This window comes from Rothia sp. HMSC071B01 (genome assembly GCF_001808945.1).
Classification (GTDB): Bacteria; Actinomycetota; Actinomycetes; order Actinomycetales; family Micrococcaceae; genus Rothia.
Map to the genome: position 1 here is coordinate 430,675 of NZ_KV795073.1, position 57,671 is coordinate 488,345.

Sequence of the window (57,671 nt, forward strand, 5' to 3'; positions counted from 1 at the left end):
CCCCCCCCCCGCCGCACCCTGATGCCTCAAGCATCATGACACCCCTTGGAGGTCACAATGTCGTACTCACAAACCAAGTATCCGTCGACCAAACGCCCCGTCCCGTTCTTTGTGTGGGCGTCCCCCATTCTGTTCCTGATTTACCTGCCGCTACTGTGGTTCAAGGTCATCCCCAATTCTTTTGAGGTGACCGACCTGTCCACCCTGCTGCTGGCGGCACTGCAATGGACCGCATTCGGTAGCCTGCTCGGGTACCTGGGCGAGCGCCGCTTCGCCAAGCCCCGCGCCTCCAAGTAATAGCCAGACAAAAGCTCATACGAGAAGCCCCCGCGCCGGAAGAACATCCAGCACGGGGGCTTCTCACGCCCGCACGGGGGCGAAAACTATAGAAGTGAACTACTGAATCACGAAGTTCACCGGAGCCGAGCTCACACCATTGACGGTCACCGCAGCCCAGTAGGAACCCTTCTGAGCGGCCGAAGCGGAGGAGCAACCCAGCACGTTGATCTTACGGTCCCACGCCAGGTCGGTTGCGCCCTCGGCACCTGCGGCCACCTCAGACTTCTGAACGGCGGTCGCCGCGCACAGGCTGCGGGTGTACACCTGAGCCGCACCGGAGGTGATGTTCAGGTCCACGCCGGTGTTCGCGCCCTCGCCACCCACAGCGCAGGGGGTCTTCGAGGAGTTCGTGTAGGTCACGTGGAAGGACACCTGCTCACCGGCTGCGAAGGTACGCTTCGCGGGGGTGACGGTCACCTTCAGGTCGTTCGCGGTGCACGCCGCAACAACAGCCGCAGTGGTCACCGAGGGTGCGGGGGTAGTCGGGGTCGCCGCGGGGGTGGTTGCCGCAGGGGTTGCCGCGGCGGTGGTCACGCTTGCAGTGGGTGCCGCAGAAGCGGTCACCGAGGGGGTTGCCGAAGCAGTAGCCGACGCGGTTGCAGAGGCAGTCGCGCTAGCGGACGGGGTGGCCGAAGCAGTTTCGGAGGGGCGAGCGCTGAAGCTCTGGAAGGGCGCGCCGGAAGGCGTCGCGGTGGAGGCTACAGTGGCGTCCTTCTTGCCGTTAATCATGCCGACCATGGAGGTCACGCCAGCGACCAACAGCAGAATGACAGCGAGCAGAGCAATAACCGCCACGATGCGACGGCGGCGGTAGACTTCGGGAGGCAGAACGGGACCATTTTCAGACATACCCTTAAGGATACCGGGTTTAACCCTGAGATTCACAGTGAACTCTGTTCATGCAGTTTTGGGAATATATGCCCTGTGGCGTAGGCTTTTCGGATGACCTCAGAGCCCAACCGCACCGCACGCACACGCCCCGAACCGGCCCTGCCCGAAGGCACGAATACCGAGGCGCTCCACCGCCGAATCAACGGGTGGTTCCTCGACCAGGCACGCGATTTGCCGTGGCGTCGTGACGAGTGCACCCCCTGGGGCGTGATGGTCAGCGAGTTTATGCTGCAGCAGACCCCCGTCAAACGCGTTCTACCCGTGTGGGAGGAGTGGATGCGCCGCTGGCCCACCCCCGCCGACCTTGCCGCCGAGCCCGCCTCGGAGGCGGTGCGCGCCTGGGGCCGCCTGGGTTACCCGCGCCGCGCGCAGCGTCTGCACGGTGCCGCTGTGGCGATTGTGGAGCAGCACGGCGGTAAGGTTCCCGCCGACTACGAGGAGCTGCTGGCTCTGCCGGGCGTGGGTTCTTACACGGCGGCGGCGATTAGCGTGTTCGCGTTCGGTCTGCGCGCCACGGTCATTGATACGAATATCCGCCGCGTGCACGCCCGTGCGGTATCCGGTAAGGCGCTACCCTCGCGTTCGTTGACGGCGGCTGAGACTCGCCTGGCGGAGGCGCTCATGCCCGCCGATACCCCCACCTCCTGCCTGTGGAATGCGGCGACCATGGAGCTCGGTGCGCTGGTCTGCACGGCAAAGTCCCCGACCTGCGAACTGTGCCCGGTGGAGGATCTGTGCGCCTGGGTTGCGGCGGGCAAGCCGGAGGCGGACTACACCCCCAAGGGCCAGAGTTGGCACGGCACGGACCGCCAGGTGCGCGGTGCGGTCATGGCGGTGCTGCGTGCGGCACATGAGCCGGTGAATCGCGAGCTCATCCTGGGTGCGGGAGTAGGTGCGGGTGTAGCCTCGGCTGGCGATACGACCTCTTCACCCGTTGCAGCCTCTTCGCCAGACTTTACGTTCCCGGCTGATGCACCCGCCGCGGTGCATCGTCCACTGAAGGCGCTGTACGCCCTCTCCCCCGCCACCGAGCAGCTGCAGCGCTGCTACGCGGGGCTGCTGGCGGACTCTCTCGCCCGCGAAGTCACGCAGGGCGATAGTGTGCTCGTCTCGCTCTAGTACCCGCCGCAGAGGAGCTCCTGGAGCCTCCCAAAAGCATAGAAACGCCTGTGGGGCGGCACCGGATGATTCCGGTACCGCCCCACAGGCGTTTAGTGCGCTAAAGCCTAGCTACCTAGAGCTTATTCCAGAGCCTAGTCGTTGCCCTGACCCTCAGCGGCAGGTGCCTCAGCTGCGGGAGTCTCAGCGGGAGCCTCGGAAGACTCGCCCTCGTTCAGCTCCTGCACCGAATCCAGAGCCAGCTCCTTCATCGGCTGAGAAGAGAAGACGAACTTCGCGGAGTCGCCCTCACCCTCAACGTCCACGGTGATCTTCTCACCGGGCTTGATGTCGCCGAAGAGGATCTTCTCAGACAGGGCGTCCTCAATGTTGCGCTGCATCTCGCGGCGCAGCGGACGAGCACCCATGGACGGGTCGTAACCCTTAGCCGCCATGAGGACCTTCGCAGCGTTGGTCAGCTCAATGGACATATCCTGCTCCGCCAGGCGCTTAGCCAGGCGACCCACGAACAGGTCCACAATCTGCAGAATCTCAGACTCGGAGAGCTGCGGGAAGACGATAATGTCATCCACACGGTTGAGGAACTCGGGGCGGAAGTGCTCCTTGAGGTTCTCCATCACGCGTGCCTGCATGCGCTCGTAGTCGGCTGCGGTGTCATCCATCGCCTGGAAACCAACCGGGATGCGGCGGTTCACGTCACGCGAGCCCAGGTTGGTGGTCATGATGATGACGGTGTTCTTGAAGTCCACCACGCGACCCTGCGAGTCGGTCAGGCGACCGTCTTCCAGGATCTGCAGCAGCGAGTTGAACAGGTCGGCGTGAGCCTTCTCCACCTCGTCGAACAGGACCACGGAGAAGGGCTTGCGGCGGACCTTCTCGGTCAGCTGGCCGCCCTCATCGTAGCCAACGTAGCCGGGAGGCGCACCGAACAGACGGGAGACGGTGTGCTTCTCCTGGTACTCGGACATATCCAGGGTGATGAGCGAATCCTCATCGCCGAACAGGAACTCGGCAAGTGCCTTGGCAAGCTCGGTCTTACCCACACCGGTCGGGCCGGCGAAGATGAACGAACCACCGGGGCGGCGCGGGTCCTTCAGACCTGCGCGGGTACGGCGAATAGCGCGGGACAGCGCCGCAATAGCGTGATCCTGACCGATGACGCGCTTGTGGAGCTCCTGCTCCATGGTCAGCAGGCGGCTGGACTCTTCCTCGGTGATCTTGTAGACGGGAACACCGGTGGAAGCGGCCAGAACCTCAGAAATAACCTCGGGGGTCACGGTGCCGAATGCGTCGCCGCCTTCGCGCCATGCCTTCTCGGCTTCTTCCTTCTCAGCCAGGACCTTCTGCTCCTGATCACGCAGGCCTGCGGCCTTCTCGTAATCCTGGGAGTTGATGGCGTCTTCCTTCTGCTGGCGCAACTTGGCTGCCTTCTCGTCGAGCAGCTTGATTTCCGGGGGTGCGGTCATGCGCTTGATGCGCAGACGTGCGCCCGCCTCGTCAATCAGGTCGACAGCCTTATCCGGCAGGAAGCGGTCAGAGATGTAGCGTGCCGCAAGGTTCACGGCAGTCTCAATGGCCTCGTCGGTAATGGTGACGCGGTGGTGCGCCTCGTACTTATCGCGCACACCCTTGAGGATTTGCACGGCAAGCTCCTGAGAGGGCTCCTCAACCTGAATCGGCTGGAAGCGGCGCTCCAGAGCGGCGTCCTTCTCAATGTGCTTGCGGTACTCGTCCAGGGTGGTTGCACCGATGGTCTGCAGTTCGCCTCGAGCCAGCATGGGCTTGAGGATGGAGGCAGCGTCAATCGCGCCCTCTGCGGCACCTGCACCAACGAGGGTGTGAATCTCGTCAATGAACAGGATGATGTCGCCGCGGGAGCGGATTTCCTTCAGGACCTTCTTCAGGCGCTCTTCGAAGTCACCGCGGTAGCGCGAACCTGCGACCAGGGAGCCCAGGTCCAGGGTGTACAGGTGCTTGTCCTTGAGGGTTTCGGGAACGTCACCGTGCACGATAGCCTGTGCCAGGCCCTCCACGACGGCGGTCTTACCGACGCCGGGCTCACCAATCAGCACGGGGTTGTTCTTAGTACGGCGGGAGAGGACCTGCATGACGCGTTCCATCTCCTTGTGGCGGCCGATGACCGGGTCCAGCTCGCCCTCACGCGCTGCTGCGGTGAGGTTGCGGCCGAACTGATCCAGGATGGTCGAACCCGCGGGAGTGCCTTCGCGAGAGTTACCTGCACCCACGCCGGCGGTTTCCTTATCGCCAGAGTTGTTACCGGGGTAGCCGGAAATCAGGTCCATAACAGCCTGGCGCACGGCAGCGGGCTCAGCGCCCAGCTTGACCAGCACCTGGTTTGCCACGCCCTCGTTTGCACGAACCATGCCCAGCAGGATGTGTTCGGTGCCGATGTAGCCGTGGTTCAGCTGAATAGCCTCGCGCATGGACAGTTCGAGAACCTTCTTCGCACGCGGGGTGAAGGGGATATGGCCGTTAGGCGCCTGGGGGCCGGGGCCGACGATGTCCTGAACCTGCTCACGTACTGCGTTCAGGGTAACGCCCAATGATTCCAGGGCGCGGGCACCGATGCCTTCGCCCTCGTGAATCAGACCGAGCAGAAGGTGTTCGGTACCGATATAGTTGTGGTTGAGCATGCGTGCCTCTTCCTGGGCAAGCACCACAACACGCCGAGCTCGATCGGTAAAGCGTTCAAACATTTACGCACTCCTTGCATTTTCCTATTGATACAAGAGTACGTTGAGCGCGGCTGAAAGGGCGGGCTGATGGGCGTCTGTTCGCCATCAAGAGAACAGATGAGCTGTTCGGGGCGTTTTAGGCGCGGTTTCGGGGCTTCTGGCGGGGTGCAGGGGTAGTTTTGAGGGGTCTAGCTCACGCAGGTGGGCCTACCCTACAGTCGGATGGGCGCTGCCGGTCGGTGCTGACTGCTTTTGCCGGGGCTGGCTGCTTTTGTCGGGGTTACCTGTGCAGAGTGTGCGCATATTGCCGTCGGATGCACCGCCGACAGGTGCTACGGGTGGGTTCTGAGGGACCGTGGTGCCGATACGAGGGTTTGCAGAAAAGGTGAACGCACAAGAATCCACATATACCAACACTCAAACCGCCTGTTTCCTGCACATGCATGAATATATTGCAGAAATTTTTAAAAATTTATATGTTTAAGTGAGAAATTTCAATAATTCGCAAAAAATATTTGCCGGACAACACGGTACTTATTTCCCGGATAATTCCCGCCTCATTTCGGTGCCCCATCAAGAGATAATCGTAAGTTCCGATAGCGCCACCGAAGATGCAGGGTCCCTAATTATTCGAAAATTTCAGTCAGTACATTCCAACCTCTTCAATAGAATACTCGACTCAACGACCGCGTGAATATCACAGCGCATATCCCCCGCTTTGAAGAGATTAATGCACCATTACCTTTAGTGTTCCTGCCGATGCATGAAATCTAAATGGGGAGCCTGAACTCGACACCATATTGCGCATCCGATTCTCGGATCTTCCTCCTAATAATTCAGAAGTGGGCATTGGCAAAGGATCAATATGTTTTACATGTAAATAGTTAATTGGGGTAGGTGATATAAAAACACTCCACCCTCCGCAGATATGCAGCGCATATCAAGAAATACCGGAGCACAACTAAAGGCGGATGGTGAGAACACCATCCGCCTTTAGCGTCCGAAGAATTAGAGCCCTAAAGCACCAAACCCTCCGACAGCATGAATACTAAGAGCCTTTAACCCTGAGCCTTCATTGCTTCGTAGTATGCGTCCTGAACATCCTGGTGGATGCGGCCACGGTCAGAAACCTTGTGACCGTTAGCCTTAGCCCATTCGCGGATTGCTGCGGTCTCGGGGTTGCGCTTAACCGGAGCAGCGGTGCCACGGGGAGCACGGGTGCGCTGGGTAGCGGTGCCCTGCACGCGGCGGGACTTCGCTACGAAGGGGCGGATAGCGTCACGCAGGCGAGCTGCGTTTGCGGAGGACAGATCGATTTCGTAGTGAGCGCCGTCCAGGCCAAAACGGATAGTTTCGTCTGCGGGGCCGCCGTCGAGATCGTCTTCAAGGATGATGCGAACCTTCTGTGCCATTGAGGCACCTCCTCATCTGTTGCATATATCCTGTGGAGTAAACTCAAAAGCCTCTATCGGGATTGAGAAAATAATGTGCCGGATATATTTATGTACTAATTTTCTTTCATATAGTAACAGAACTGTATTAAAAATTCCGAAAATATTCTGAGCATTGAAACAATGCACCAATCACCCGCAGCGATATATCGCTTCTGTGCATCCCCGCTAAATCTGCACTCGCTACAAGAACATTAAAGTGAAGTTTAGAGTGCAAATACTTTGGATTCTTCCAGACAGCAGACACAGCCCCCAGAGACAAAGACACCTAATAATGCGCCCCGGCGTCCCCGACAATCTGAGCGCAATATAGCGCCCGCACGAGCCTGCACATTAGACCATTCACACCATACATTTCAGCCCTATTCAAAAGCGAAATTCTGCCACCTCTCAACCCCTCATGATTTTCTATGTAACGCGTTCATGCATAAGAGCAGAAACCCCCGCCAGAGTGAATAGAGCAGCATAAATCAGCACCAGAATAGAGTAAAAACGCCCCTGACCTGTGTAAATAAACAGAAACCCCACCCCAGAAGCTATACACCGTGCAAAAGAGTACACAGAAAACGGCGGGTACCGCAGATACAACCGTATCCGCGGCACCCGCCGCATTAACACCCTCACAGGTGAAGGGGAAGCTTAGGCCTCCGGCTTCATCAGGGGGAAGAGAATAGTCTCACGAATACCGGGCTGACGCACCACAGTACCCGGACGCTCCGGATCCTGATCGCCCGCCAGCAACATAATCAGACGGTCAATGCCCAGACCCAGGCCACCCATCGGGGGTGCACCGTGCTCCAGGGCGCGCAGGAAGTCCTCATCCAGCTCCATCGCCTCATCGTCACCGGCAGCAGCCAGCAGCGACTGAGCGGTCAGGCGCTCACGCTGAATGACCGGGTCAATCAGCTCGGAGAACGCGGTACCGCGCTCCATACCGCCAATAATCAGGTCCCACGCCTCAATCAGGGGCTCACCGGAACGGTGCGGGCGAGCCAGCGGCTGAGCGCTCGGCGGGTAATCGTACACGAAGGTCGGGTTCACCAGGGTCGGCTCAACGATCTCTCCGAAGAGCTCGGTCACCAGCTTCTCAGCGTCCCACTTCGGGTCGATGTCCACCTCGTGCTTCTCAGCAATTTCGCGCAGAACGGAAGCGTCAGTCTCGGGGGTGATCTCAACGCCCACAGCCTCGGACAGGCCCGGGTACACGCCAACCCACTTCCACTCACCAAACAGGTCAATGGTGCCGTTCTCAGTCTCAATACGCTCAGTGCCGACAGCCTTCGCGCAGCTCTGGATAATCTCCTTCATGCGCTCAGCCATCACGAACTGATCAGCATAGGTCTCGTAGCACTCCAGGGTGGTGAACTCGGGGCTGTGGGTCGAGTCCACGCCCTCGTTACGGAACACGCGACCAATCTCGTACACGCGGTCAATGCCACCAACCACTGCACGCTTGAGCGGCAGCTCAGTCGCAATACGCATGGTCATCGGCTGGTCAAAAGCGTTCAGGTGAGTACGGAACGGGCGAGCCGTCGCGCCACCGTGCACCAGCTGCAGAACGGGGGTCTCAACCTCAATGTAGCCGTGATCTTCCAGCACGCGGCGGACGGTGCGGGTAATCAGGGCTCGCTTCTTCACCAGCTCGCGAGCCTCATCGCGAACCATCAGGTCCAGGTAACGCTGGCGAACGCGGGTTTCCTCGTTCAGGTCCTTGTGCAGAACCGGCATGGGGCGCAGCGCCTTCGACGCCATCTTCCAGTCAGTCACCATAATGGACAGCTCACCGCGGCGAGAAACAATCACGCGGCCGGTCACGAACACGTGGTCACCCAGGTCAACCAGGGACTTCCACTCAGCCAGGGACTCCTCGCCAACCTCAGCCAGCGACAGCATCGCCTGGATGCGCTTACCCTCGGTACCACCCTGCAGGGTCGCAAAGCACAGCTTACCGGTGTTACGAACGAACACCACGCGGCCACCAACATGCACCACACGGTCAGTCTCGTCGCCAGCCTTCAGCTCCTCAGCAGCCAGCTTCGGATCGTACTCGGCGCGCAGATCCTCAATGTGGTTGGGCTCCACGCGGTTACCCTCAGAATCCAGTAGACCCACCGGGTATGCCTCGCGACCCGACTCGATCAGCTTCGCACGCTTCTCCAGGCGAATCTGCATCTGCTCGGACATATCAGCAATCGCCGGTGCGGCAGTGTGCTCAGTGCTCACAGTGATACCTATCTGTGTAGTGTGTTGGGGACTCTTCTAAACGAACGAACGCTTAGCGCAGGTCCATGTTGTCAATCAGGCGGGTCGGGCCAACGAACGCGGCAACCAGTGCCAGCACTCGCTCCGACTCCTCAGTCGGCTCACCGAAAGTCATCGGGTCGACCAGTTCCAGGTAGTCAAGGCGCACGCCCGGAGTGGAGTTGATACGCTCACGCGCACCGTCCAAATCAATCTCGTGGAAGCCACGGTTCAGCGAATTCTCACGCAGCATCGCCAGGGTGCGGGACAGCACCAGGGCAGACTCGCGCTCCTCATCCGACAGGTAGCTATTACGCGAAGACAGCGCCAGGCCGTTATCTTCGCGAACAATCGCCACCGGACGCATGGTCACGTCGTGGTTGAAATCGCGCACCATACGCTGGATCAGGATGTACTGCTGAGCGTCCTTCTGACCGAAGTACGCGTTCACCGGGTGGTTACCGGCTGCGGGGCGAATAATGTTGAAGAACTTATTGACCACAGCCAGCACGCCATCAAAGTGGCCGGGGCGGGTTGCGCCCTCAAACTTGGTGCCCAGCTCGCCGCTCGAAATGCGGATGAGCGGGTCACCGTCGGGGTACATTTCCTCCACCGAGGGGGCGAAAATGATGCTCACGCCGGCGGCACCAGCCAGGGCAGCGTCAGCCTCGAGGGTGCGGGGGTACGCCTCGTAATCCTCGCCGGGGCCAAACTGCAGCGGGTTCACGAAAATGGAGGCGACCACTACATCATTCTGTTCAGCGGCGCGACGCAACAGGGTTGCGTGGCCGTCGTGCAGGGCGCCCATGGTGGGCACATAGCCCAGGGATGCGTTCGTGTACTGAACTGCGGTGCCGTTCTGCTCCGCCTCCTGGCGAGCTGCTCGGTCCAGTTCCTCCTGCGCTGCGGCAAGGGATTCGGTGATTGCCGTGCGGAAATCCGCAATGGTGGTCACGACTCGGGGCATCGAAGTCTCAGTCATGACGAGAACTCCTTGTTTTCGGGGGCTGAATCATCAATATCGCCGGGGTGGTTGCGGTCCGAAGACTCACCCAGCAGATTCTCAATTCGTCCCAGTTGTTCATCGTTTAACAAACCTCTATTATGCGCTCTTTTTGCGGTTGCGTGTGCCAGAGCGGCATAAGAGTCTGTAATATCACCTGTTTTCTCATGCTCTGAGTACTCATTCAGAGCCTGAAGGTGAGCCTTCACGGTACCGGAGTCTCCACGTGCCACGGGCCCGGTGAGAGCACCTTCACCGCTGGCGAGCGCATTGTCCACGGCGGCTCGAACGAGCGGCCCCATATAGCGTGCCGGGTCCTCGATACCGATGGAGGCGAGCATCTGCTGGGACTGACCCAGGATAGTCACGAGGTGGTTCGCGGCGTGCGCTAAGGCTGCGTGGTAGAGCGCTCGGTCAGCCTCGGCAACGTGCACGGGTTCGCCGCCCATTTCCACCACGAGTGCCTGAGCAATCGGGATGAACGGCGCGGGTCCGGTCACGGCGAAGCAGGTGCCGTTCAGACGCTGTAGGTCCACGGACATGCCGGTAAACGTCATGGCGGGGTGAATCGCCAAACCGATAGCGCCCAGCGCAGTCGCCGGTGCGAGAACCTCAGTACCGTGACGACCGGAGGTGTGCACCAGAATCTGACCGGCGGTGATGCTTCCCGAGGACGCCAGGTAGGTGACAAGGCCCGGCAGCTCATCATCGGGAACCGCAAGAATCAGCAATTCACTACGTTCGGCAATCTGTTCCACAGGCAGCAGCGGCACATCGGGAAGCAGCATCGCGGCGCGCTCCTGAGAAGCCTCAGATACCGCGTGAACACCCACAATAGTGTGCTCGCAGGCGCGCAAAGCCGCGCCGAGGACGGATCCGACCCTCCCGGCGGAAATAATTCCAATGCCCAAACGCGCAGGTTTTGAATGCTGTATCACGGCTTTAAGTATATTCTCCCTTTCACGCAGGCCCTGCCGCCGGTGTCACGAAGAGCACCGACGGCAGGATGCGCTCTGCAGTTTTGCTAGTTGTCTGGCTGAGCTAGCGGGTTAGCTTAGCTGGCGGGCTGGCTTAGGGACGCCCGCTCAGTACCGGCTCAGGTACGCGGTAGTAGGGCTCAATACCCTCCAGGCGAACCGTCATCAGCCACACCAGGTCCTCACAGACGCGCGGCGGCAGGTGCATCATGAGCGTGCGCACCGGGCCGGGCACCGTACCGAAATGCACGCTCGCGCATCCGAAGGCACGCTGCAGCGGGCCCTGACCTCGGCTCACGCTCAGCACACGGCTGACCGGAACAATCGCCAGCGTGCGGTTGAAACAGCCGCCACGAATCAGCAGCAGGTCGCCTCGCGTATGCTCACCAACGATCGCCCGCGCGGCATCAGAATCAATGCGGGTGGTCGCCCGCGCCGAACCGGCAGTGTAACCGACCGTGGTCACGCCGTTACGCTTCCAGGTGAGCGGGTCCATCCAACGCGCCGAAGAGGGCGTCACAATCATTGCCGGAACCTGCGGCTGCTGACGCTTCAGCGAACCGTCGGCGGTATCCAGCAGCACCTGCGCCTGCGCCTCATCCAGGGCGGGCAGAAGCAGACGCAACACCATCAGTGCCTCCTGCCTATTACCAACCGGCAGGGCAATATTGCGGGTCACCAGCTTCTGGTTATCGTTCTGCTCAACACCAATACCGGCAATGGTCATCTTGATGCGGTACCAGCCGAACGCACGCCACAGAATGGACTGCTCCACGGCGAGCGCCTGAATACGCTCAACCATCACGTTCTGGGTGTGCGTGCCGGTGAAACCGTAGCGCAGGGTCACGCCGCCCTGACCGCTGGGGGTGATTTTGAAGTTCGCGGCACCATCAAAACGTGCCCACAACGTACCCAAGTAACCGAGCAGCGGTACAAAGGTGCCGGGTAGCAACGCCATGAAAATCAGGAACGGGCTCTCGCCGTCCAGGATCGCGGCAATGACCGCGGCACCAACCATGAGAGCCACGGCGGGCACCAGCCACACCAGATGCTCCAGCATGATGGAGGCAATCAGACGCATATTCGAGATGCGGAAAATCGGCGGCTGCGAGGGGTCAGCCGCGACCGGCATCGGCATGCGAGCGCCGCGGCGGGATGCGCCGGGCTGCTGAGTACCGGGGCGCTGGGGTGCAGACTGCTCGGGTGCGAGCTGCTGGGCGCCCTGCTGAGGCGCCACCTGCTGAGTGCCGTCCTGTACGGTACCGTCCTGCCGAGGCGCACCATAGGACGCCTCGAACGGCTGATGCAGCTGATCCGCATCCGGCATGCGCTCCGCCGAAATCTGCATGCTCTCGGGCAGCACGTCGACCGGGCGGCCCGCCGCCTCCGAACGCAACAGGTTGATGCTCGCCATCGCGGTACGGCGCAGAACCTCCGCCTTGCGGGCGGAAACGTACTTGATGTGCAGCGCCTCCGAAGAGCCGTCAGCCACCTCAAAACGAAGCTCCGACACACCCAGCAGGCGCGCCACCAGAGGACGCGAAATGTCCACGCTCTGCACGCTCTCCAGGCGAATCGTGCGGTTCTTCTTGAACAGAAAACCGCTACGGCGGTGAATCGCCAAATCGTCCAGGCTGTAGCGGGTAAACCACCAATCAATCGAGCCGCCAACCAGAATCAGCATGAGCACACCGAAGCCGATGAGCTGCGAGTACGTCGCACTGAAATAGCTGCTGTTCTCGTCGAATGCCTGCGTCAGGCGCGCGCCCCACTCGTTCGGCGGGGTGGTCAGAATATTCAGGATGATGCTCTGGAAGAAGCCAAACGCCAGCAGAATAACGAACCAGAGGTTCATGATGAACGTGCGAATATCGGCACGCCACCACTTCTGCTCCTGCGGCACCTGAGACGCAGGAGGCTGCGGCGCGGGATTAACCGGAACCGGGATACTCATTAGAGTGCCGCCATTCGCTCATCGGCGCGGCGCACCAGATCCGCGCGCAGCTCCTCCGCCACGTTCAGCGGAATACCGAACAGCACCATCGTGCCGGTGGTCGTACCCGCGGTGCGCACCGTCAGGCGGGCAACACCGCACATGCGCTCCAGCGGACCAGAATCCACATCAACATACTGGATGCGCCCGTACGGCATAGAGCTCATCGAACGGAACACGATACCGCGGCGAGCCATCAGGTGATTCGACTCCAGGGCGTAACCAAGCGCGCGAGTACGGCGCGGAGTGGTCAGAATCCACCACAGACCCCACAGACCAAACACCGCAATCACAGCCAGGCCGACGATGCGTAGCGCCTCCGGACCGCCGAAGAACGCACCCGCACAATACAAGGCAACGCCGGCAAGAATCGGGAGCGCCAGGGCGGAAAGAGTGTGAACAAAACGAACCGTCAGGTAGCGGGAGGCGGCGGGCACCCACTGCGGCTCCGGCACAGATTGCGCAGGAACCGGCTGGGAGCTTACCGGCTGCGCGGGCTGAGCGGGCACCTGCTGAGAAGGCACCTGCTGAGGCGCGTTCGGGTACGCGGCAGCCGGCGGAACCTGCTGACCGTACTGTGCTTGCTGTCCATACTGCGCCTGCTGGTCATGCTGGGTTTGCTGTCCATGCTGGGCACCAGGCTGACCGTAAGCCGCCTGCTGGTACTGCCCATACTGGTTCTGCCCGTACTGACCCTGCTGACCGGGCTGACCGGGCTGACTCTGCCCATACTGACCGTATTGGCCGTTCTGAGCGTCCTGCCCGTACCGACCATTTGGCGAATAACTATTCTGGTTAGGAGCCGACATAGGTTCCTCCCTCTCGCGGCTTTACAGCACCGGAAGAGGAGGCCGCATCCTCATCATCCTCCGGCGGAATACGACAACAATGCTGAGCCCATAGCCCAGCAATCAGCAGGGCAACACTGCCCACACAATTAACAAGGACCTCCCAAAAGACCACCGAAAAACCGCGCACAGACACCATCGCCACATGGTAACCAAGAATCGCAGCGCACCAGCCCGTCAAGAGGGCACCGGTCATGATGGAACCCTGCGCATACGCCACCGCACGCGCCGCAAGAATCGGGCCCATATGCGGCACCTTCTCACGCGTCTGAATACGACGATAACGAGCCACCTGCACACCCAGCCACACGGCACCCGCCGCAACCAGCAGGCACACCGCGCCGAGCATCCACGAAAAATTCATCTCACCAAAACCGGCGCCAATCATCACGGAATTCACCATAAGAGCGGCAGCGGCACCGCACACAGCCGCCACAATAATCGCCCGATAACTCAGGGGCTTCATGGTGTTTCCTTTCGGTAGGTTCCTCTACCTTCCAGAGTGCCACATTTAAGGCTGATCAGGTACCTGCATCTCACGCATATAGCTAATAGCGTCTTCATCCGCACCAAGCAGCGTGCGGGACAGCTCCGCAACATTCACGACCTCGCGGCTCAGCGGCGCAGGAACCTCATCCGGCCGCTCCCCCGAAGGCTCCGCACGCCGGGTCACCGTCAAGTGTGCCTGCGGGTCCATCTGCGCCCACGGCACCAGCACGAAAGCACGCTCCTGCGCCCGCGGATGCGGCAAAGTCAGCACCGGATCCTCAGAGATCACGCCGTCATAGTCAATCACGTCAATATCGAGGGTGCGCGGGCCCCAACGCACCAGGCGCTCACGGTGATGCGCCGCCTCCACCGCATTACACAGCTTCAGCAGCTCGTAGGCGCCCAGGTCAGTGGCCACCTCAATGACCGCGTTCACGAAATCCGGCTGACCCACCGGCCCACCCACCGGGGCGGTACGGTACAGCCCGGAGGCGCGCACCAGCTGCACGCCGCCCGCCACCAGGTCGGCGACGGCACGCTCCAGGGTGTCTTCGCTTTCGCCCAGATTCGAGCCCAACGCCAGCACCGCGCGGTGTTTCAGGGTGTTGGGCTTCTGCGTATCGGTTATCTGGGTGCCAGCCACTAGCGGCCGCCCTCCACGACACGCTCCGCGGCACGCTCACGGAACACGCTCACCGCAACGTTACCGAACGGCAGCTCAATCGGCGCCTGCGGCTTCGATACGGTAATCTCCACCGCCTCCACAAGCTCAAACATCGCAAGGATACCCTCGGCAATGTTCACCGCGAGGGTCTCAATCAGGTCCAGCGAACCGTTCGTCACGTGGCGGTGAATCAGGTCAACCACGAGCGCGTAGTTCGTGGTCTTCGTCAGGTCATCCGTGGCGGCTGCGGCGGAAAAATCGCTGTACAGGGTCGCGTCCACGACGAAGGGCTGACCGTCGCGCTTCTCAAAGTCGAGCACGCCGTGGTAGCCCTTGGCGGTAATGCCGGTGAGGGTGATGCGGTCGTGGCGGGCGTAATCTGCCTGGGTCATTGGGGGGTCTCCTAGATGGTATTCGGGTAGTCGGCGGTCGCGGGGTGGTGGTTCTAGCTGGCAGAGCCTTAGCTTACGGAGCGCAACGCGGAGGCGACCGTCACCGCATCCACGCTGGCGGGCACGTCGTGCACGCGCACCGCCCACACGCCGCGCGCCGCCACCAGGGCGGTCACCGCCGCAGAGGCTGCCGCACGATGCTGAGCCGGGCGCGGCTCCGACAGCGACTGCCACAGTTCGCGTTCAGCCTCACCCGCATCGGTTGCGGTGAAACCGCTCGCGTTCAGGCGCTCGGCCAGCGCCATATCCGCCGCAGTCAGGGCGTTGGCGATAAAACGCTTGCGGGAACCGGCAATGAGCAGGCGGTGCCCCAGACCCTGTAGCTCGTCAATGGCGGCGAGCAGCTCCCAATCCTGCATGCCGCCCTTCGCGAAGCCCAGACCCGGGTCAAGAATCAGGTTCTGCGGCAGCACACCGGCGGCGAGGAAACGCTCGCGCAGGCCGGTCAGCTCCTCCACAACCTCGGTGACCACGCCGCGCGGGTACTCCGCCAGGCTGTCCATGGTCTGGGAGGTGCCGCGGGCGTGCATGAGGATGTACGGCACCTGCAGTTCAGCGGCGGTTTCGATCATTTCATCGCTCACGTTCAGACCGGACACATCGTTGATGATGTGCGCACCGGCGGCGATGGCGGCGCGGGCGGTCTGCGGGTTCATGGTGTCAACGCTGATGGTGGTGCCCATCTGCGCGACTGCCTCGATGACGGGCAGGATGCGGCGCTGCTCCTCCTCCACGCTGATGCGCACGGCACCGGCGGGGCGGGTGGACTCACCGCCAATGTCGATAATGGAGGCGCCCTCGGCAATCATGCGGGCGGCGCGGGCGATGGCGTCGGTGGCGGCGTAGTGCTGGCCGCCATCGCTGAAGGAGTCGGGGGTGACGTTGAGGATACCCATCACGAGGGTGCGTTCGGCGGCGAGCACGTCGCAGGGCAGGGGGGCTACACGGGTGGTGTGTGTGGATTCAGTCATAAATTTATCGTACCGAATCTGTGGTGCTCCCATGTTTGCCGCTGTGATTGGAAGGGGGATTGAGGCGGGGGTTGGGACAGCGACGGGACGATTTTGGGGACACAACATGCAATATTTGCATTACAGATACTTATTTAAGGGTATGCTGGGAGGGCACGCATACCGTGCCGGGCGCATTCCCGGTCGGCGGCGCGCACCCACACATACATACTCTAGGAAGTGACTCATTGTGAATATGAAGACTGGAGCTTGGATCCTCTCCCTGGTAGCTCTTGCCGCGCTGGTGACTATTGTGCTCGCTGAAGGTGTTCCTGCCGTGCGCTGGATTGCTTTCGGCACCGCGACCGGTTGCGGTTTCATTGCCGTGGGCTTGATCGTGACTCTTGCCCTGGGTTGGGATAATCCGAGCGAGGCGAAGGGTAGCTTGAAGCGTTAGCGGCGGGGCTCTTCTAGCTTCTGCGGTGCGGCATGATCGGCGCCGCCACGGCCGCGGAAGGTACCGGCTCAGAACACATTCTCAGAGCACTTTGGCGATGCGAAAAGGGGCGGAGGCTTTCACCTCCGCCCCTTTCAGCGTGTCCATAAGCTGTGAAGATTTTAGCTCCACAAACGGGTTTCTTCCCAACCTTGCGGTATGCCCATAGCCCGCGATACATCAACCCCAGGAACGGAAATATTAGGCCGTTCCTTCAGGATCTGAGTCAGAGATTCCGTATCCCCGATTCCGCCCTGGTCCATCAGATATTTGAGGAGGGTGAGCATGCCGAAGGTCTTACACATCTTATGGTTCTCTTCAGCCTGCGGCACACCAAATAGGTCAACAACCTCACGGATTTCAGGGCTCTCAACTCTTCCACCTCTCAACACACGCGGCAGGCGAGGCTCTGGGTGCAGCTTATTGTAGAACCTACTTTGATGCGCACAAATATTGCGCATTACCCGCAGCGAGTTAATCCAAGTTTCCAACTGAGGGTCAGTACACCCTAAGGCTTTCGCGATATCTCGTCGAATATTTGGCGGAGAGACCAAATACAGATTCTGTAGAGCCCCCAAATCTAGAACTTCCACCACAACCCACACGGGCAACTTCCCGCCGTATTGTTCACGGTGATGCTTCACGAATTCTTCTTCAGAAGTACGAATAAGCTGTTCGCTTTTTCTCGTAAATCTGCTCCACGCAGTGCGCCTTTTACTGCCTTGAAGGTCGCACCGGGTTTCATCCTCGTATATGAGTGGATCCACTTCCCCCAGTAAATTCCCTAGGCGGGACCGCAAATACACCTCAAACTGCGAGAAGTACGAAAACGCAATAGACCGAAGATTACGGTCATATTCATACAGGGCCACAATATCTTCAAAGACCGTTCCGGGCACGAAAGTATCCAAGCGCTGCCCGCTTCCCGACGACCGCCGAAACGAATAATAGTAACCACTCAGACGGTAGTAACTAACACGCTCGAGGACATAAACAGCACGTTCTTGCGAACCTACGAGCATCCCCCGCTCTTGCAAGATACCAACCTGCTGTTCATATGATTTAAATGGTTTTACGCTTGAAAACATGTATTATCCATCGCTTGATATCGTTTCATCATTGTAACTCTTTAATAATATCAACATAAGGATATTAAGGGTATAACTACATGCCCTGTAAGCCATCTGCTTTGCTAAGGCAATCATTTAAAAACGATGACCGGTTCTGGACCCATGAGGGGAGGAACCGGTCGCGGTTATTTTCGTTTCAGATGAGACGAGGAACAGCCATGCTTGCACTAACAACGGTACGTAAAGAACGCGATACGTAGCGTTGTTAAAAAAGAAGACCGGTCCTGTACTCCCGAAGGAGTGGTGCCGGTACTAGTGGTACTACTCTACAGCTGATGATGCTCTTCACGCAAGGGCTCTCGTCATACAGCCCAACACATGCGACCACACAACGCAGGGGCAGGATTCCTTAGAATCCTGCCCCTGTCGTATAGCTATGAGATCATCCCGAACGCTTAGCGCTGCGAGAAGATCAGGCTCATCGCCTCCGCACGGGTTGCGCCGTTCATCAGCGCACCGCGCACCGCGCTAGTCACGGTCTTCGCGCCCGGCTTACGCACACCGCGCATCGACATGCACATGTGCTCAGCCTCAATCACCACAATCGCGCCGCGCGGGTTCAAGTGCTCCTCCAGAGCCTCCACCACCTGCGTGGTCAGACGCTCCTGCACCTGCGGGCGGCGAGCGTACAGATCCACCACGCGGGCGAGCTTGCTCAGACCGGTCACCTTACCGTCCGGGCCCGGAATGTAACCCACATGCGCCACACCGTGGAACGGCACCAGGTGGTGCTCACAGGTCGAGTAGAACGGAATGTCCTTCACCAGCACCATCTCAGAGTGGGCGATGTCGAAGGTCGTACCCAGAATCTCGCCAGCGTCCTGGTGCAGGCCCGAGAAGAACTCCGCGTAGGCGCGCGCCACACGTGCAGGGGTCTGCTGCAGACCGTCACGGTCCGGGTCCTCACCAATCGCGAGCAGAATCTCGCGGACGGCAGCCTCAATACGCGGCTGGTCAACGGCGTTCTTAACCTCGCTCATTCTCTGCTCCATTCTGGTTCGGGGTGCCGTTCTCCGGGCGCTGCGCCGGAGGGGCGGGGTAGTTCGGGTACTGCTGGGTGGGCATTGCGACGGTCGGGTCGGCGTCCGGGTCGCTGAGGGGCACCTGAGGCGGCAACGGCTGCGTAGGTGCTACCGGGGCCTGCTGCGCGGGTGCAGCCGGTGCTACCGGAACAGTCGGCGCCTCGGCAGGTGCTTCCTCAGACTTTTCGGCTTCCTTCGCCAGCTCGCTCGGTGCCTTCACCGGCGGGATGTCGGTACGCTCGCGGGTCGGCTTGGAGTACCAGTGCTCACGCTCGGGGCGCTTGCGAACATCCTTGAAGATTTCGGCAATCTCGTTCTCGAGCAGGGTTTCCTTCTCGAGCAGGGCGAACGCCAGGCGGTCCAGAATATCGCGGTTTTCCAGCAGAATCTGGAATGCCTCATCGTGTGCCTGCTCCAGCAGGGCTCGGATCTCAGCGTCGACCTTCGCCGCGGTTGCGTCGGAGTAGTTGCGTGCCGAAGCGCCGCCACCACCGAGGAACGGTTCGGTGTCTTCGCCGCCGAGCTTCACGGAACCGATCACGGCGCTCATGCCGTAGTCGGTGACCATCTTGCGGGCGGTGTCGGTTGCCTTCTGAATATCGTTAGAGGCACCGGTCGAGGGATCGTGGAAGACGATTTCCTCAGCCGCACGGCCACCCATCGCGTACGCCATCTGGTCGAGCAGTTCGTGGCGGGTCGTGGAGTACTTGTCGTCCTGCGGCATGACCATGGTGTAACCCAGGGCGCGACCGCGCGGAAGAATCGTAATCTTGGTGACCGGCGCGGAGTTACGCAGTGCCGCCGCGACCAGGGCGTGACCGCCCTCGTGGTATGCGGTGACCTTACGCTCGTGCTCGTTCATGATGCGCGAGGAACGCTGCGGACCAGCCATGACGCGGTCAATCGCCTCGTCGATAGCGCGGTCGTCAATCACGTTGCCGTTATCGCGGGCGGTCAGCAGAGCCGCCTCATTCATGACGTTCGCCAGGTCAGCACCGGTGAAGCCGGGGGTGCGCTTAGCCACCTGTGCCAGGTCCACGGTGTTAGCAATCGGCTTGCCTGCGGCGTGCACGCGCAGGATGTGTTCGCGGCCCTGCATGTCGGGGGCGTCCACACCAATCTGACGGTCAAAACGGCCGGGACGCAGCAGTGCCGGGTCCAGAACGTCGGGTCGGTTCGTTGCCGCAATGACGATGACGTTCGAGTTGCCGTCGAAGCCGTCCATCTCAACCAGCAACTGGTTCAGGGTCTGCTCACGCTCATCATTACCGCCGCCCATGCCGACGCCGCGGCGGCGGCCAACAGCGTCAATCTCGTCGACGAAGACGATGGCGGCGGGGTCGCTCTTCGCTTCCTTGAACAGGTCGCGCACGCGGGAGGCGCCCACACCCACGAACATTTCAACGAAGTCAGAGCCAGAAATCGAGTAGAACGGCACGCCAGCCTCGCCCGCCACAGCCTTGGCGAGCAGGGTCTTACCGGTGCCGGGAGGGCCGTACAGCAGAACACCCTTGGGGATCTTTGCACCCAGGCGGGTGAACTTTTCGGGTTCAGCCAGGAACTCGCGGACTTCTTCCAGTTCGGCGAGCGCCTCGTCCACGCCGGCGACGTCGCTGAAGCGAACCTCCGGCTTGTCCTTGGTGAACTTCTTCGCGCGGGACTTGGAGAAGCTCATGACGGAGGAGCCGCCTCCGACTCGTCCCATCAGGAACCAGAAGAGCACACCAAAGAGCAGAATCGGCAGCAGCAGGGACACCAGGGAGCCCAGGAAGCTGTGCTCAACCGGCTGGTCCGTGTAGCTTTCCAGCTCGGCGGATTCCATTGCCTTAGCAACTTCGTCGCCGCGGGGCTGCACGTAGTAGAAGCGCACCGACTTACCGTAGTTGTCGTTGCCCTTCTTGTAGTCGTCCTTAAGCTGCAGCTCGACGCGCTGGTCGCCGTCGTAAATCTTTGCGCTCTTGACCTGGTGGTCGTTGAGCAGCTGAAGACCGACGTTGGTGTCCACCTGACGCGAGGGCTGAGTGAAGAAGGAGGCCATGAGGAAACCCAGCATGACTACGATAGCTGCGCCCGGGAAGAACCAGGAGCTATGAATCAGCTTCTTCAGGAAGGCCTCCGAGCCTTTCTGCGGAGTATTGGGGTTTTGCGCCAATGCTTTGTCCTTACGTTGCGGCTGTAACCCGTTGGGGTGCGGCATGCCTGCCGGAACACCCAACGGTGCAACCTTAAATGTACCCTACCCCGGCGGGCGGCTAGGTACCGGGCTTCTCTATTTCACCTGCGGGCTAAAGGGTTGTAGCACTCGGCGGGGGTGAAAGTGCATCTTCTGCGGCGGGTACATCCGCCCCCGAGTACATTCGCCGCCGGGTACAGCAACGCCCCGCTCCCCCACAAGCGTGAGGAGGCGGGGCGTCACCACCTTACAGCATGGTTGCTGAGGTGAAGGCTTAGGAGTAAACGTGCGGGTGCAGGGTTGCGACGCAGTCCAGGTTGCGGTACTTCTCAGCGAAGTCCAGGCCGTAACCAACAACGAACTCAGGCTCAATGTCCCAGCCGACGTACTTGACCTCAACGTCAGCCTTGACGACCTTGGGCTTGCGCAGTAAGGTGCAAATCTCAACGGAAGCTGCGCCGCGAGAAATCAGGTTCTGCTGCAGCCATGCCAGGGTCAGGCCGGAGTCGATGATGTCTTCAACGATCAGGACGTTGCGGCCTACCAGGTCGGTGTCCAGGTCCTTGAGGATACGCACAACGCCGGAGGACTTGGTGCCGGAACCGTAAGAAGAAACAGCCATCCAGTCCATGGTGTAGTGGCCCTTGAGAGCGCGGGAAAGGTCAGCCATGATCATGATGGCGCCCTTGAGAACACCCACCAACAGCACGTCCTTACCGGCGTAGTCTTCGTCGATGCGCGCCGCCAGTTCGGCGACCTTCGCGTTAATCTCTTCCTTGCTGAAGAGAACGTTCTTAATATCGTCCTGCACGTCGATAGCCTGCACGATGTATTCCTTCGTATTCTTTTAGACGCTCTGCGCCTCCGCCGGGGCCCCGGGTGCGGGGTTTCATGCCTTCCCACAGCGGACAATGTGGATGGTGTTCGCCTTAAGTATGGCTTAAAACGGCGCCGCGGCGCACCTCACCACGCAGATAGTGTGTGCTGAGGGCGCTCCACGGGCATCTAGCTGGGCACCTAGTTAGGGTCGAGTTGGCACTAATACGAGCACGTCCAGGCGTTCACCGGTTGCCGGATGCACAATTTTGCGGCGGCGGTACGCGCTCACGTGACCGGGCATCTGAACGGGCCCAGCTACCGCGTATTCGGCGGTGAAAGAGTCCAGCGCCTGCAGTCGCTCGAAGCCCGGATTCTCTCCCCCGGCGGTCTTGCAGGCGGTCGCAAGCACACGCAATCGAAGCGCCGGGTGCAGCGCCGCCACCTGCGCACGGTCCAGCAGCACGGCGTCTTCACGTTCGATGCCGCGCACGGCGGTTCCGGCGGGTAGGAGCGCCTGCTCGTAGGCTACCTGTGCCTGTTCGTCGAGGTATTCGGCGTCGGGGCCAGCTACGGAGGCGGTGCGCGCCAGGGAGCGGGCGACGTCCCCGCCGAGGTGCTCCTCAAGGTAGGGCAGCACGCTGTGGCGGATGCGGGCACGCATGAGGGTTTCGTCGGTGTTGGTCGGGTCGATCCAGGGGGTGAGGGTTTCGGCGTCGCAGATGTCGAGCATGTCGGTGCGGCGCAGACCGAGGAAAGGGCGCAGGTAGGTGACGCCTCCTTCGACGCGCACGGGAGGCATGCCCGCCAGGGAGCGCGTGCCGGAGCCGCGGCTTAGGCCGAGCAGCACGGTTTCTGCCTGGTCGTCGAGGGTGTGGCCGAGTAGTACGGCGCGGGCGCCGGTGGCTTCAACGGCTTTCGTGAAGGCGGTGTAGCGGGCGGTGCGTGCCGCCATTTCGGGGCCCATGTTGCCGACGGGAACCTGCACTTTTTCGGTGATGACGGGGTGAAGCCCCAGGTCGGTGAGGGTCTGCGCGGTCTGCGCGGCGACTGCGGCGGAGTCTTCTTGCAGGCCGTGGTCGACGATGATGGCACCTACGCGCACATCGCCTCGGCGAGCGAAGTGCGCGGCGATGGCTGCCAGCGCGAGGGAGTCGGGGCCGCCGCTGCAGGCAACCAGGAGCAGGGGCAGGTCGGCGGCGTCCGCGGTGGAGGCGGTGCGGGAGCGTCCGGTGGCTTTGATGCTTCCGGCGCCGAGGAGCTTTTCGAGGGCGGCGGCGAGGTGGCGGCGGGCAGTGCCGACGGCGGGGTGCAGGCGTCCTGCGCGTCCATTCTGCATGGTGGTTCCTTTATATAGGCGTGCGGGAGGGGTTAGGTGAGGGGGTTGGCAATAGTCAGCTCGATGCCGAGCTCTTGGGCGACCTTGAGGACCGCACCAATTGACGGGCCGGGTAGCCCACGCTCAATATCGCGGATCGTTTTATCGCTGAGCCCAACCATCCACGCCAACTCCATTTGGGTGATTTTTTCGTACTTGCGGACGGCACGAACCTGGGCACCAAATTCCTGCGCGAACTCCGTTGCGTCGAATGCCATGGGGTTTCCTCCTCACCGCTACAGAACCTCAGGTTATACGAACTATTCTTCGTAATATGCCCATATTAGCACCTTTGGAGGTACCCTGAGGCTGTTTTCCGAAGAATAGTTCGGTTATACATGCCCTTCCAGCACCCCAAACACAGCCAAGGAGCACAACAAAAGGGGGCGTGCCCACCGCCTCCAGCACGCACGAAAACTCGCACAAACCAGACGCAGGGAACACGCCCCCCTACAAAACCGGGTGCACCTAACGGTGCGGCAGCTTAGTGACCCTCAGCTGCGAAACGGTCGATAGCCTCCTGGACCATCTTCTCAGCAGCAGCCAGATCTTCCCAGCCCTCGCCCTTAACCCACTTGCCGGGCTCCAGGTCCTTGTAACGCTCGAAGAAGTGCTGAATCTCAGCCTTCAGCTGCTCGGGAACATCAGCCAGGGACTTGATGTGGTCGTAACGCTTGTCGGTGGGAACGCACAGAACCTTAGCGTCGCCGCCAGCCTCATCGGTCATGTTGAACACTGCGACCGGGCGGGACTCAACCAGCACGCCGGGAACAACGTCAACGTCCAGGATCAGCATTGCGTCCAGCGGGTCGCCGTCCTCACCGAGGGTGTTCTCGAAGTAGCCGTAAGCGGTGGGGTACTGCATGGAGGTGAACAGCACACGGTCCAGGCGCAGGCGGCCGGTCTCGTGGTCCACTTCGTACTTCACGCGGGAGCCGCGGGGAATTTCAATAGTGACGTCGAGTTCCATCGGAACCTTCTTTCTCGTGAGTTAGAGTCACTTTCGCGGCGACTTCGGCGCGCAAGGTGCGAAAGTTAGGTGTTGAACTCACCCATTGTAACCTGTTCACGCACACCGAAACCGCGTATTTGGCGCCAAAACCAGCGTAATTTACCACGGTCACACCACAGGTAAGGGACACGATAAGAACAACGAGTATAGAGCCTGGCTGGTAGAAAAACCTGGTTCAACGGAATCTATCTGAGCGGTTATTCCGTGCCTAGAAGTCCGTATTTTGGCGGGCAGAGAAAAAACCCACACATTATGTGTGGGTTTATGCTATAATATGCCTAGTTTACCTAGGTTGGCAGCTAGGTAACTCGAATATACCACAATACGACACCGCCGAGAAAGCCTCGGCACTAGCAGAAAGGAGTAGAAACCTTCAGGAGATTTCACCTTCTCACCACGTGAGAGGTGAACCTATAGCCCCGATGATACGCGTCGCGAAATTTTTCTAGGACATCCGACACGGTCTTCGAGCTTGCTACAGGAGCTATATCTCCTACACGTGAACCTTGGGGGTTTTATTAACCCCCCTGGGCAACCCGACCTTACAGCAGGTCACCGCTCGCATTTATAGTATAAACCGGTATTCCACAGATTTACAAGCGAATGTAACACTATTTTTACGTCCGTGGCACTGAAATCTGTTGGAATCGCCAAAAGCGGTGCCACCTGGATCTGCCCCTTAGAAAGACATCCAGGGAAGCTGACAGGTCATATGTAATAAATGAAAACGGGGTGCCTCCACTAAATACAACAGGAGCCCCCCTTAAGAGAAAGGAAAACGCTTGTTTTCCCACCCCCGACATATGTCGACAGCAGCTCCCCCGCCCGCAGACCTCAAGAAGAGCGACATACATACGCTAGAGGTAGGACCGGGCACTAAACATGAAACGGTCTTCCGAGCGCACAGTCATCATTTGCGGATAGGAATTAAAATGGCAATCACATGCCATCATTTTCCGCACAAGATCACCCTGCCGGATGCAGACACCCCTCTGGATCAGTATCCGCTGGTGCTTGCTGGGCCTGATACTGATACTCCGGTGGTCTACAGGGTGCACGACACCTATGACTCTGACGGTTGTTCGCCGCGTAGTCCTCTGTTTTACTCTTCTGCGTGGAAGCCTGGGACTGGTGGACGCTTTAATTTGCCGGGTTTTGAGGGTCTGGGTACATGTAACACGGGCAGGTCGCTTCTGGCGGCTATACGGGAAGCGCTTGGTACCGAACTTTTCCAGTGGATGGCCGTGGGTGTAATCCCTCGCTCCCGCTTGGAGGGTAAGTCTGCATCTAGGCTTCGCCTGAAGCGCCAGATAGTGCTGGTGGATGCGCGTGTCAACGGACCTGGGTATTGCGCTGATTGTGTGAGCGACACGCGTCATAAGGGTACAAAATATGCCCTCACTCAGCCGTGGGCGCATGGTGTCTATAAGCTGGGCGCGGGCGGGAATATCAGCAACTCGAGCCTGGGGGAAACAGAAAATGTGTACATTTACGGTCCTGCAGGTATCTATGAGGAAGACCTAGAGATCGAGGAGACTGTGAGCTTGGTTGAGGCGTATCGTGAGTGCCTAGCTCAAGGCGCAAACCTGCCCAGAATCATCGATGACAATGTGGACGATTTTGGTGATGCACTCCACGATAGTCTACCTCCGGCTTAAAGTAGCGCCTCCAAGGCTTACTTACCCCTCTCGCCCAATCCCCTTGATACCTAGGAGATAGAGCGAGAGGGGGCAGCCCCCCCTGCAGATAGCACAACAAACAAATAGACCCTTACTTTACACTTAGGCTTTACAATGTGTACTGTGAGAGTAGAGCCCCCCAGTGCGGAACCCAGCCCACACCAGGATGGTCGCCGCACCGGACGGGGCTCCCATTACTGAAAGGGGAAAATCTTGCCATGGAAAAAAATGAATTCCTGAATCGCACCCTCGGACCAGCTCAGGAGCTGATTGAATCACTCATCGCTGACGGGACCATCGACATGACCGAAAGCCAAGCCCACAATCTATCCTCCGCCATCAAACTAGCCATCCAGCAGCATGTGAAAACACATCAGGAGTCCAAGAATCTCCTATCCACCATCGGAGACCTCTACACCACAGCAGCAGTCTGCAAGTACCTCGGGAACATCACCCGACAAGCACTCAACGACCGCATCAACAAAAAAACCATCCTTCGACTGAAGGACGGCAAGGGACGAAACGGCTACCCAGGATTCCAGTTCGCCAACGGTGCAGTTGACCCATCCGTCCAAAAGATTATTCAAACGCTCCTCAATGGAGGCTTTGATGAGTGGCACACTGCCCTCTGGATCACCAACCCCTCACTGATGTACGACGGCCTCTCAGCCCTGGAGTATATGAAGAAATCCGAAGAGCACTTCGAAGAGGTCCTTGACCACGCGCTCGCTGACGTGAACACCAGCAACGATTACCGATAAACCATAAATCATATATAAGAAGACATATATTTATTATTCTGAATGAAATAACCCTATTACCTATACCAAAGATATAGAAGCGGGGGCTGCCAGACCACTCATACCAGTGATCTAGCAGCCCCCGCCTCTTCGTCCTCTCACGTATCCTGCCTTTCTTAGCGCTCGCCGGGGCTATCGGAGGTAAACCCATTTCCACTTCTCCATATAGTCAGCACAGGCTAATTCCATATTGGCAAGTAGCTAAAACAGCGTTAGAACAGCCGATTGAAGTACCGGCAAAGGTGCTCCCTCCAGACCTCATGGCGCACATTAGCAGCCTGACAATACCTAGATGGCGGCATTACTCCAACACATCAGAAGTCATTGAAGGGCAATTATAAGAGCTGGCATAACCAAGAATCTTGTTACATGGGAAAACTGCAGACTCTTCATGGAGTTTTGGGTCATAGTTGTGGAGTCAAAGCACTACCTCCCGAAAGCGTATTTACCTCAAACTGCCGTTAACATTCCGCCTAGTCCCACGCCCGCCAGCGCACCCCGCCGCCACACCCGGCCGCCGTACCGGGCAGCCCAGATAGGGTTCGTGAGGGGCAGCAGGAACGCGGATGAGCATCCCAGCACCGGCGCGTAAATTCGATAGGTACCCCATCCGCCCGCTATGCTCAAAAGATGCCTTCCAACAAGCACAACACCCAGACCACCACCCTCACCCGCCGCGCCGCCCTCACCCTCGGCGGCATGTTCCTCCTCACCGCCTGCGGATCCGCCGCAACCGAACAGAAACGCCCCGAAGGTTCCGCAAGCCCCACCGGCAGCGCAACCGGTAGCCCCACCGGCACCGCCGAGGCGACCGCCTCCGCAACCCCGAGCGCCACCCCGACCCTCGCACCCGCACTACCTGAAGCGGAACAGGAGCAACTACGTGCCGCCCTCACCGCGCTCTTCGCGGACGGCACCTACCCGCAGTACAGCCTGCTCGTCACCGGCATGGACGGCAACCTGCCCAGCATCAAGGCAACCACCGCACCCGCCGACCTGTACGCCGCCAACGCCGACACCGCGCGCGTGCCCGCCTCCACTTTTAAGGTGCTGACCCTGTTCGCGCTCAACCGCTACGCAAACCTACAGGCACGCCTGCGCACCCGCGTAACCCGCGACGCCGCCGGACTGTACCTCATGGCGGGCGGCGACACCCTGCTCGGTGCGGGCGCCTCCAACCCAAAGCAGATCGTCGGACGCGCAGGCCTCACCACCCTCGCCGAGCTGACCGTGAAGGCGCTGAACGAGGGCGAGAAGCCGACCGCGGCACTGCCCGTCTACCTTGACGGCACCTTCTTCACCGGCCCCGGCGTGAACCCCGGCTGGGATGACGCGGACGTGGCGTCCGGCCAGATCACGCCCATTCACCCGATTGCGCTCGAATCGCACACGGTGCCGGGCAAGTCCACCGCAAGCAACCCGGTACGCCCGGACGATGCGGCGGTTGCCGCCCAGCAGGCGTTCGTGGATGCGCTCAACACCGCCGGCAAGGAGTCCGGCATGAGCTTCACCCTCGCGGAGCGTCGCACCGCCCCCGCGGAGGCAGTCGAAATCGCCGCGGTCGAATCGGCAACCCTGCTGGAGCAGGCACAACACATGATGCTCGAATCCGACAACGCCCTCGCCGAGGTGCTCGGCCGTTGCGCCGCCATCGCCGCAGGTAAGGAAGGCAGCGGCGAAGCGGCACAGCAGACCGTGCGCCAGGCACTCGTGGATGCCGGCGTGAACATTGAAAACCTGGTGCAGGCTGACGTGTGCGGCATGTCCTTGACGGACCGCGTGACCGCCCGAACCCTCGTGCAGGTTGTGGCTCTGCTGAATGTTGATGAGCATGCGGAGCAGCTGATGAGCACGTTCCCGGTCGCGGGCGTGAGCGGCACCCTGTCCGGTCGTTTTGGTGCGGCGAACGCCGTGCACGCACGCACTTTTGTGCAGGCGAAGACCGGCACCTTGTACACGGTGTCTTCGCTGTGCGGTGTGGCGACCCGACCCGACGGCACCCACCTGATTTTCGCGATTATTTTGAACGATCTGGGCGGTGCGGATGCACTACCCGCCGCGAAGGAACGCGTGGACGCGGCGGCGGCGGCGATTGCGAACCGTTCGACCGCGCCGAGTGCTTCTGCCAGTCCCTCTGCGGTAGCGGCGAGCGCTTCGGCGGCAGTTTCTACCGCGGCTGCGGCGGGTACAGCCTCCTAGCGTGTGTGCCCAAATAGCCCCAAAAGCCTCATAAATCATCCCGTGCAGGTTGATTTTCTGTAATGTTTCACGTGAAACCCGAAAATCAACCTCTCGGGGCGAGGGGGCACGGGGTGCCGCCAGACTCCTCAACCGGGGCTCGCGCCCGCTCACCCGACAGGGTTTCACACCCGCCTTGTTTCTCTCTCCTCCAGCAGAAAAGTCACCATGGACCTTACCTTCACCCTCGCTGATCTGACCGCTACCTCCGCCTGCGAACTGCGGCTCTACACCGAGCTTCGGGAGCGTGCGCAGAAGCAGACTGCACGCCCGGCTGAGCTTGAGCGCGCCCGCGAGGCATACCGCGAGTGCCTGCGAGTGCTAACCAAGGGCGGAGTGGTCGGCGGTGAGCATGCGGGCGGCACAGCACACCCCTTGCTCCTGGTGGCGACCTCCGCGGCGGGGCTGACCTACACGGTGGAGCTCGACCGCCTCGACTGCTCGGTTGTGGACAGCACCGCCGAGAGCAATACCGCCCAGATTGTCTGCACCCCGCACCTGGGTGAGGCGGCGCATCGGGCGCTGTTGCGCGGTGCCCTGGCGGCGCACCTGCTGACCGCTAGTGCAACCGAGAGCGCCGAGAATACCGCGCGCCTCGACCTTCACCTAGAGCACGGCGTGGATGAGTACGGCGCAAATGAGTACAGCGCGGGGTCCGAATCGGGGCCCACCGAGCACGCTGAGCACCACTCCCCCGTTCCTCAACCTCACAGGGTTGATTCGGCGCGTATTCTGCCGCTGATTCGCCTGCAGGAGCAGCGCCTCCTGATGCTCACCGAGGCACTGAACGAGGGTGTAGAACCGGCGGAACTTGCCGAGCGCATCCCGTATTTTCTGACTTGCAACGAGTGCCCGGCGTGCCTGAATGCGGCGGCATCTCTTGCCCTCGCGACCGAAGCCCCGGAGCTCGTCACCGAAGACACTGCCGAAGATACCGCCGAGAATCCCGAAACTGAGGAGCACCCGGTCATGTACCGCGTGCCCGCCGCGGTGGAGAATGACAGCGAACAGTACCGTCTGCAGTGCCTGTTGGACGCGCAGCTCGCCTCCCTGGAGGAGCACGCGGCAGAGCACGGCTGGGGTGCCGGTGAGCTTGAGGCGGCGATGCTGCTATCCATGACGAACTACCACCGCCGCGAGCGTGCCCCGTTCTGGCGTGAGCACATTCGCCGCCTCGAGGACGGCCCGACGGCGTGGGTGGCGAGCCGCGATTATGCGTACCTTGATCGGGTGCAGGTGCTCACCACCGAGCAGGCGCAGGCTCTTCTGAACGCCCCCGCCGATTTGGAGGCGCTTGCCGCCGCCATGAAGGAGCCCACCGAGGTGCCGGACGCCCCCGGCTGGTATCGTGTGCGTGGCGCGCAGGTGCGCCTGTTGCGTGCGCGAATTGAGGCTGACCCGAGCCTGGTGATTGCGCCCTCTGACCGTGCGGTGTTTTGTGCGTATGAGGCGGGGTTGAGCCCGCAGATTGCGCTGGACCGTATGGAGTCGCAGGTGAATTATTTCCGTGCGTCGAATCCGGGTGAGCGTGTGCCTGCCGAGTTGACGGCGACGGGTTTCTTTGGCTTGCGTGTGCTGGCTGTGACGCAGGGCGGTTTCGGTGCCGGTTCCGAGGATTCTGCGGACCCCGAAAAGGCTGCCGAAGAGTCGGCTGGCGAAGAGTCGGCTGGCGAGTTCCTGGAGGTGCTTCTGCAGGAGCGCATCCGCGTGAAGGATGAGCCGCACGGTGCCCTGCCTTCGGGTATTGGTCCTGGCGATCCGGTGTCTACGGCGACGATTGAGGCGGCTCTGCAGGCTGATGTGCACGGGCTGCTGTTCAACGGCACCCTCATGCCGAGCGACCCCGTGCTTAATGGCCCCGTGCCCGGCGAGGATTCCAAGCCCTCCAATACCCCCTCCTCCCCCAGCATCCTGCCGAGCGTGCTCGATGCGGCGGCTTCGCTGACGGGGGTGGAGAGTGCCTCCACGGATTTGTTGTTCCGCCGCGCGCCGCGCCTGAAGAAGGGCGCCTCGAACGCCAAGAATGCAGAAAATCTACCCCTTGAGGTTGATTTTTCCGCCTCTGACCTGCCCACGGTGGATGCCGTGCACGCGGCGGTTCGCGCTCTCGACCATTCCTATGTGGCGGTTCAGGGCCCTCCCGGTGCGGGTAAGACCTTCCTCGCCTCGCATGTGATTGCGCGTCTGGTGGCTGAGGGTGCGAAGGTGGGCGTGGTCGCTCAGTCGCATGCGGTGATTGAGAATCTCATGCTGGCGTGCTGTGCCCGTGATGGTTTTGATGCCTCCCGCGCGGTGCGTCTGCGTGGCAAGTCGGTGACCCCGGACGCCCCGTGGTCTGAAGTGTCTGATTCTGAGCTGGTGGAGCTGATTTCCGGTGAAGGCGGTCTGCTCTTTGGCGGCACGGTATGGGATTACGTGAGTGAGCGTCGCGTGCCCGCCGGGTCGCTGGACGTGCTGGTGGTTGATGAGGCGGGCCAGTTCTCGCTGACGAATACGGTGGCGGCGGCTCGTGCGGCGCGTTCGGTGCTGCTGCTGGGGGACCCGCAGCAGTTGCCGCAGGTGTCGACGGGTGTGCACCCGTACCCGGTGGACGTTTCTGCGCTGGGCTGGTTGTCTGACGGGGCGGCGGCGCTGGATCCTCGTTTTGGCTATTTCTTGGGTGAGTCGTGGCGCATGGATTCGGCGTTGTGCGAGCGGGTTTCGTGGCTGTCCTATGATGGCGCATTGGCGAGCGCGGCGGCGACGGCTGGTCGCGCCCTGCAGGGTGTTGCGCCGGGTGTGGTGTCGTATCCGGTGGAGCATGTGGGCTGTTCGGTGCGTTCTGTGCAGGAGGCGCAGGCGGTGGTGGATTGCGTGCGCGAGTTGTTGGGTCGTGAGTGGGTTCCGGCGGCTGGTGCTGAGCCGCGCCCTCTGGCGGCGGAGGATTGCATTGTGGTGGCGGCGTATAACGCGCAGGTTGATTGTGTGCGTGAGGCGCTGATTGCTACTGGTTTGGCGGATTCTTCGGGTGCTGGTGTGCGTGTGGGCACGGTGGATAAGTTCCAGGGTCAGGAGGCTGCGGTGGTGTTGGTGTCGTTGGCGTCGTCGCGGGTTGATTCTGGGCGCGGTGCCGGGTTTGTGCTGTCGCCGAATCGTTTGAATGTGGCGGTGTCGCGCGGTCAGTGGCAGGCGGTGTTGGTGCATTCGCCATGGGTGGCGCGTTCGGTGCCGCAGGATGTTGAGGAGGTGCTGGCTCTGTCGGGCTTCGCGGGCCTGGTGGAGTAGCGCCCCTAGTGCAGCCCTTATTCTGCGCTCTTCTACACTCCCCCGCCCGCTGCGTTGCGGGGGCGTCTTTGGTGCGCCCGCAACCGGGTTCAATCGGGTTATTTCAGGGTTCGGTTGGGCGGAAGCACCAAGACTGAATTGTAGTCATCCTAACCCTAATGTCAATACTCAAAATGAGGAAAGTTTTTCAACTAGCGTTCATGTATATGATTCACATCTCTTATAGAATCTAAAGTATCGCGCGACACACTTCTTGTGCGGGGGGGGTGGCTCCCGATGAGCCGCCCCGTGCATCCTCAACCACCCCGTGATAACCGGCGGGCCCGTCATGATCGGCGAGCACAGGCGAAAACAGACGAATACAGGCAGGCATAGCCGACTGTCGGGGTATTCACTCATACGATTGCGCGCTACGAATTGCGCACAACGAACTACGCACGACGGATTGCACGCCGCGCGACACCATAAACCCCATCGTGGAGGTCCCCCATGAGTGTCAACACCGAGCTACTCAAGAATAGAGATTTTCGAAATACTCTCTTCGCCATTGGAGCCAACCAGCTCTCAGACTCGATGAGCTATATCACCACGCCCATCATTATTTTGGCGCTGACCGGCTCCCCCGAAGCTGCGAGTATCACCCTCTTCGTCGCGGGTGTTCTCGCCACCTGCGCCGGAGCAATATCTGGAACGTGGGTCGACAGAATCGGCCCCTCAAAGTGCCTGGCACTGTCCTGCATTGGCCAGGCGCTGTCCTGGGTCGCGATTCTTCTCTACCTCGTTTTCAACGTCACCAACATTTACGTTTTGGTGATCACGATTTCTCTCGCCGCTATCATTTCCACCTTTGACTACCCGAGTGAACAGTCCATCATCACCCGTGTAGTCCCCAAGGAACACCTGGGGTACGCCTCCGGTATGGGCGAGACGCGCGAGTCCACCGCTAACCTGCTGGGCGGCCCGGTCGCCGGCATCATTATCGGCTTCTCGACCGTGCTCATGACCGCAGTTCACGCGGTCGTCAACCTGCTGGCATTCATCGTCGCACCCAAGAGCTACGGCGCTAGTCGGCAGCCCGCGGAAGAGGAGGAAGGCGAGAAAACCAGCTTCTGGCAGGACTCAAAAGCCGGTTTCGAGTACATCCTGAAGAACAAGGTGCTGGTGTCCATTGCGTTCGTTTCAACGCTCGCGAACTTTGGAACGGTCGGTATTCCGCTCACCTTCATCTACTACTACACCCTGGAGGGCGCACACCCGCTCTTCATCGGCATCTTTGCGAGCGCCTTCGGCGTGGGCGTGCTGCTCGGCTCGTTCCTGGTCGGCCCGCTGACCGAGAAGTTTGCGCTCGGCCCGCTCGGTATCACCTCCCTGGCCATCATGTCGGCGTGCTACCTGTTGCTGCCGGTGGTTCATTCGATGCTGTGGGCGGTGTGTCTGCTGATTGTGCTGGCGGGTATTGTGCTTCCCTCCTTCAATTCGAGCATCATTGCGTACATCAACGCGTCCACCCCGGAGCACATGATCGGTCGCGTGCACTCGGTGCAGGGCATCCCGAACATGGCGCTGACCCCGCTGGCTGTTCTGCTGGCAGGCTTCCTCATTGTTGATTGGGGTATTACGTACACGGCGCTGTTCTACGCGGTGTTCATTTTCCTGTCGCTGGTGGTGATGGTATTCCAGAAGCCGCTACGTCAGCTGCCGCATATCTCGCAGGTAACGAACGCACAGTAGTTCCGCGGTAGCCCCGTCTATCAACTCCACTCAACGCCCCCGAAAGCGAATAATTCAACGTGCACTTGCATGAAAATTATTTTCCTTTCGGGGGTGTTCTACGTCCTTTCAAGGATTTCTGCACACAGTGCATGCTCACGATAATTCCCCTTATCAATGCGCATTTTTAGGGGTTTAAATGTTGCCGGTATTACGGCGAACCTTACGCCGCTTGTTGAAGGTTTTACGGCATAATAGGAAGGTGTTCGTTCTAACCTTTATTCAACGTTCCGCACAGCACTCACTCACTGCACTGTCGGACGAACTCGCAAAGCTCAACCCGCGTGTTGCCTTCGCCCAGACATACCCTGACGAAATTCAGGGCGCCTTCGACCGCGCCAGCGACGCACTCCACGCGGCGCTCATTGCCGCGCGCGATAACGGCTTCTGGGTCGGCATCGGAATCGGCGAGCTCAACATCCCCCGATTCGCAGGCGCACTCGGCGCCGTCAGCACCACCGACTGCACCGGCGACGCCCTCGAATTCTCACGCCTCGCCGTCGAAGAAGCACAAGGAGGCGCACCCGTACGCTGCATCAGCGTCAGCGCCGACAACCGCCACCTCGCCGACCTCGCCGCAGGCTCCGCACGCCTACTCTACCGCGTATGCGCCGACCGCACCGACGCCGAATGGCGCGTAGTAAACCTGCTCGTACCCGGCGTGCGCGGCCAACAGAAGGCCGCCGCAACCGCACTCGGCATCACCACCCAGGCGGTCAGCCGCACCCTCGTCCGCTCCCTCTGGCACGAGGAGCAGGCGGCACGCGGTGCGCTCATCGAACTGCTGACCCGTATTGACCGTTCGCGCCGCCGCGCCACCTAACCGCCGCCGCGCATCCCTCATTCTTTCGCGCTTGCCCGCCTATAGTGCCTACCAGCCTCTCGTACCTGCCAGCGCGGAACCGAACACCTGATCCCGCCCGTGATGGTCACCCCCTGCCAGGGGTGAACCGTCCGGGCGGGACGCTCTTTAAGCCCGCGCTGAATACCCTGTAGCTCGACGGGCAAAACCAGAGAAAAGGTAGACTTATCTTTATGCCTCTTTCAGAACTTTCCGTCAGCACCCAGAACTATCTCAAGGAAATCTGGAGCCTCGAAGAATGGACCAAAACCCCTGCCACCGCATCCGCCCTGGCAGAACGCATGGGCCTGCGCATTTCTTCGGTATCTGACGGCCTCAAGCGCCTCGCCGCCGCCGACCTGATCGAGCATCAGCCCTACGGCGCTATTGAGCTCACTGAAACCGGCCGCTCCTACGCGCTGGCAATGATCCGCCGCCACCGCCTCATTGAGACGTTCCTCGTGGAGACGCTCGGCTACACCTGGGACCGTGTGCACGACGAGGCGGAGGTTCTGGAGCACGCGGTATCCGACTTCATGGTGGACCGCATCGACACCCTGCTGGGGCACCCGACCCGCGACCCGCACGGCGACCCGATTCCGGATTCTTCGGGGCATATTAGTTTTCCGCAGACCGTGCCGCTGAGCCAGTGCGAACCCGGCGAAACAGTCGTGCTCGAACGCATTAACGATGATGACCCGCGCCTGCTGCGTTACCTGCAGGGCCACGGTTTTGTGCCCGGCGTGCGCCTACACATTGAGGAGGGTGCGCCCTTCTCGGAGGCGGTGAACGTGAGCGTGGTCGGTGCCGGTTCCGGCAACCTGCACGAGACGGACGCGGCTGGCGCGGTGAAGCCCGGCGGCACCATTATTCCGTTGGGTGCGGAGGCGACCGCCTCCCTGTTCGTGTCCCGCACGGTGCGCTAGGCGCAGGGCGGTAGAGGCACCCTAGAATTTCAGAAAATAGCGCTAGGCGGAGGTCCCGTAAAGGGCCTCCGCCTAGCGCTGTATTGAGTTAGTTTTAGGAAGCTGAGGGCTCAGTTTTCGTTGCAGCAGTGCTGAGTCGGCGGGCACGCATCCTGCCCAGCAGACCGTAGCGCGGGGCAAACACGTACGCCAGGGCGAACAGTATGCCCTGCGTGACGACCACGGCACCACCGGGGGATACATCCGCGTGGTAGCTGGCGTACAGGCCGGTCAGCGTGCCCAGCAGGGAGACTCCCACGCTCACCGCGAGCATCGGCACGAACCGGTCGGTAATGAGGCGTGCGGTGGAGCCGGGGATGACAAGCATCGCCACGACCAGCACCACGCCCACGATCTGCAGCGCCACCACGGAGGTCAGCGCCAGCATAATGAGTAGCAGCGCGCCGAGCAGACGCGGACGCAGCCCCACCGCCTGCGCGAAGCCCGGGTCGAAGGCGTACAGTACGAAGTCGCGGCGCTTGACCAGCAGCACGGCGGCAACCACCACCGCGAGGATAGCGACCTGCCAGACGTCCGACCAGGACACGCCCAGCACGTTACCGAAGAGAATATGGTTCAGGTCGGTATTCGACGGCGTGACCGAAATCAGCACCAGACCGAACGCGAACATGGTCGTGAACACGATGCCGATCGCGGCGTCTTCGCGCACGCGGCCGCTACGCCGCACCCCGCCGATGAGCGCCACAGCCAGGAGTGCGGCAATGACCGCGCCCACTGCGAAGGGCGCACCGAAAATGTAGGCGAGCACCACGCCGGGTAGCACCGCATGCGAGATTGCGTCACCCATGAGCGACCAACCGAGCAGCACGAGCCAGCAGGAGAGCAGGGCGCAGACGGCGGCGGCTATGACGGTGACCACGAACGCGCGGAGCATGAAGGGCAGGGTCAGCGGCTCCACCAGAAAGTTGAGGATGTCCATTTAGTTCTTCCCTTCCGCAGAGCTGTTTGCAGTAGTGCCGGTAGCAGCGACCGGCGCGCCGGCGTCCACCTCCATGCCGAAGGCACGCACCAGGTTCTCGGGGGCGAGCACCTTCTCGGGGGTGTCGTGCATCAGAATTGTGCCGCGCAGCAGTAGCGCCTCGTCGGCAAACTGGCGCAGGCTCGCCAAGTCGTGCGTGGAAACCAGCACGGTCGCGCCCTCGTCACGCAGCTGTTCGATGACCTGAATGAGCATCGCCTCGCTGCGCTTGTCCACGCCGGCGAAAGGCTCATCCAGCAACAGCAGCTGGGCGCCCTGGGCGATAGCGCGTGCCACGAAGGCGCGCTTACGCTGACCGCCCGAGAGCGCCCCAATCTGACGGTCGGCAAGGTCGGTCAGTTCCACGCGGGCGAGCGCCTCATCCACGGCAGCACGGTCTGCGGCACGCAGGCGGCGGGTGATGCCGAGGTTGCGGTAGCGTCCCATGCTGACGACCTCACGCACGGAGATGGGGAAGGTCCAGTCGATTTCTTCGCTCTGCGGCACGTAGCTGACGAGTCCGGCGCGGTGGTGGTGCGCGTTCTTGCCGCGGCTGCCACGGTTACCGCCGACGGGCTGCCCGTCGAGGGTGATGCTTCCGGCGTGCATGGGCACGACCCCCATGATGGCTTTGAAGAGGGTGGATTTGCCGGAGCCGTTCATGCCAATCAGGCCGCAGATACGCCCGGTGTCCAGGGTGAAGGATGCGCCGGTGAGGGCACGGACTGGCCCGTAGTTCACGTGCACATTTTCGCAGCTGAGAAGAGTGCTCATTCCTTGTGTTCTTTCTGGTGGTCACCGTATGCGTGGGGCGGGTGTACTTGCTTGCGTGTTGCTGAGTGGGTATTGCTGAGTAGGTGCCGTGTGGGCGGGTGTTAACGGCTGGGAGGAGTGGAGCCATGAAGGCGACCGCCCCTCCTACCCTATCGGGGGTTTAGGGTTTACCCGGGGTTTTCGATGCCGGGTTTGGCCCGGGTTTCTACCGGGTTTATTCGGGGTTTATGCCGGGTTTAGGAGTTGCCCTTGAGGCCCGCCACGATGGTGCGGGCGTCGTAGCGAATCATGTCTAGGTAGGTGGGCACGGGGCCGTTCGCTTCGGAGAGGGAGTCCACGTAGAGCACGCCGCCGAATCGTGCGCCGGTGGCGTCTGCGACCTGGCGCATCGGGTTGTCAGAGACGGTGGATTCGCAGAACACGGCGGGCACCTGGTTCTCGCGCACGTAATCGATCGCGGAGGAAATCTGCGAGGGGGTCGCCTGCTGTTCGGAGTTGACCGCCCAAATGTACTTTTCCTTCAGGCCCGCGTCTGCCGCCAGGTAGGAGAAGGCGCCTTCGCAGGTGACCAGTGCGCGCTGGTTCTCGGGCAGGGTGGAGATTTCCTTGACGAGCTCGTCACGCACGCCCTGCAACTGCTTCTTGTAGGCTTCACCGCGGGACTTGTAGTCGGCGGCGTGGCTCGGGTCGAGGGCGCTAAATTCGCGAATCATCACGTCCACGTACTTTTGCACGTTGCTGGGGCTCATCCAGGCGTGGGGGTTGGGCTTGCCCGCGTAGGCGTCCTCGGTAATGGAGATGGGCGTGACCCCCTCGGAGACGGTCACGTGCTTAGCGTGGGATTCTTCAACGAACTTCGCGAACCAGGATTCGAGGTTCAGGCCGTTGTCGAGCACCAGGTCGGCGGCGTGCGCCTTCTTCAGGTCGGAGGGGGTGGGCTCGTACTCGTGGATCTCTGCACCGGGCTTGGTGAGGGATTCGACGTTCAGGTCGTCGCCTGCCACGTTGCGGGCGATGTCTGCGAGCACGGTGAAGGTGGTGAGCACGGTCTTCTTGCTACTACTGCTCTTAGCGCCTTCGGTGGTGCTGGAGGTGCTACCGCAGCCGGTGAGCACGAGTAGCAGGGTGAGTGCGAGGGCGGCGCAGAGCGCCTGGACGAGGCGGCGTGCGTTGCTGCCTGCGGGGGTGAAAGCGTTCATGAGGCATCCTTCATTAGAAGTCACGGGTTTGAGTATGTGGTTGATGTGTGGAGTTTGCCGCGCCGGGACGCTAGGGACACGGTTGTGTCTGCGCAGGCATCATAATGCGCTTTTGCCTGTCGTCCCGGGCGGAATTTAACAATAGTTCGGCTAGCCGAACTTTTCAACTAAGCCACACAGAAAACCCCGAAATATTGGCAGAAACCCAGGAGCAGGCGCGCAGAAACACAGGACAGAAGCACCGGCATATACAGCAAGGAGGCGGGGACCCCTCCCCCGCCTCCTTACTACACGCGGTTCTACGGCAAGCTATACGCTCGGATTAGTCGGCAATCTCAACCACGACCGGCGTGTGGTCGCTTGCGCCTTCACCGGCGCGTTCCACCTTATCGATCCAGGCACGTTCCACGCGTGCGGCGAGCGCGGGCGAGAACAGCTGAAAGTCAATGCGCATGCCCTCATCCTTGGTGAAGCGGCCCGCCTGGTAGTCCCAGTAGGTGTACTCGCCCGGAGTGTGCGGGCGTACTACGTCCACCATGCCCTCTTCGAGTAGGGCGGCGAAAGCGCGGCGTTCGGGTTCGGAAACGTGGGTCATTTCGTTGCGCAGGAAGTAGTCTATATCCCACACGTCGGCATCCTCGGGGGCGACGTTCCAGTCACCGACCAGGGCAAGCTGCGACTGCGGGTTAGCCGCCAGTTCGTTGTGCACGTTCTGACGCAGCGCCTCCATCCAGCGGAGCTTGTAGTCCATGTGCGGGTCGGTCAGGCCGCGGCCGTTGGGCACGTAGAGGCTCCAGACACGCACACCGCCGCAGGTCGCACCAATAGCGCGCGCCTCCAGCGCCTCGGGCTCGCCGGGCTTGCCGAAGTGCGGCTGGTTATCGAAGCCGCGCTGCACGTCTTCGAGGCCAACTCGGGAGGCGATTGCCACGCCATTCCACTGATTCAGGCCGAAGTGCGCAACCTCGTAGCCCATGAATTCGAAGAGGTCGAAGGGGAAGGTTTCGTCCTTGGTTTTGGTTTCTTGCAGGGCGAGCACGTCAACGTCGTGTTCGTCGAGCCAGTCTTCGACGCGGTTCTCGCGGGCGCGGATTGAGTTGATGTTCCAGGTGGCAATCTTCATGCCTTCTAGCTTAGCGGGTGCAGCGCAGACGCCCTTCATTGCACGGAGGCGATGGCGCGGCGGGCACGGGCGCTCGCAACCTGCCAGAACAGCACAGCACCCGGAACAGAGCACCGCCCGCCTGCGCAACCCATTGGGTAGCACCGGCGGGCGGTGAATATATGCGCTAGTCAGCACTGAATCTAGTCAGCGCTAAAGCTAGTCGGCATTACTCCTAGTCAGCGGATTCCTAATCAACGGCGGGAGTACCCACAATCTTCAGGCCCTTATCGCCGTACGCCTTGAGCATGTACAGGGCGTCAGAGAAGTACAGGGGGCTGGCGGGGTCCACCACGTCTGCTACACCATCGCCATTGCGGTCAACCTCAGGGTATGCACCCAGGGTGCGGGCTGCCCAACGGTTTTCAGCCTTGAACTGCTCAACCTTCTTAGCTTCGGCACGTAGCGGGCGGCGGATCTGGCGCAGGCGTGCGGCACCGTCGGGGCTACCTGCGGCACGGTAGAGGAACGCGGCGAGGGTGTGGCGGGTGGCGTAGTCGTCCGGGTGGAAGAGCCCGTCATCCCAGCCGGAGGTGATGCCCGCATCCGCCGCCCAGATGTAGGCGGGGTAGTCCGGGTCGGTGGTTGCCACATCCTTGTAGGGGGAGGTCTTGGGTAGGTTCTTGACGGTCGGCGATCCAGCCATGCGGTAGAGCATGCGCACGAGCTGGCCGCGGGTGACGCTTGCACCGCTGTGGCGGCGGGTGACGGTGTATTCTTCGCTGTCGAGGTAGCCGTGGCAGACCGCCCACACGCCGGGGGTGGCGCTCATGGTGCCGAGGAAGTTGGCGACGCATTCGACGTAGCTGGGGTCATCCTTGGGCTGCTCTGCCTTGATGACGAGCTGCAGGTTCACTGCGGGTTTTGCGGCGTGGGCTTCTGCAGCATTGGCGGCAGGCTGTGCGCTCACTGCGGAGGTGACGGGTACGGCACCGAGGGCGAGCGCGAGGGTGAGGGCAAGGGCGCGGCGTGCGCGGGGAGCGGGTGTGAGTGCTCGGGAGATAACCGAAAACATGGGTTGTCCTTATGTAATTGTGGTTGATAACCGGCCGGAAGGAACCGGTTTTTAGGGTCGATTTTGGGGTCGCTAAATGGAGCGAATAAGAGAAGGGGAAAGGAGTGCGTTGAGGAATAGTGAGAAGCGGCAATGAATAGGGGCTGACGTGCGGCAATATGCGGTTTTGGTGTGTACCAACGATGTGCGTGTTCCGCATGCTGTCGCACGGCTATGGTGATGCACAGTGAATGGACTGTTTTACACCGCCATAGAAAGTTTAAAGTACATATTGATATTTTATTCAATATTTAATTGAGACTTTTATCAATTAAAAATTAAACATTGTTCTAAACGACAAAGCAGCTGCGAATGGTATGTATTCCATTCACAGCTGCTTTGATTTTTAGCTGATATATAGCGGTATAACGCACCCACTAGGGCACACGCGCCTCCCTCACGATTCACAGGAAAGTCCCGAACCGGTTCGGGCGTGTCTACTAGCTGCCGTCAGTTGCCGTCAGTTGCCGTCAGTCTCTACTAACCGCGCATCACGTTGTAGGCTTCCTTGGTGAGCTGACCGGCGGGCGAGGTGGAGTGGCGCAACTCCTCAACCTCAATAACCACGTTCGCGCCGATTGCGCCGGTAACGTACACGCGGCGGCCGAGCATATTACCCTCGCCGATGCGGTCGTCCTTGGCGGTGCCTTCGGTGATGCGCAGGTCGTAAATCTTGTTTTCAATGTAGAAGCCGTACAGGGAGGCGGGCTTCTCCGGCGGGTTGTAGGAAACGGGCGCGACCATGCGGGTACCGCGCGCGTTGCGGCTGATGTACCAGTTGGCGGCCTCGTCGGCACCGGCGGCACCGCTGACGGTGCCAGCCCAGCTGGAACCTTCCGCTTCGCATCCGATGAAGACGTTGTGCGCCCACTCAACAATCCAGCCGTGACCCGCGTTGGAGCGTGCGGTGCAGCCGATGAACATGTTGCGTTCACCCTGCACGATCCAGCCTGCGCCGGCGTGGCGGGTGGCGGGCTCGTAGAGGGCGTTCTTGTTGCTGGTGCGGTGGTTGCTGTTGCTGGAGCAGTTCTCGAACTTAGCCTGCGCCGCGTACACCTCGATACCGGCGTAGGAGCCGCCGCTGAGATTCGCCTCGGCAACGTCGATACCGCGCAGCTTGTTGTCTGCCGCGCCGGAGTTCTGTCCTTCATTGGGGCGGCGGGGGTGGCCGGCGGGCTTGCCGAGCAGCAGACCCTGGTTGAGGGTGCGGCGGATGGTCACGTCGTCAATTTTCATGCCCTGGTCGTCCAGGCCGAGCACGGCAACGCCGATGGCGGTGTCCCAGACTTCCACACCTGCGATAACAGGCACGATGTCCGGTTCGTTGAGCAGGTCGCCGGTCAGGTGGGTGTGGAAGATGACGCCGGCGACGTTGTTCAGCGGGGCGGTGTGCGCATCGAGCGGGTAGCTGCTGATGGGGGTGTTGGCGGCGTTGGTGCGGATATGCAGGTTGCGTACGCCCATGCGCATGGGCTTGTTGGCGTTGTAGCTGCCGTAGACGGGGGTGGTGTAGCTGCCGACGTGGAACACGCCGGTGTATTCGGTGTGGCCGTTGGCGGTGGTGGGGATGGCACGGTCGGAGTGCGCGATGACGACGGTTGAGGAGCCGTAGCCGAAGATTTCGACGCGGTGCTTGATGTCGATGAAGGGGTAGGAGACGCGGTAGATGCCGCGGGGTAGTTCTACGGATCCGCCGCCGCGTGCGGCGACAGCGTCGACTGCGCGCTGGATGGCTGCGGTGGAGTCTTTGGCACCGGTGGGGTCTGCGCCGTAGTTGATGGCGTTGATGCTCATGGGCGTATCGGGCATGAGGGGCTCAATTCTTTCGATGGGTACCGCGTTCGGTGCTGAAGGCGGCGTGGTGAGTGAATTGAGTGAATACGGCAGTATGCGGTGAATACGGTGCTGCGCGGGTGCAGTGTTGAGTTTGTGTGGTGCGGTGTGTTGGGCGCATTTCTGCGGGTGTTTTGACGTGTGCGGGTCTGTGCACCGGCAGACCTGCCTTCTGCTCAAGGGTACCGCATTGGGCGTGTGGAGGCGATGACCGGGCACTGTGATGCCTGCTCCCCTACCCCGTTTTTCTACGGTTTTTCGGCTGTTTTGGGTGCGGGTTAAACGCCGAGGGGCGGGGATTACCCCCCGCCCCTCAGACGTATGCGTTTTAAGATTTTGTGATCACGAGCCTCAGCTCACAGAGCCTAACCCGCGAGGATTAGCCCATGAACACGCCGTTGCCGCGCTTCTCCAGCTGCTTCGGCGCGAAAGTCGCGTGGCGAATATGATCCACCTCAATGAGCACGTTATCGCCCATAGCACCGGTCACGTGAACACGGCGGCCAATCATGTTGTTCTCACCAATACGGTCATCCTTCGCGGACGCAGTCGTAATGTGCATATCGCGAATGTTGTTCTCAATGTAGAAACCGTACAGGGAAGCCTTCGCCCAGCTGTAAGGGTTGTGCGAACGAGGAGCCACGAAGCGGCTACCGCGTGCGTTACGACCAATGTACCAGTTCGCCGCCTCGTCACCTCGAGCAGCGCCGGTAACAGCGTCCTGGAAGCTCGAAGACTCACCCAGGCAGCCAATGAACTGGTTGTTACCCCACTCCACGAGCCAGCCGTGACCGGCGTTCTCCTGGGCGGTGCAGCCAATGAACATGTTGCGGGTGCCCTGAATGAACCAGCCTGCACCCACGTGGCGGGTCTTCACCTCGTACAGGGCGTTCTTACCCTGGTTGCGCTTGTTGAACCAGCTGGTGGACGCCTCGAACTTGGACTGAGAAGTGTAAATCTCAATACCCGCGTAGGTGCCGAAGCTCATGTTTGCGTCAGAGACGTCAATCATGGAGAACTTGTTATCTGCCGCACCGGGGGTGTCACCCTCACGGGCACGCAGCGGGTGGCCGACGGGCTTACCGACCAGCAGGCCCTGGCGCAGGGTCTGGCGGATGCGCAGCTTGTCAATCTTCATGCCCTGGTCGTCCAGGCCCAGGATTGCAACGCCGATGGCGGTGTCCCAAATCTCGATGTTGGACAGGGTGGGCACTGCGTCCGGCTCACCGGGATTAGCGTCCGCAATGCGGGTGTGGAAGATGACACCTGCAACGTTGTCGACGGGCTGGGTGTGCTTCTCCAGGAAAATCTGGTTGCTCTTAGAATCCAGCGGCAGGTTGTACTTGTTGGTGCGGATGAACAGGTCACGCACGCCCATACGCATGGGCTTGTTCTGGTTGGTGCCACCGCTCATGGGGGTGGTGTAGCTACCGGTGTGGAAAACGCCGGTGCATTCGTAGCTACCGTTCTTGGTGGAGGGAATACCCTTGTCGGTGAAAGCGACGATTCGGGTTGCCTGACCGTGGCCGAAGATCTCGACGCGGTGCTTCATTTCGATGAAGGGGTAGGAGACGCGGTACATGCCGCCGGGAATCTCCACGGAGCCGCCGCCCTGCGCAGCAACATCATCGATAGCCTTCTGGATAGCACTAGTGGAGTCTCGTACGCCGGTGGGGTCAGCGTTGTACTTGGAATCGCATACGTTCACGCTCATGATGGTAGCCATGGAGTGTCCTCTTTCTTGGCGGATACAGACAGCGATTAGCGCATAGATGGAATCTAAGCGCGTCATTAAGCTGAGTGTATCCAGTTGTGTTTGAGTGAATAAATGGTTTTGAGCTTCCTTCCGGTTGAGTGAGTGAGTCTCTTCCGGTGCGGGATGCGGGCGGGGAGTGAATCCGCTGCATCAATGCTCGTGGGCGGTGTGAGGGAGTGAATCTCAACCATTCCCACATGAGTCATAAATTCTTGCATACAGGATGCAAATCTGTCTAACCCATCGACAAAATATTCTAGGGCAAAATCGGGGCTTTTTCGCCGCTCAACACCCGATAGTGTTGATTGTCTCGCTCGTCACTTTGGTGCAATAGAGTGCAGATAACCCACAGAAAACCAACTGACCAGTACAAATGTCACATTTTGCACGTAAATGCACTAGTCAGGGGAATTTTTGCCAAAGCGCGCAACATCACTTTTCAGACGGGTCATCCAGACCCAAAGAACCCATTAAAACCCCTCATCAGAGGCTTATCTCACAGGTTCAAGGGCGCCCGCGCGTATCCGTCGGAGCGCCCGCCGGGATGTCCACCAGGGTGCCCGCTAGCCACCCCGGCGAACGCCCCGACAGGCGCCCAGTAGGAACCCAACAGTCCCCTACTGAACTTCCTTCGCGGAGGCGGCACCCACCACATCCAGGCGCGCATAGCGGCCCGCAAGCCAGGTACAAATCATCAACTGAACCTGATGGAAAATCATGATCGGCAGCATCATCAGGCCCAGCGAGCCCGCACCAAAAATAATGATCGCCATCGGCAGGCCAGCCGCCAGCGACTTCTTCGAACCGCAGAACTGAATCGTAATGCGGTCGGCACGGTTGAATCCCAGGCGCTTAGCCAGCTGGTCAGTCAGCCACAGCATGAACACCACAATAATCGCCATGAGCACGACCAGCAGCACAATCTGCCACCACGCCACGCGCGTCCACACGCCCTGCACCACCGAAGCGGAAAACGCCGAATACACAATCATCATGACCGAGAACTTATCCAGCCACTTGGTCGTCGGCTTCTTGGCAAACTCCCCCACCCAGCGGCGCGTCAGCTGACCGAGCACGAACGGCAGAAACAGCTGAATGGCGATGTCCAGGAAGACCGTTCCAGAGAACTCAATATGGCCCGTGTTCATCAGCAGCATGGCGAGCAGCGGGGTCGCCACCACACCCACAATCGAGGAGAGCGAAGCACTCACAATCGCCGCCGCTACATTACCGCCCGCAATAGATGTAAACGCAATCGATGCCTGCACGGTCGAGGGCACAAAGGTCAAGAACAGAATGCCCATGTACAGCCCATCACCGAGCACGAAACGCAGCGGTGAGAGCGCCAAACCGACCAGGGGGAACAGCACGAACGTGCAGCTCAAAATCATCAGGTGCAGACGCCAGTGGGTCAGGCCGCGAATCGCCTCCGCGGTGGAGAGGCGGGCGCCGTACAGGTAGAACAGCAGGGCGACCGCGAACTTCGTTCCGGTACTGAACCATTCGGCGAAGTCGCCGCGCGCAGGCACGATAATGGCGAGGATGACCGCGCTAATGAGCATGGTCAGCAGCGGGTCGAGTTTGATGGAGCGAAGGGATGAGAGCATGCTGTCCATTCTAGACCTGTGTCTGTGTGAAGGGTCGGGGGTGCCGGGTGCATCTCAGCTGTAGGCGGGGTGTTGAAGGTTATGTGCGGCTGTAGCAACCGACTACGAGCCTGTGAGGAGGCGGTTAACGGCAGAACCCGTCGGGGCGCCTCAGGCACCCCGACGGGTTCGTGAAGGTTATTGAGCTGTGCGGCTCAGGCGGGCGCTTAGAGCGCACCCGGGCGGATACTGGCTACTTCTTATCGCCGTCGAAGCCGTAACCCTGACCGTACGAGCCACCCTCAGAGGAGTTGTTGCCGTACTGGCCGTAGCCATACTGCTCGGGAGCAGGCTGGCCGTTAGAAGACTGGCCGTTAGGCTGGCCATTAGAGGGCTGCTCAGGTGCGGGCTGGCCTGCACCGTTCTGGGTTGCACTGTTCTGGCCTGCGGCAGGCTGACCCGGTGCGGGCATCTGCGGGCCACCGGGAGCGCCCGGTGCCGGCACGCCACCGGCGGCAGCGTACGCATCCCAACGCTGGCCGTGGAAGGCACGAGCCTGCTCGGTGAGCCAGCCAGCGAACAGCGTAGAGTTCGCGTCGAACTCGGGGGCGTTCTCGGGCTTGGAGTACACATCCACGGTTTCCAGGGTGTGGTCTGCCCAAACATCCTGGTGTTCACGCATGAACTCGGTGGACTGAATCGGGTCGGGCCACATGTGCACCGGCTCCGCCGCCGGAATCAGGACAGGAACGCGCGGTGCGGCGTCCTTGACCGGGTTCTCAGTCGGGCGCCAGAACAGGCGGCCGGGCTGGGTGCGGTCACGCAGCGCATGCGCACGCCAGGTGAGGATGGGGTGGCTTGCCAGGAGGTTCACGTACCAGACGGCAAGGCCGCGGTCGGTCACGGCACGGTCGGCAAGCTCATCGAAGTTGACCTGCTTGTTCAGGTACTTACCTGCCGCAAGCACCTTGATAGCGCCCTCAGCGCCCTCGGGGCAGAAGCGGTAGCCGAAGTTGTCGGCGGTGTACTCCTGCGAGCGGGACAGCGCACTCGACAGCACCGGAATCTGGTTGAACAGCGTGGTGAAAATCAGACGGAAATAACCGACGTGACCTGCGGCGATGTGGCCCACCTCGTGGCCAATGATGAAGCGCAGCGCCTCCGGGTCACGGGACTTACCACCGATCTCGAACAGGTCAGAGTACAGGCAGATGTAGCGGCGGAAGCCGTGACCTGCCGCGAAAGCGTTCATCACGCCGTTACCGAGGATGACGTACGCGTCCGGCACGCGGCGCAGGCCCGCCGCCTCCGCTGCTTCGGCGAGCATCTGGTACGCCTCAGGGAACTGGGTCGGGGTGATGCGCACACCGCGAACACGCTGCTGTGCGTAGTAGATTGCACGAACAATGAAGATGGCAATCGGGCCCAGGATGAGCAGACCAACCGTCTGGAAAATCAGGTCTTCCAGGCTTGCGGAGGTGCTGCCGGAAGGTACTCGAACCGAGCCTTCACCGGTTGAGCTGAAGACGTAACGCATCATCGAGCTGAACAGGTCAGCCAGCGCCATGAACAGCACAATGTAGCCGACCGCGGTGACGGCGTAGGCGGCGACCAGCCACGGAATTTCGGAGGGGTGACGCAGCGCGTGCAGCACCTTCGGCGGCAGCATCGACTGGTAGGCGAAGAGCTTCGGCTGGGGTAGGGGGCTGACCGGCTTCTGGCGCTCATCTTCGGGGAGCCAGCCGGCGGAGAGGTCCTGCGGGAGGGGCTCACCGGGGGCGTGGAATGCCTGCTGGCCGGGCTGGGCGTTGAACTGCCCGCCGGGCTGCTGGTGGTTTTCAGGGGGTTGAGTCATGTCTCGTCCGCTTCGTATCGAGTGTTATCTGATTCCACTCTATCGTTTTTGGGCACTTACTAGTGAATGTGAATGCGCTTTTTCTCATAGAATGCCCATTCACGACGCTACAGTACGCCACAGCATCGGAATACACCACGCCGGAATTCACAGCGCCGGGGCGCACAGCGCAGAGACTCCGGGGCGCGCCGCCTCGCGGGCATAAGAAATCCGCCGCAGCACCCATACGGAATGGGCGCTACGGCGGATAACTTTACGCTGAGCCGCCTATACGGCGGGGTGCGTGGGGCTTAGAGGCTCTTGACGAGTTCCTCGGTAGCCTCAGCGATAGCCTTCTCCTCGTTGGTGGGGATGACCAGCACCTTGATAGCGGAATCCTCGGTGGAAATCACGCGCGGCTCGGGGGAACGCTTAGCGTTCTCTTCCTCGTTGTACTTGATACCGAGAGCGCCGAGGCGGTCCAGGACCAGCTTGCGGAAGTCGCCGGAGTTCTCACCGATACCAGCGGTGAAGATCAGTGCCTGCGCGCCGCCAACAACCAGGTTGTAGCCGCCAATGTACTTCATCAGGCGGTAGGAGGTCATGTCCAGTGCGAGCTGTGCACGCTCGTCGCCGGACTGTGCGGCCTCAACGACCTTACGCATGTCGTTGGAGCCAGCCAGTGCGAGCAGACCGGACTCCTTGTTCAGGATGGTGTCCAGGCGTGCACCGTCAATGCCCTCACGAATCAGGATGGTGGTCAGTGCCGAGGGATCGATGTCGCCGGAGCGGGTACCCATGATCAGGCCAGCCAGCGGGGTGTAGCCCATGGAGGTGTCGACGGACTTGCCGCCCTTCACAGCGGTTACGGACGCGCCGTTACCGAGGTGAGCAACGATGCCGTTGAACTCGTCGCGTGCAATGCCGAGCATGTCAGCTGCAACGTGGGAGACGTACTCGTGGCTGGTGCCGTGGAAGCCGTAGCGGCGGATGCTGTACTTGTCAGCCAGGTCGTAGGGGATCGCGTAGCGCCATGCTTCTTCAGGCATGGTGGAGTGGAACGCGGTGTCGAAGATAGCAACCTGCGGCAGGGAGGGCCACTTGTGCATTGCTGCGCGCATGCCCTGAGCGTGTGCGGGGTTGTGCAGCGGTGCCAGCGGGGAGAGGTCGTCGATCTGCTGGACAACTTCCTCGGTGAGCAGGGCGGGGTGGGTGAACTTCTCTGCACCCTGCACCACGCGGTGGCCGACTGCCTGCAGCTCGCGGCCGTGCAGGACGGGCTCGAGCTTCTCAGACATGATGTCGAATGCGACTTCGTGGTTGGGGACGTCGGTGCCGATGTTTTCGACGAGGCCGGAGGTCAGCATCTGCTCTGCCTCGGGCAGGGAGGTGTCACGCACCTGGTACTTCAGGGAGGAAGAACCAGCGTTCACAACGAGAATAAGCATGAAAGTGTCTCTTTCGTAGTTTTCTTTTCTGCTCCATTCTCGCACTTTTCGAGCCTGCGTGCGAGACGGCCCCGACCGTATTTTTAACGGGGGTTTTTGTCGCGGGCAGTATCGGGGCATTATCGGGGGCAGGAGGGGCGGGTGTGCACAGTGTGGCGCCGTACTCGTTCAGAAGTGCCACCGACGAATCGGTCCACGCTATAGGTTTGGCCCTATAGATTCGCATTTCGTCCTCGATAGTTCTTGGAGAAAAACGTAGTACTTGGGTCAGCTCACTCATCTAAATTCACCACTTCTTTGAAACGATCAAGGTTAGAGCGCGAGTGAAGGACAATCACAACCTGCTTGTCACTGCCCTCGATAGCGCACGCCATCGATTCGAGCTCAGCGCGCTCCTCTGACGGAGTGAGAGCCTTCAAGGTCTCATCAAGCAACACAAGCCGGGCAGCGCCTTCACGTAACACGGAACGCGCAAGCATGAGCCCGCTCGAATTCGATGCTTCAGATGCGAACGGATCGATATCTGGTACGATTACCACTTCGCCTTGGGGATACCGGCGGTATAGAGCATCAAGCATGACGGACTTCCCCGCGCCAGTTGGTCCAATCAAGGCAACCATAGAACATCCAGAGTCAAGAACGCTCTCAAGCAGAGCCAGGTCAGCAGACCGCACGGGCGGATAAGAACGGTCGGCCCGGTACTCTTCAAGCATCCGAACACGCTCCGCAGTCAAGCTGACTACACCAACCTGTTGCAGCGTCTCCACCGTAGATTGGATGCCAGATGACAGAGTTACTGCAAAATATATTACGACCGCGGGAGCAACCACTGAGTTCGATCCTTCGACCATCAGTGCCAATACCACTGCAGAAACATTCAGTGACACCACAAGCGACTGAATCAGTCCCGTACGCAGTGCGTAGGCGTTCGCCAACTGAATCGAGCTGCTGACGTATGCAGCCTCCGAATGAGCGTAGGCTTCTTCTCCAGCCCGACGTAGCCCTGCACTGACGGGCGCAGCGTGTAAGCCAGCCTGGGCACCAACCACCCCGATGAAGTCACCTCGGCGATTGGCAGCCGTCGTCGAGGCAGGGAGAATCCACTTTGAACCCTGACGCATAGCAAGCATCGCTAGGGGTGCTACCGCCAACACAACGATTATGAACAGCGGGGCGCCGGCCACTGCGCCTCCGATGAGCATAAAGGTCTGTAGAATGACCATAAATACCGAACCCAGGGCGCTAGGCACCGACATCTGAAGGTCGGAGAAGTCTTCACCCATCCGCCCCATGACCGCACCGCTTGTTCTAGGACTAGCGAATCGATCGAGCCTGCGTATAATCCGGTCGTGCAAATCGCTCAGCCTAGCGATGGGAGCCCAGTAGAGCGGGCCAAAGAACATGACGGACCCAACAATTGCTGCCAGTGCGCAAGTAGCTGACACTCCAGCAACCTGAGCAGACAGCCCATCACTGTGAGCAATCGTCATTGCAAAAGCAACTTCGGATCCGCTCAAGAGTAGGGCGCCACACGTAATCCACACCAAATGCGGCCCAAACAGCAACAGGGCCGATCGTCGGAATGTGGCACGCTTCGGCTCAGGGTCAGGAAGGTCCTGTCCCTCGCTCACATCCGTCGAACCAGCATCTGCCTCCTTAGCTGCCCCGGGGCTATGAGCCTGCAACTCAAGAGGGTCTACCCTCGCATCATTGCCGGGGGTGAAGGCACTCGGTACGTACTCCTCCGAGCTTGCCAGAAGTGTGCACGTTGGCACGCACTCTAAGATCCTCTCGGCAACCACTTCTCGTGTTACAGGATCAAGCGCTGCGAACGTATCGTCCAAAATTAGCCAGTCCGGTTTGTCTGCCAAAACGATTGCGACAGCAGCACGGTGTCTCTCTCCTGACGACAAGGTTGTTGCGTCTTGCCAGAACCGCCCGATCACATCCTCAGTGAGCCCCATACCTAAAGCGAGGCTAGTGAACCGGGATACCTGATGTGGCGAAGCAGAAGCTCGCCACGCTGACAACACCGAATGGGACACTTCCGGGTTGCGTGGTACGAAAGCAGAATCGGGGGTGGTCACGGATGTGCGCAATGCTTCAGCGCGCTCAGACGTAGCTGCAAGCACCTCTCTAGAGTTTGAAGGCTGCCCCACCCAGTCCTGCTGTTTAACCGTGCAATTTGGAGACGACTCGAGCTTGTCGAGCTCACGCATCATTGGCACAGCGAGTCGAATAACCCGATAGTTTACGATGTTGTTCTGCACCGCTGCGTACAGGTAGCGGGCTGCCAAAATAATTCCAACACCGAAATGAGCGGATGGCCAGAGCCACGCGCCGAGGACCGCAACCACAGCGAGCACCGCAGTTAGTGCTCCCCGTTCAAGGAATCCATTCAGGACCTGCAACGGGACCCGTCTGCGCAGAAGCTGCTCTTCGGTGTTTCGGATGCTAGCGACCTTGTCCAGGGCGGTACCCCAGCTGGGGATGCTTTGCCCTCGAGGCAGCGCGTTTGCTACACGCTGGATCCACTGCCGACGCTCTCCCTCTAGAGCGACGTACTGTTCCCATAGTCGGCCCACCAAGTTGATGAGACGGACGCTGACGAATACCAATCCAGTGATGAGCAACGCAGCGATGGCGCCGCTTGCACCATATAGCGCGAGCGAAGCCGCGAGAAAGGCAATAATCTGAACGGTTGAAACGGCGAAATCAACAACGAAGGCAAACTGGCTGATCTGTCCTGGGTATGTGAGAACATGCCCGTGAGCTTCCGGCGGATGGGATGACCTACTAAAGATGTCCCGGAAACGGCGGTATGTGAGCTGTCGAACCGCGATCGTGAGAATAAGCTCTTGGCGTTCCTTCACCCAGTACCCTAGGCTTTCAGCCAGGAAAGCGAAGATGAGTAACCAAATAGCACTGCCTGGGGTCCTCTCACCTGACGTTACCTGGCCGATACCTGCCGTAATCATCAGAGCCCCTGCAACATTCAGTAGGCCAGCGGTGAAGACGGTGAAACTCGTGCTCGTTGGCGCGAATATCAAAGCAAGCCAGCGGATCCGTCTCGGCAGGTTCCGCGCTATCCTTTGATAGCGCGCATACAAGTGCTCGATGGGCATGTCTCTCAGATGCAGGCTAGGAGCAGCGCTCTGTGTTTCGCCCCGTCGCTTGTGATTGATCACCATTATGTTTCCAGTCATTCGGTATTCGAGTTCAGGTGTACGGCCTCGTTAATAAGTTCGTCGTTCGGAAAACGGGCTTGGAGGTCGTTGAGAGCTACCTGGACATCTATGCTCGGATCGAGAGCAGTCCGAGCCTGCATGAGCAAAAGCTCTACCTCAGCCTTCGACTTCGCATCGAGTTGCGCCTGCGCGACGAGGGGCCCCTAATTGCATAAGGATGGACCCGAGAAGTCAGTGCACTTCAGGCATGCTTGGGTCGAGCTCAACCGTCTATAATGAACAGCCAACGTCGGCTGAGATGCTGCCTTCTCGGGCATGCACCGAAATTGGGTACGGGACAAATATACAATAATGTGACCAAAATCCAACATATAAGCGTGTCTGTCGGGCTCATCCCCGCGCATACAGGGAAAACCCGCCGCCTTACCAATAAGGTGGCGGACATCCGCGCTTTAATGCCCTCATCGGGTATCTGCCCGAGGTGTATTAGTTGCCTGACTAGGCATCACGCGGCACAGTAATAATGCTGAACAGCTGATGTAGCTCCTCCGGATGCACCTCAAAATACCCGCGATCCGGGCCGCTAAACATCGAACTCTGGTTCCAGCCGCGGCGGCCAGCACGCGCATAATCAAACCGGAAATTACTACGCGCCGCCACATGATCCATGAAAATGCGGGTCGCACGACCATTACCCTCACGGAAAGGGTGCGACTGGTTCAGGTGCGCGAAAATCGCGGCGGCAACCTCCACAAATTCCTGCTGGTTCAGGCTCGCCCAGTCAGTCGCGCGGCTAGTGGCGAAAACGTAGTCGAGGTACCGGTCAATACTCAAAGGCCCGTCCTGAACGCTCGCGAAAGCACTTACACCCTTGGACATGTCCACGGTGCGGTACTCCCCCGCCCAGTCGTACACGTCCTGGAAGAGGTAGCGGTGAATGGCCTTGAGGTGCTCCGCGTCGAAGGTGTGAGCGATGAGCTCGGGGTTCTTGGTGAGCTCGTAGCCTCGTCGGGTGATGATGCGGTGCTCGTAGAGCGAAAGCGCCGCGGGGTCCTTGATGCCCGGCTTGTTCCGCATGACGTGCTGGTAGGGCTCGGGGTAGAAGTACGCCGCCCAGTTCTGCTGATGACTCACGGTTTATTCGCCCTCCTCTGCATGCTGGTCCACGTTTTGGCTTGTCAGCACCTGGTAGGCGAGCGCCTTCGCTAGTGCTTGCCGGTCGTATTCTTCCGCGGTGATTCGCCCAAGCTCGTAGTCGATGAGTAGCGTGACGTCTTCGCGGGTGGGGTTGTCGCCCTCAAGCCAGGATGAGGCGAGGGGCTGCATGATGTTGCGGCGCTGCTCTTCGGTGAGCGGCTCGAATAGTTCGGGGTAGCGCAGGTGCAGGTCAAAATGATCTGACACTGTATGTTCCTTTCTTGACCTTCGCAGGTCGGTCTCACGGTCGGGTCGTGAGGGTGGGAGGTGACGGTTAGCTGATGTGCAGACCGTATCTCGGCTCGTCGAGCAACACCTTTGAACCGGCACGCCAGTACACCGGTTCGTACCAGCGGGTGTTGTCGAAGACCCGCAGGATGTCCACGGAGGAGGCGAGCGCCTGCAGGTTCGCGTGGGAGCTGTCGTAGCGGCGGCGGATATCTGCCTCGTCAACACCGTGGCCGCCCTTGGCGACTCGGGCGGCGACCCGGTCCACGGCGGTGTCGGCGCTGTTGAGCGTCACGTACAGTAGGGTCACCTCGTACCCTTGGGCGTGGGCGCGGTCGATGAGGTTCTGGAAGGATTTGGCGTTACCCGCAAGAGTGGTTTCCTGGTGGATGGACTCACCGGCCGCGAGCGCTTGGCGCAGGTCTTGCACGGTGTCTCGCATGGCGCGGGCGGCGTCGGCGGGGTTGCGCCAGTCGCCTCCTGCGGCGCGGAGTTTCTCGTCGGCATTGAGGCGGCGGGTGGCGCCGAAAATCTGCGGGTTGGTGCGGTAGAGGGTGCTCTTACCGGCTCCGTTGACCCCGCCGATGATGATGTATTGGGGCTTCATGTGCGGCTCCTTAGACTGCCTAGACGACGAAGTTCTCGTCGGCGAGAACAATGCGCTGCTTCTGCTGCAGGGAGTAGGTCTGCAGGGCAAGGTAGAAGCGGCGTTTTTCTTCGTCTTCTTCGGCTTCGATGAGCGGGGTGAAGACCTCTGAGCTGTTGTCTACGAGGTACTTGTGGAGCGCCTCAAAATCGGGGGTGCTGTCTTTCACGGTTATCCCCTTTCCGGAAGGTAGTCGACGGGCTGGTACTGCTCGATTTCGTTGGGTTCGGTGGAAGATTTTGCTTCTTGCGACCTCTGCTTATTGAGGGCGCGCTCCAGAACCTGCTTTCGGTATTCTTCCCAACTGATGCGGCCTAGCTCTAAATCAATAAGACGAGCAATCTCTTCGCGACTATGTTCGTAGCCATCAAGCCACGCTGACGCGAGAGTCTGAGTAATACCTCGTTTCTGCTTATCGTTGAGTTGTTCAAACAAATCTGGGTAACGGTCAGGAAGGTCGAAATACTCTCCCATGAGTGTTCTCCTCGCAGGTGTGGTTGGTGGATAGCTGTTTGTGAGAGCCGCCCACTACTTCGTGGGCGGGGTTTTGCCTAGTCAGCGAGCTCTTCCGCTGCCTGTTTCTTCTCGCGTCGACGGCGCCCCCACTCCCCATATTCGGGGCGGCTCGTGTACTCCGCATTCCACGCCTCCGCGGTTGCCGGCAGCCAGATTCGCTTCTCGCTATGCGACATGAAATCAGGCTCGGGCAGCTCGCCTCGGCGGAGCAGACTCGCGGGGGTCATACCCAGGAAACGCGCCATTTCATTGACGCCTACAATCAGCATGCGATCCATTAGGTGGGTCCTTTCGTTTACTCTAGGGAGGCACCTCGTATATTCCAGCCTAACCCAGGTACCGAAAACAGGCACTGCCCACGGTCATTCGGGGGAGGGCACCGCCAAAATGACCGTATGCGTTGCCGGAGTTTCCCGTGCTTGGTAACCTTGAGGTACAAGTTAAAACTCATCCCGTACGCTCTACAGCTGTGTAGCGTTGCTTGCCATGTACGGCGAGTTCCTACCGGGTTTTATTCCGAGTAGGGGGTGGAAAGGATGGGGCTACGAGGGGAAGCCTATGTGGCCGAACTCGTGGACCTTGTCATGGGTATGAGGCGTGTTCCCAGTAGGGTAGCGCCTCATAACGCTTTAAGGGCGGTCCCTCACCGGGTTCGCCTTTTCTGTCCACTCTTTTCTATTCAATGCGCTTCCAACGCCGGAAGCCAGAAAACCGCATATACAGATTCCTATATTTCTGTATCGCGTTCCCCTCACCGAACCTACAGGGTAAATCTTCAAGGGAGGAAGCCATGCCAACACCAGCCACCCACACCGACGATTCGACCAACCCCATCACCCCCGAGGAATCCCTGAAGTTCGCGGAGGCGGGCATGAACCTCGCCGGGCACGTCATCACTGACCCGCGCATCCTTGAGCTTCTGAACCAGCGAGCGCACGGCGGCATCTCCTTCGAGGAGTACAAGGCGGCGTGCATCCGCCACATTTTGGGAGGTAACTAGTGGTGAAGCAGTACACCTGGGAGGGCTACTACATTCCCGGAACGCGCGTTCTTCGGAACCTTTTCACGGCGCCCGGCAAGCCGTACGGTGAGACTGACCCGGTGAAGTTTCGGGTGCTTGAAGAGGCACTGGTTTTTGAGCGGATGCGCATGCTCGCCGAGCAGCCTATCCGCGGCAATTTCGATTTTGCGCATATGAAGGCGATTCACGGTTTCCTCTTCCAGGACGTGTATGAGTGGGCTGGTCAGGAGCGTACCGCCCCCAGTTTTTGGGATCCGCGTATGAGCAAGGAGGGGCACCGGTATTTCCCTGCGGGTGAGCCGATGCTGGAGCAGGCGAACCGGCTCTACCGCGGGTTGGCGGCTAAGAACTACCTGGCGGGTCTTTCACGTGAGGAGTTTGTGCGTGAGTTCGCTGAGCTGTGGAATGAGCTGAATGTGGTGCATGCGTTCCGTGAGGGTAATACCCGCACCCAGTTCGTGTTTTTCAGTCAGCTTGCTGAGCATGCCGGGTACCGTCTGGTGCCTGCCGCTTTTGAGGTGGCCGCGGCTTTGCGTGATGAGTTCGTGGAGGCGCGTTTTGAGGGTCAGGACACCGGCAGAAGCACACGCCTTGCCGAGGTGCTGGCGCAGGCGATTGCTGAGTAGCCGCCGGATCTTGTTCTAAAGGTCGGCGGGTATTGCCTCTAGTGGGATTCCTGGCGTGACCAACCACGTTGCCGGAGATTCCCGTGCTTGGTAACCTTGAGGTACAAGTTAAAACTCATCTCGTACGCTCTGCGCAAGTTACCGTGCTGCTCATCATGTAATTGGTGAGTTCCTATCAGATTTTCTGTGTAGGGAGGGGAAAGGATGAGGCTGCGGGGGGAAGCCTGTTTGGCCGAAGCCGTGGACCTTGTCATGGGTATGAGGCGTGTTCCCCATAGGGTAGCGCCTCATAACGCTTTAAGGGTGGGCCCTCACCGGGTTCGCCTTTTTTGTGCGCCGAACCTGACCCCGACCGCGCATGACTGAAACGGTTGCGGGGGTAGGTATAACCTCCGTATAGTGGGGGTTGTCAGGATAAAACGATGGATTACCGCCTCCGGGCCGAGGGATGAAGGCGTCAAGGTATGAAAGCTGGAGTATTCCGGCCGTTCTTGGCGATCCTGACACATAAGGCACCCTTACGGGTGCCTTTTCTGTTTTAACTACAGCCCAGGAGAGGGGACGCACTCTGGTGCGGCCCCTCCCCTGCTTCTTATGCTCGCGGGCTATTCTTCGTCGTCATCAACGGCGGGCAGGCCCAGCAGGGCGGTTCCCGCCTCGGTGAGGGACCAGCGCATCGTGCGGCCAGCCTTCACACCCTCAACAAACCCAAGCCCCTGCAACAGTTTGAGCCTATCGCGCAGAGTCGGCGCCGTAACCCCCAGCACCTCCTGCAACTCGCTCGAAGTGGGGGCGACTGGCGCACGGAAAATCTGCACCTGCCCCAGCAGGTACAGCAGCCGCAGAACATCATCAAGCTTCTTCGAAGTCAGCCCGGGGGTGCCACCCGTCCAGGTGCGGCTGCCCTCCAGCTCAGCGATACGCTTG

Annotated in this window: 49 protein-coding genes (1 of these 49 running past the window's edge); 12 read left to right on the forward strand and 37 right to left on the reverse strand. The window is 60.3% G+C overall.

The window, feature by feature from the left end:
• The first annotated feature begins 57 nt into the window (after positions 1-57).
• Complete coding sequence (locus tag HMPREF2527_RS06745) at positions 58-297, forward strand: hypothetical protein (protein ID WP_049349900.1); 240 nt, start codon at positions 58-60, stop codon at positions 295-297.
• 99 nt (positions 298-396) lie between these two features.
• Here HMPREF2527_RS06745 and HMPREF2527_RS06750 read toward each other — a convergent pair whose 3' ends face one another.
• Positions 397-1,188, reverse strand: a complete 792-nt coding sequence (locus HMPREF2527_RS06750) for a hypothetical protein (protein ID WP_049349899.1) — start codon at positions 1,186-1,188, stop codon at positions 397-399.
• A 93-nt stretch (positions 1,189-1,281) separates the two neighbouring features.
• Here HMPREF2527_RS06750 and HMPREF2527_RS06755 point away from each other — a divergent pair, with 93 nt between their 5' ends.
• Positions 1,282-2,349, forward strand: a complete 1,068-nt coding sequence (locus HMPREF2527_RS06755) for an HhH-GPD family protein (RefSeq protein ID WP_065423848.1) — start codon at positions 1,282-1,284, stop codon at positions 2,347-2,349.
• 134 nt (positions 2,350-2,483) lie between these two features.
• Here the strand turns inward: HMPREF2527_RS06755 and HMPREF2527_RS06760 are convergent, their stop codons facing one another.
• The 11 genes from HMPREF2527_RS06760 to folP all read right to left on the reverse strand — a co-directional run bounded on the left by HMPREF2527_RS06760 (position 2,484) and on the right by folP (position 16,134).
• The gene (locus HMPREF2527_RS06760; RefSeq protein WP_070507303.1) at positions 2,484-5,066 is read right to left on the reverse strand and encodes an ATP-dependent Clp protease ATP-binding subunit; all 2,583 of its coding nucleotides are present in this window, start codon (positions 5,064-5,066) and stop codon (positions 2,484-2,486) included.
• A 1,037-nt stretch (positions 5,067-6,103) separates the two neighbouring features.
• Complete coding sequence (locus HMPREF2527_RS06765; RefSeq protein ID WP_012902780.1) at positions 6,104-6,457, reverse strand: histone-like nucleoid-structuring protein Lsr2; 354 nt, start codon at positions 6,455-6,457, stop codon at positions 6,104-6,106.
• 678 nt (positions 6,458-7,135) lie between these two features.
• Positions 7,136-8,719, reverse strand: coding sequence for a lysine--tRNA ligase (gene lysS / locus HMPREF2527_RS06770; protein ID WP_012902779.1), 1,584 nt, complete (start codon positions 8,717-8,719; stop codon positions 7,136-7,138).
• A gap of 52 nt (positions 8,720-8,771) precedes the next feature.
• A complete protein-coding gene (gene panC / locus HMPREF2527_RS06775; RefSeq protein ID WP_070507304.1) occupies positions 8,772-9,719 on the reverse strand; it encodes a pantoate--beta-alanine ligase in 948 nt (315 codons plus the stop codon).
• Positions 9,716-10,678: a Rossmann-like and DUF2520 domain-containing protein gene (locus HMPREF2527_RS06780; protein WP_070507305.1), complete on the reverse strand. Its 963-nt coding sequence runs from the start codon at positions 10,676-10,678 to the stop codon at positions 9,716-9,718. The genes panC and HMPREF2527_RS06780 overlap by 4 nt, the downstream gene beginning before the upstream one ends.
• Positions 10,679-10,811: 133 nt before the next feature.
• On the reverse strand, positions 10,812-12,671 hold the full coding sequence (locus tag HMPREF2527_RS06785; RefSeq protein WP_070507307.1) for a PH domain-containing protein: 1,860 nt from the start codon (positions 12,669-12,671) through the stop codon (positions 10,812-10,814).
• Positions 12,671-13,519, reverse strand: coding sequence for a PH domain-containing protein (locus HMPREF2527_RS06790; protein ID WP_049360006.1), 849 nt, complete (start codon positions 13,517-13,519; stop codon positions 12,671-12,673). The genes HMPREF2527_RS06785 and HMPREF2527_RS06790 overlap by 1 nt, the downstream gene beginning before the upstream one ends.
• On the reverse strand, positions 13,506-14,024 hold the full coding sequence (locus HMPREF2527_RS06795; RefSeq protein WP_012902773.1) for a DUF3180 domain-containing protein: 519 nt from the start codon (positions 14,022-14,024) through the stop codon (positions 13,506-13,508). Before HMPREF2527_RS06795 ends, HMPREF2527_RS06790 begins: the two co-directional genes overlap by 14 nt.
• A 45-nt stretch (positions 14,025-14,069) precedes the next feature.
• The gene (gene folK / locus HMPREF2527_RS06800) at positions 14,070-14,690 is read right to left on the reverse strand and encodes a 2-amino-4-hydroxy-6-hydroxymethyldihydropteridine diphosphokinase (RefSeq protein ID WP_049360003.1); all 621 of its coding nucleotides are present in this window, start codon (positions 14,688-14,690) and stop codon (positions 14,070-14,072) included.
• On the reverse strand, positions 14,690-15,103 hold the full coding sequence (gene folB, locus HMPREF2527_RS06805) for a dihydroneopterin aldolase (RefSeq protein ID WP_070507308.1): 414 nt from the start codon (positions 15,101-15,103) through the stop codon (positions 14,690-14,692). Before folB ends, folK begins: the two co-directional genes overlap by 1 nt.
• Before the next feature lie 68 nt (positions 15,104-15,171).
• Positions 15,172-16,134, reverse strand: a complete 963-nt coding sequence (gene folP, locus HMPREF2527_RS06810; RefSeq protein ID WP_070507309.1) for a dihydropteroate synthase — start codon at positions 16,132-16,134, stop codon at positions 15,172-15,174.
• Positions 16,135-16,363: 229 nt separating this feature from the next.
• On the opposite strand from folP, the gene HMPREF2527_RS06815 reads away from it, so the two are divergent.
• Positions 16,364-16,570 (forward strand): hypothetical protein, encoded by a 207-nt coding sequence (locus HMPREF2527_RS06815; protein ID WP_070507310.1) that lies wholly within the window; start codon positions 16,364-16,366, stop codon positions 16,568-16,570.
• Between the two features lie 161 nt (positions 16,571-16,731).
• Here HMPREF2527_RS06815 and HMPREF2527_RS06820 read toward each other — a convergent pair whose 3' ends face one another.
• The 7 genes from HMPREF2527_RS06820 to ppa all read right to left on the reverse strand — a co-directional run bounded on the left by HMPREF2527_RS06820 (position 16,732) and on the right by ppa (position 24,098).
• Positions 16,732-17,697, reverse strand: coding sequence for an Abi family protein (locus HMPREF2527_RS06820; protein WP_070507312.1), 966 nt, complete (start codon positions 17,695-17,697; stop codon positions 16,732-16,734).
• Between the two features lie 437 nt (positions 17,698-18,134).
• Positions 18,135-18,719 (reverse strand): GTP cyclohydrolase I FolE, encoded by a 585-nt coding sequence (gene folE / locus HMPREF2527_RS06825; protein ID WP_049340467.1) that lies wholly within the window; start codon positions 18,717-18,719, stop codon positions 18,135-18,137.
• The gene (gene ftsH, locus HMPREF2527_RS06830) at positions 18,706-20,913 is read right to left on the reverse strand and encodes an ATP-dependent zinc metalloprotease FtsH (protein WP_070507315.1); all 2,208 of its coding nucleotides are present in this window, start codon (positions 20,911-20,913) and stop codon (positions 18,706-18,708) included. The genes folE and ftsH overlap by 14 nt, the downstream gene beginning before the upstream one ends.
• A 295-nt stretch (positions 20,914-21,208) precedes the next feature.
• Positions 21,209-21,760 (reverse strand): hypoxanthine phosphoribosyltransferase, encoded by a 552-nt coding sequence (hpt, locus tag HMPREF2527_RS06835; RefSeq protein WP_005504342.1) that lies wholly within the window; start codon positions 21,758-21,760, stop codon positions 21,209-21,211.
• A 195-nt stretch (positions 21,761-21,955) separates the two neighbouring features.
• Positions 21,956-23,089 (reverse strand): tRNA lysidine(34) synthetase TilS, encoded by a 1,134-nt coding sequence (gene tilS, locus HMPREF2527_RS06840; protein ID WP_070507317.1) that lies wholly within the window; start codon positions 23,087-23,089, stop codon positions 21,956-21,958.
• Between the two features lie 32 nt (positions 23,090-23,121).
• Positions 23,122-23,346: a helix-turn-helix domain-containing protein gene (locus HMPREF2527_RS06845; protein ID WP_060824215.1), complete on the reverse strand. Its 225-nt coding sequence runs from the start codon at positions 23,344-23,346 to the stop codon at positions 23,122-23,124.
• Between the two features lie 266 nt (positions 23,347-23,612).
• Positions 23,613-24,098 (reverse strand): inorganic diphosphatase, encoded by a 486-nt coding sequence (gene ppa / locus HMPREF2527_RS06850; protein WP_005504328.1) that lies wholly within the window; start codon positions 24,096-24,098, stop codon positions 23,613-23,615.
• A gap of 974 nt (positions 24,099-25,072) precedes the next feature.
• On the opposite strand from ppa, the gene HMPREF2527_RS06855 reads away from it, so the two are divergent.
• The 7 genes from HMPREF2527_RS06855 to HMPREF2527_RS06885 all read left to right on the forward strand — a co-directional run bounded on the left by HMPREF2527_RS06855 (position 25,073) and on the right by HMPREF2527_RS06885 (position 35,658).
• The gene (locus HMPREF2527_RS06855) at positions 25,073-25,798 is read left to right on the forward strand and encodes a hypothetical protein (protein WP_070507320.1); all 726 of its coding nucleotides are present in this window, start codon (positions 25,073-25,075) and stop codon (positions 25,796-25,798) included.
• A 239-nt stretch (positions 25,799-26,037) separates the two neighbouring features.
• On the forward strand, positions 26,038-26,580 hold the full coding sequence (locus HMPREF2527_RS06860; RefSeq protein WP_070507321.1) for a hypothetical protein: 543 nt from the start codon (positions 26,038-26,040) through the stop codon (positions 26,578-26,580).
• 669 nt (positions 26,581-27,249) lie between these two features.
• Positions 27,250-28,818 (forward strand): D-alanyl-D-alanine carboxypeptidase/D-alanyl-D-alanine endopeptidase, encoded by a 1,569-nt coding sequence (dacB, locus tag HMPREF2527_RS06865; protein ID WP_070507322.1) that lies wholly within the window; start codon positions 27,250-27,252, stop codon positions 28,816-28,818.
• A 207-nt stretch (positions 28,819-29,025) separates the two neighbouring features.
• A complete protein-coding gene (locus HMPREF2527_RS06870; protein ID WP_070507323.1) occupies positions 29,026-32,121 on the forward strand; it encodes a DEAD/DEAH box helicase in 3,096 nt (1,031 codons plus the stop codon).
• A gap of 489 nt (positions 32,122-32,610) precedes the next feature.
• Entirely contained in the window at positions 32,611-33,852 is a 1,242-nt protein-coding gene (locus HMPREF2527_RS06875; protein ID WP_049346255.1) for an MFS transporter, read from the forward strand.
• A 241-nt stretch (positions 33,853-34,093) separates the two neighbouring features.
• A complete protein-coding gene (locus tag HMPREF2527_RS06880; RefSeq protein ID WP_005507641.1) occupies positions 34,094-34,714 on the forward strand; it encodes a hypothetical protein in 621 nt (206 codons plus the stop codon).
• Positions 34,715-34,926: 212 nt separating this feature from the next.
• The gene (locus tag HMPREF2527_RS06885; protein ID WP_005504316.1) at positions 34,927-35,658 is read left to right on the forward strand and encodes a metal-dependent transcriptional regulator; all 732 of its coding nucleotides are present in this window, start codon (positions 34,927-34,929) and stop codon (positions 35,656-35,658) included.
• Positions 35,659-35,752: 94 nt separating this feature from the next.
• On the opposite strand, the gene HMPREF2527_RS06890 is transcribed toward HMPREF2527_RS06885, so the two are convergent.
• The 17 genes from HMPREF2527_RS06890 to HMPREF2527_RS06975 all read right to left on the reverse strand — a co-directional run bounded on the left by HMPREF2527_RS06890 (position 35,753) and on the right by HMPREF2527_RS06975 (position 55,375).
• Positions 35,753-36,637: a metal ABC transporter permease gene (locus tag HMPREF2527_RS06890; protein ID WP_012902755.1), complete on the reverse strand. Its 885-nt coding sequence runs from the start codon at positions 36,635-36,637 to the stop codon at positions 35,753-35,755.
• Positions 36,638-37,450, reverse strand: a complete 813-nt coding sequence (locus tag HMPREF2527_RS06895) for a metal ABC transporter ATP-binding protein (protein WP_005507644.1) — start codon at positions 37,448-37,450, stop codon at positions 36,638-36,640.
• A 236-nt stretch (positions 37,451-37,686) separates the two neighbouring features.
• Positions 37,687-38,649, reverse strand: a complete 963-nt coding sequence (locus HMPREF2527_RS06900; protein ID WP_070507324.1) for a metal ABC transporter substrate-binding protein — start codon at positions 38,647-38,649, stop codon at positions 37,687-37,689.
• Positions 38,650-38,971: 322 nt separating this feature from the next.
• On the reverse strand, positions 38,972-39,772 hold the full coding sequence (locus HMPREF2527_RS06905; RefSeq protein ID WP_049357434.1) for an exodeoxyribonuclease III: 801 nt from the start codon (positions 39,770-39,772) through the stop codon (positions 38,972-38,974).
• 229 nt (positions 39,773-40,001) lie between these two features.
• Positions 40,002-40,826: an S-layer homology domain-containing protein gene (locus HMPREF2527_RS06910; protein ID WP_070507329.1), complete on the reverse strand. Its 825-nt coding sequence runs from the start codon at positions 40,824-40,826 to the stop codon at positions 40,002-40,004.
• Positions 40,827-41,345: 519 nt separating this feature from the next.
• The gene (locus HMPREF2527_RS06915) at positions 41,346-42,674 is read right to left on the reverse strand and encodes a glycosyl hydrolase family 28-related protein (protein WP_070507331.1); all 1,329 of its coding nucleotides are present in this window, start codon (positions 42,672-42,674) and stop codon (positions 41,346-41,348) included.
• 403 nt (positions 42,675-43,077) lie between these two features.
• A complete protein-coding gene (locus HMPREF2527_RS06920) occupies positions 43,078-44,424 on the reverse strand; it encodes a glycosyl hydrolase family 28-related protein (protein ID WP_070507332.1) in 1,347 nt (448 codons plus the stop codon).
• A 647-nt stretch (positions 44,425-45,071) separates the two neighbouring features.
• Positions 45,072-46,070, reverse strand: coding sequence for a bile acid:sodium symporter family protein (locus HMPREF2527_RS06925; protein WP_371326370.1), 999 nt, complete (start codon positions 46,068-46,070; stop codon positions 45,072-45,074).
• Positions 46,071-46,293: 223 nt separating this feature from the next.
• Positions 46,294-47,895, reverse strand: coding sequence for a M48 family metallopeptidase (locus HMPREF2527_RS06930; RefSeq protein WP_070507333.1), 1,602 nt, complete (start codon positions 47,893-47,895; stop codon positions 46,294-46,296).
• Positions 47,896-48,185: 290 nt separating this feature from the next.
• Positions 48,186-49,322, reverse strand: coding sequence for an acetate/propionate family kinase (locus tag HMPREF2527_RS06935; protein WP_070507335.1), 1,137 nt, complete (start codon positions 49,320-49,322; stop codon positions 48,186-48,188).
• Between the two features lie 272 nt (positions 49,323-49,594).
• A complete protein-coding gene (locus HMPREF2527_RS06940) occupies positions 49,595-52,447 on the reverse strand; it encodes a hypothetical protein (RefSeq protein ID WP_246824787.1) in 2,853 nt (950 codons plus the stop codon).
• 561 nt (positions 52,448-53,008) lie between these two features.
• A complete protein-coding gene (locus HMPREF2527_RS06950; RefSeq protein ID WP_070507342.1) occupies positions 53,009-53,644 on the reverse strand; it encodes a Fic/DOC family protein in 636 nt (211 codons plus the stop codon).
• Between the two features lie 3 nt (positions 53,645-53,647).
• Positions 53,648-53,914, reverse strand: a complete 267-nt coding sequence (locus tag HMPREF2527_RS06955; protein ID WP_070507345.1) for an antitoxin VbhA family protein — start codon at positions 53,912-53,914, stop codon at positions 53,648-53,650.
• Positions 53,915-53,981: 67 nt separating this feature from the next.
• Positions 53,982-54,542: an ATPase gene (locus tag HMPREF2527_RS06960; RefSeq protein WP_070507346.1), complete on the reverse strand. Its 561-nt coding sequence runs from the start codon at positions 54,540-54,542 to the stop codon at positions 53,982-53,984.
• Between the two features lie 19 nt (positions 54,543-54,561).
• A complete protein-coding gene (locus HMPREF2527_RS06965; RefSeq protein WP_070507347.1) occupies positions 54,562-54,750 on the reverse strand; it encodes a transcriptional regulator in 189 nt (62 codons plus the stop codon).
• Between the two features lie 2 nt (positions 54,751-54,752).
• Positions 54,753-55,055 carry an antitoxin VbhA family protein gene (locus tag HMPREF2527_RS06970; protein ID WP_070507349.1) on the reverse strand — a complete coding sequence of 101 codons (303 nt, stop codon included), beginning with the start codon at positions 55,053-55,055 and terminating at the stop codon, positions 54,753-54,755.
• A gap of 77 nt (positions 55,056-55,132) precedes the next feature.
• The gene (locus tag HMPREF2527_RS06975; RefSeq protein ID WP_070507353.1) at positions 55,133-55,375 is read right to left on the reverse strand and encodes a hypothetical protein; all 243 of its coding nucleotides are present in this window, start codon (positions 55,373-55,375) and stop codon (positions 55,133-55,135) included.
• Positions 55,376-55,887: 512 nt separating this feature from the next.
• Between HMPREF2527_RS06975 and HMPREF2527_RS06980 the strand changes: the two genes are divergently transcribed.
• Entirely contained in the window at positions 55,888-56,097 is a 210-nt protein-coding gene (locus HMPREF2527_RS06980; protein ID WP_070507356.1) for a hypothetical protein, read from the forward strand.
• Entirely contained in the window at positions 56,097-56,744 is a 648-nt protein-coding gene (locus tag HMPREF2527_RS06985) for a Fic/DOC family protein (RefSeq protein WP_070507358.1), read from the forward strand. Before HMPREF2527_RS06980 ends, HMPREF2527_RS06985 begins: the two co-directional genes overlap by 1 nt.
• Positions 56,745-57,349: 605 nt before the next feature.
• Here the strand turns inward: HMPREF2527_RS06985 and HMPREF2527_RS06990 are convergent.
• A protein-coding gene (locus HMPREF2527_RS06990; RefSeq protein WP_070507361.1) for a Fic family protein crosses the window boundary here: on the reverse strand, positions 57,350-57,671 show its end. The gene runs 959 nt beyond the window's last position; 322 of the gene's 1,281 nt are visible here — the last part of the coding sequence; the start codon falls outside the window, past its right edge — the gene reads right to left on this strand; it ends in the stop codon at positions 57,350-57,352.

What these genes read in the sequence shown, in the direction of transcription:
- HMPREF2527_RS06960 (WP_070507346.1), bottom strand. Translation starts at nt 54,542, where the DNA reads ATGAAGCCCCAATACATCATCATCGGCGGGGTCAACGGAGCCGGTAAG.
- folE (WP_049340467.1), bottom strand. Translation starts at nt 18,719, where the DNA reads ATGAGCGAGGTTAAGAACGCCGTTGACCAGCCGCGTATTGAGGCTGCC.
- HMPREF2527_RS06875 (WP_049346255.1), top strand. Translation starts at nt 32,611, where the DNA reads ATGAGTGTCAACACCGAGCTACTCAAGAATAGAGATTTTCGAAATACT.
- dacB (WP_070507322.1), top strand. Translation starts at nt 27,250, where the DNA reads ATGCCTTCCAACAAGCACAACACCCAGACCACCACCCTCACCCGCCGC.
- HMPREF2527_RS06845 (WP_060824215.1), bottom strand. Translation starts at nt 23,346, where the DNA reads ATGGCATTCGACGCAACGGAGTTCGCGCAGGAATTTGGTGCCCAGGTT.
- HMPREF2527_RS06940 (WP_246824787.1), bottom strand. Translation starts at nt 52,447, where the DNA reads ATGCCCATCGAGCACTTGTATGCGCGCTATCAAAGGATAGCGCGGAAC.
- HMPREF2527_RS06790 (WP_049360006.1), bottom strand. Translation starts at nt 13,519, where the DNA reads ATGTCGGCTCCTAACCAGAATAGTTATTCGCCAAATGGTCGGTACGGG.
- HMPREF2527_RS06925 (WP_371326370.1), bottom strand. Translation starts at nt 46,070, where the DNA reads ATGGACAGCATGCTCTCATCCCTTCGCTCCATCAAACTCGACCCGCTG.
- HMPREF2527_RS06785 (WP_070507307.1), bottom strand. Translation starts at nt 12,671, where the DNA reads ATGAGTATCCCGGTTCCGGTTAATCCCGCGCCGCAGCCTCCTGCGTCT.
- HMPREF2527_RS06930 (WP_070507333.1), bottom strand. Translation starts at nt 47,895, where the DNA reads ATGACTCAACCCCCTGAAAACCACCAGCAGCCCGGCGGGCAGTTCAAC.
- HMPREF2527_RS06760 (WP_070507303.1), bottom strand. Translation starts at nt 5,066, where the DNA reads ATGTTTGAACGCTTTACCGATCGAGCTCGGCGTGTTGTGGTGCTTGCC.
- HMPREF2527_RS06885 (WP_005504316.1), top strand. Translation starts at nt 34,927, where the DNA reads ATGCCTCTTTCAGAACTTTCCGTCAGCACCCAGAACTATCTCAAGGAA.
- HMPREF2527_RS06755 (WP_065423848.1), top strand. Translation starts at nt 1,282, where the DNA reads ATGACCTCAGAGCCCAACCGCACCGCACGCACACGCCCCGAACCGGCC.
- HMPREF2527_RS06795 (WP_012902773.1), bottom strand. Translation starts at nt 14,024, where the DNA reads ATGAAGCCCCTGAGTTATCGGGCGATTATTGTGGCGGCTGTGTGCGGT.
- HMPREF2527_RS06765 (WP_012902780.1), bottom strand. Translation starts at nt 6,457, where the DNA reads ATGGCACAGAAGGTTCGCATCATCCTTGAAGACGATCTCGACGGCGGC.
- folB (WP_070507308.1), bottom strand. Translation starts at nt 15,103, where the DNA reads ATGACCCAGGCAGATTACGCCCGCCACGACCGCATCACCCTCACCGGC.
- tilS (WP_070507317.1), bottom strand. Translation starts at nt 23,089, where the DNA reads ATGCAGAATGGACGCGCAGGACGCCTGCACCCCGCCGTCGGCACTGCC.
- HMPREF2527_RS06890 (WP_012902755.1), bottom strand. Translation starts at nt 36,637, where the DNA reads ATGGACATCCTCAACTTTCTGGTGGAGCCGCTGACCCTGCCCTTCATG.
- HMPREF2527_RS06935 (WP_070507335.1), bottom strand. Translation starts at nt 49,322, where the DNA reads ATGCTTATTCTCGTTGTGAACGCTGGTTCTTCCTCCCTGAAGTACCAG.
- HMPREF2527_RS06975 (WP_070507353.1), bottom strand. Translation starts at nt 55,375, where the DNA reads ATGGATCGCATGCTGATTGTAGGCGTCAATGAAATGGCGCGTTTCCTG.
- HMPREF2527_RS06745 (WP_049349900.1), top strand. Translation starts at nt 58, where the DNA reads ATGTCGTACTCACAAACCAAGTATCCGTCGACCAAACGCCCCGTCCCG.
- panC (WP_070507304.1), bottom strand. Translation starts at nt 9,719, where the DNA reads ATGACTGAGACTTCGATGCCCCGAGTCGTGACCACCATTGCGGATTTC.
- HMPREF2527_RS06750 (WP_049349899.1), bottom strand. Translation starts at nt 1,188, where the DNA reads ATGTCTGAAAATGGTCCCGTTCTGCCTCCCGAAGTCTACCGCCGCCGT.
- HMPREF2527_RS06915 (WP_070507331.1), bottom strand. Translation starts at nt 42,674, where the DNA reads ATGCCCGATACGCCCATGAGCATCAACGCCATCAACTACGGCGCAGAC.
- folP (WP_070507309.1), bottom strand. Translation starts at nt 16,134, where the DNA reads ATGACTGAATCCACACACACCACCCGTGTAGCCCCCCTGCCCTGCGAC.
- HMPREF2527_RS06870 (WP_070507323.1), top strand. Translation starts at nt 29,026, where the DNA reads ATGGACCTTACCTTCACCCTCGCTGATCTGACCGCTACCTCCGCCTGC.
- HMPREF2527_RS06920 (WP_070507332.1), bottom strand. Translation starts at nt 44,424, where the DNA reads ATGGCTACCATCATGAGCGTGAACGTATGCGATTCCAAGTACAACGCT.
- HMPREF2527_RS06905 (WP_049357434.1), bottom strand. Translation starts at nt 39,772, where the DNA reads ATGAAGATTGCCACCTGGAACATCAACTCAATCCGCGCCCGCGAGAAC.
- HMPREF2527_RS06820 (WP_070507312.1), bottom strand. Translation starts at nt 17,697, where the DNA reads ATGTTTTCAAGCGTAAAACCATTTAAATCATATGAACAGCAGGTTGGT.
- HMPREF2527_RS06910 (WP_070507329.1), bottom strand. Translation starts at nt 40,826, where the DNA reads ATGTTTTCGGTTATCTCCCGAGCACTCACACCCGCTCCCCGCGCACGC.
- HMPREF2527_RS06860 (WP_070507321.1), top strand. Translation starts at nt 26,038, where the DNA reads ATGGAAAAAAATGAATTCCTGAATCGCACCCTCGGACCAGCTCAGGAG.
- HMPREF2527_RS06900 (WP_070507324.1), bottom strand. Translation starts at nt 38,649, where the DNA reads ATGAACGCTTTCACCCCCGCAGGCAGCAACGCACGCCGCCTCGTCCAG.
- HMPREF2527_RS06970 (WP_070507349.1), bottom strand. Translation starts at nt 55,055, where the DNA reads ATGGGAGAGTATTTCGACCTTCCTGACCGTTACCCAGATTTGTTTGAA.
- HMPREF2527_RS06895 (WP_005507644.1), bottom strand. Translation starts at nt 37,450, where the DNA reads ATGAGCACTCTTCTCAGCTGCGAAAATGTGCACGTGAACTACGGGCCA.
- HMPREF2527_RS06980 (WP_070507356.1), top strand. Translation starts at nt 55,888, where the DNA reads ATGCCAACACCAGCCACCCACACCGACGATTCGACCAACCCCATCACC.
- HMPREF2527_RS06855 (WP_070507320.1), top strand. Translation starts at nt 25,073, where the DNA reads ATGGCAATCACATGCCATCATTTTCCGCACAAGATCACCCTGCCGGAT.
- ppa (WP_005504328.1), bottom strand. Translation starts at nt 24,098, where the DNA reads ATGGAACTCGACGTCACTATTGAAATTCCCCGCGGCTCCCGCGTGAAG.